This is a genomic window from Shewanella psychropiezotolerans (assembly GCF_007197555.1).
Classification (GTDB): domain Bacteria; phylum Pseudomonadota; class Gammaproteobacteria; order Enterobacterales; family Shewanellaceae; genus Shewanella; species Shewanella psychropiezotolerans.
This window is the reverse complement of sequence record NZ_CP041614.1, coordinates 2,417,132-2,474,802: the sequence shown is the minus strand read 5'-3', so window position 1 is coordinate 2,474,802 and position 57,671 is coordinate 2,417,132. Positions and strand designations below refer to the sequence as shown.

General features: G+C 45.8%; 48 protein-coding genes and 5 pseudogenes (2 of these 53 running past the window's edge). 32 read left to right on the top strand and 21 right to left on the bottom strand.

Features of this window, described 5'->3' with window-relative positions:
* From FM037_RS11020 to FM037_RS10990, 7 genes and pseudogenes are all read right to left on the bottom strand, one after another.
* Window positions 1-3,906, bottom strand: partial view of a beta strand repeat-containing protein gene (locus FM037_RS11020; protein ID WP_144046038.1) — the 5' portion only. 222 nt of this gene lie to the left of the window's left edge; 3,906 of the gene's 4,128 nt are visible here — the first part of the coding sequence; the start codon lies at window positions 3,904-3,906; its stop codon lies beyond the left edge, outside the window.
* Entirely contained in the window at window positions 3,903-4,985 is a 1,083-nt protein-coding gene (locus FM037_RS11015; protein WP_229381158.1) for an OmpA family protein, read from the bottom strand. The genes FM037_RS11020 and FM037_RS11015 overlap by 4 nt, the downstream gene beginning before the upstream one ends.
* A gap of 92 nt (window positions 4,986-5,077) precedes the next feature.
* Window positions 5,078-6,010, bottom strand: coding sequence for a LysR family transcriptional regulator (locus FM037_RS11010; protein ID WP_144046036.1), 933 nt, complete (start codon window positions 6,008-6,010; stop codon window positions 5,078-5,080).
* A 12-nt stretch (window positions 6,011-6,022) separates the two neighbouring features.
* A complete protein-coding gene (locus tag FM037_RS11005) occupies window positions 6,023-6,907 on the bottom strand; it encodes a LysR family transcriptional regulator (RefSeq protein WP_185977008.1) in 885 nt (294 codons plus the stop codon).
* A gap of 335 nt (window positions 6,908-7,242) precedes the next feature.
* Window positions 7,243-7,739: pseudogene (locus FM037_RS11000) on the bottom strand (IS6 family transposase); the annotation flags it as partial.
* Window positions 7,740-8,076: 337 nt separating this feature from the next.
* A complete protein-coding gene (gene zipA / locus FM037_RS10995; protein ID WP_144046034.1) occupies window positions 8,077-9,129 on the bottom strand; it encodes a cell division protein ZipA in 1,053 nt (350 codons plus the stop codon).
* Between the two features lie 22 nt (window positions 9,130-9,151).
* Complete coding sequence (locus tag FM037_RS10990; RefSeq protein ID WP_144046033.1) at window positions 9,152-12,562, bottom strand: chromosome segregation protein SMC; 3,411 nt, start codon at window positions 12,560-12,562, stop codon at window positions 9,152-9,154.
* 476 nt (window positions 12,563-13,038) lie between these two features.
* On the opposite strand from FM037_RS10990, the gene cysZ (FM037_RS10980) reads away from it, so the two are divergent.
* Window positions 13,039-13,815, top strand: coding sequence for a sulfate transporter CysZ (cysZ, locus tag FM037_RS10980; RefSeq protein ID WP_144046032.1), 777 nt, complete (start codon window positions 13,039-13,041; stop codon window positions 13,813-13,815).
* A gap of 670 nt (window positions 13,816-14,485) precedes the next feature.
* Here cysZ (FM037_RS10980) and FM037_RS10975 read toward each other — a convergent pair.
* The 3 genes from FM037_RS10975 to FM037_RS10965 all read right to left on the bottom strand — a co-directional run bounded on the left by FM037_RS10975 (window position 14,486) and on the right by FM037_RS10965 (window position 17,577).
* Window positions 14,486-15,115: an SDR family NAD(P)-dependent oxidoreductase gene (locus tag FM037_RS10975; RefSeq protein WP_144046031.1), complete on the bottom strand. Its 630-nt coding sequence runs from the start codon at window positions 15,113-15,115 to the stop codon at window positions 14,486-14,488.
* Window positions 15,116-15,480: 365 nt separating this feature from the next.
* The gene (locus FM037_RS29370; RefSeq protein WP_229381157.1) at window positions 15,481-16,008 is read right to left on the bottom strand and encodes a hypothetical protein; all 528 of its coding nucleotides are present in this window, start codon (window positions 16,006-16,008) and stop codon (window positions 15,481-15,483) included.
* 1,059 nt (window positions 16,009-17,067) lie between these two features.
* On the bottom strand, window positions 17,068-17,577 hold the full coding sequence (locus FM037_RS10965; protein WP_144046030.1) for an alpha/beta hydrolase fold domain-containing protein: 510 nt from the start codon (window positions 17,575-17,577) through the stop codon (window positions 17,068-17,070).
* A 509-nt stretch (window positions 17,578-18,086) separates the two neighbouring features.
* Between FM037_RS10965 and FM037_RS10960 the strand changes: the two genes are divergently transcribed.
* The 5 genes and pseudogenes from FM037_RS10960 to cysZ (FM037_RS10940) form a co-directional block, all read left to right on the top strand.
* Window positions 18,087-18,782, top strand: a complete 696-nt coding sequence (locus FM037_RS10960; protein WP_144046029.1) for an outer membrane beta-barrel protein — start codon at window positions 18,087-18,089, stop codon at window positions 18,780-18,782.
* 125 nt (window positions 18,783-18,907) lie between these two features.
* A complete protein-coding gene (locus FM037_RS10955; RefSeq protein WP_144046028.1) occupies window positions 18,908-19,201 on the top strand; it encodes a putative hemolysin in 294 nt (97 codons plus the stop codon).
* A gap of 41 nt (window positions 19,202-19,242) precedes the next feature.
* On the top strand, window positions 19,243-19,554 hold the full coding sequence (locus FM037_RS30120) for a type II secretion system protein (protein ID WP_144046027.1): 312 nt from the start codon (window positions 19,243-19,245) through the stop codon (window positions 19,552-19,554).
* Window positions 19,509-19,862 carry a hypothetical protein gene (locus FM037_RS10945; protein ID WP_144046026.1) on the top strand — a complete coding sequence of 118 codons (354 nt, stop codon included), beginning with the start codon at window positions 19,509-19,511 and terminating at the stop codon, window positions 19,860-19,862. The genes FM037_RS30120 and FM037_RS10945 overlap by 46 nt, the downstream gene beginning before the upstream one ends.
* Window positions 19,863-20,120: 258 nt before the next feature.
* Window positions 20,121-20,439 (top strand): annotated as a pseudogene (gene cysZ / locus FM037_RS10940) (sulfate transporter CysZ); the annotation flags it as partial.
* Window positions 20,440-20,639: 200 nt separating this feature from the next.
* Here the strand turns inward: cysZ (FM037_RS10940) and FM037_RS10935 are convergent.
* The gene (locus tag FM037_RS10935) at window positions 20,640-20,993 is read right to left on the bottom strand and encodes a YkgJ family cysteine cluster protein (protein WP_144046025.1); all 354 of its coding nucleotides are present in this window, start codon (window positions 20,991-20,993) and stop codon (window positions 20,640-20,642) included.
* 432 nt (window positions 20,994-21,425) lie between these two features.
* Between FM037_RS10935 and FM037_RS28520 the strand changes: the two genes are divergently transcribed.
* Window positions 21,426-21,584, top strand: a complete 159-nt coding sequence (locus tag FM037_RS28520; protein WP_185977006.1) for a hypothetical protein — start codon at window positions 21,426-21,428, stop codon at window positions 21,582-21,584.
* Between the two features lie 166 nt (window positions 21,585-21,750).
* Complete coding sequence (locus FM037_RS10930; RefSeq protein WP_185977005.1) at window positions 21,751-22,413, top strand: phosphatase PAP2 family protein; 663 nt, start codon at window positions 21,751-21,753, stop codon at window positions 22,411-22,413.
* Window positions 22,414-22,566: 153 nt separating this feature from the next.
* Here the strand turns inward: FM037_RS10930 and FM037_RS10925 are convergent, their stop codons facing one another.
* Window positions 22,567-22,998 (bottom strand): EamA family transporter, encoded by a 432-nt coding sequence (locus FM037_RS10925; protein WP_185977004.1) that lies wholly within the window; start codon window positions 22,996-22,998, stop codon window positions 22,567-22,569.
* On the bottom strand, window positions 22,932-23,474 hold the full coding sequence (locus FM037_RS28515) for an EamA family transporter (RefSeq protein WP_185977003.1): 543 nt from the start codon (window positions 23,472-23,474) through the stop codon (window positions 22,932-22,934). Before FM037_RS28515 ends, FM037_RS10925 begins: the two co-directional genes overlap by 67 nt.
* 124 nt (window positions 23,475-23,598) lie before the next feature.
* Between FM037_RS28515 and FM037_RS10920 the strand changes: the two genes are divergently transcribed.
* Entirely contained in the window at window positions 23,599-24,057 is a 459-nt protein-coding gene (locus tag FM037_RS10920; RefSeq protein ID WP_144046022.1) for an Lrp/AsnC family transcriptional regulator, read from the top strand.
* Window positions 24,058-24,120: 63 nt separating this feature from the next.
* Here the strand turns inward: FM037_RS10920 and FM037_RS10915 are convergent, their stop codons facing one another.
* The 5 genes from FM037_RS10915 to FM037_RS10895 all read right to left on the bottom strand — a co-directional run bounded on the left by FM037_RS10915 (window position 24,121) and on the right by FM037_RS10895 (window position 28,843).
* Window positions 24,121-24,984, bottom strand: coding sequence for a DMT family transporter (locus FM037_RS10915; RefSeq protein ID WP_144046021.1), 864 nt, complete (start codon window positions 24,982-24,984; stop codon window positions 24,121-24,123).
* Window positions 24,984-25,454 carry a GNAT family N-acetyltransferase gene (locus FM037_RS10910; RefSeq protein WP_144046020.1) on the bottom strand — a complete coding sequence of 157 codons (471 nt, stop codon included), beginning with the start codon at window positions 25,452-25,454 and terminating at the stop codon, window positions 24,984-24,986. Before FM037_RS10910 ends, FM037_RS10915 begins: the two co-directional genes overlap by 1 nt.
* Before the next feature lie 59 nt (window positions 25,455-25,513).
* Window positions 25,514-26,056 carry a Crp/Fnr family transcriptional regulator gene (locus tag FM037_RS10905; RefSeq protein WP_229381231.1) on the bottom strand — a complete coding sequence of 181 codons (543 nt, stop codon included), beginning with the start codon at window positions 26,054-26,056 and terminating at the stop codon, window positions 25,514-25,516.
* 171 nt (window positions 26,057-26,227) lie between these two features.
* On the bottom strand, window positions 26,228-26,518 hold the full coding sequence (locus FM037_RS10900) for a hypothetical protein (RefSeq protein ID WP_144046018.1): 291 nt from the start codon (window positions 26,516-26,518) through the stop codon (window positions 26,228-26,230).
* Window positions 26,519-26,656: 138 nt separating this feature from the next.
* Window positions 26,657-28,843, bottom strand: a complete 2,187-nt coding sequence (locus FM037_RS10895) for an OsmC domain/YcaO domain-containing protein (RefSeq protein ID WP_144046017.1) — start codon at window positions 28,841-28,843, stop codon at window positions 26,657-26,659.
* 356 nt (window positions 28,844-29,199) lie between these two features.
* Here FM037_RS10895 and FM037_RS29360 point away from each other — a divergent pair, with 356 nt between their 5' ends.
* The 9 genes and pseudogenes from FM037_RS29360 to FM037_RS10860 all read left to right on the top strand — a co-directional run bounded on the left by FM037_RS29360 (window position 29,200) and on the right by FM037_RS10860 (window position 38,792).
* Entirely contained in the window at window positions 29,200-30,087 is an 888-nt protein-coding gene (locus tag FM037_RS29360; protein WP_229381156.1) for a carbohydrate binding family 9 domain-containing protein, read from the top strand.
* A pseudogene (locus FM037_RS29355) lies at window positions 30,060-30,188 on the top strand (hypothetical protein); the annotation flags it as partial. The gene FM037_RS29360 and the pseudogene FM037_RS29355, both read left to right, overlap by 28 nt.
* Window positions 30,189-30,305: 117 nt before the next feature.
* Window positions 30,306-31,574 (top strand): hypothetical protein, encoded by a 1,269-nt coding sequence (locus FM037_RS29350; protein WP_229381155.1) that lies wholly within the window; start codon window positions 30,306-30,308, stop codon window positions 31,572-31,574.
* A gap of 647 nt (window positions 31,575-32,221) precedes the next feature.
* Window positions 32,222-32,827: a transcriptional regulator BetI gene (gene betI / locus FM037_RS10885; RefSeq protein WP_144046016.1), complete on the top strand. Its 606-nt coding sequence runs from the start codon at window positions 32,222-32,224 to the stop codon at window positions 32,825-32,827.
* On the top strand, window positions 32,818-34,281 hold the full coding sequence (gene betB / locus FM037_RS10880; RefSeq protein ID WP_144046015.1) for a betaine-aldehyde dehydrogenase: 1,464 nt from the start codon (window positions 32,818-32,820) through the stop codon (window positions 34,279-34,281). The genes betI and betB overlap by 10 nt, the downstream gene beginning before the upstream one ends.
* A gap of 9 nt (window positions 34,282-34,290) precedes the next feature.
* Entirely contained in the window at window positions 34,291-35,985 is a 1,695-nt protein-coding gene (betA, locus tag FM037_RS10875) for a choline dehydrogenase (protein ID WP_229381154.1), read from the top strand.
* Between the two features lie 252 nt (window positions 35,986-36,237).
* Window positions 36,238-37,455 (top strand): BCCT family transporter, encoded by a 1,218-nt coding sequence (locus FM037_RS10870; protein WP_144046013.1) that lies wholly within the window; start codon window positions 36,238-36,240, stop codon window positions 37,453-37,455.
* 29 nt (window positions 37,456-37,484) lie between these two features.
* Window positions 37,485-38,189: a TorF family putative porin gene (locus FM037_RS10865; RefSeq protein ID WP_144048920.1), complete on the top strand. Its 705-nt coding sequence runs from the start codon at window positions 37,485-37,487 to the stop codon at window positions 38,187-38,189.
* A 126-nt stretch (window positions 38,190-38,315) separates the two neighbouring features.
* Window positions 38,316-38,792, top strand: coding sequence for a MarR family winged helix-turn-helix transcriptional regulator (locus tag FM037_RS10860; RefSeq protein WP_144046012.1), 477 nt, complete (start codon window positions 38,316-38,318; stop codon window positions 38,790-38,792).
* 33 nt (window positions 38,793-38,825) lie between these two features.
* Here the strand turns inward: FM037_RS10860 and FM037_RS10855 are convergent.
* Window positions 38,826-40,065 (bottom strand): annotated as a pseudogene (locus FM037_RS10855) (diguanylate cyclase).
* Between the two features lie 271 nt (window positions 40,066-40,336).
* A pseudogene (locus FM037_RS10850) lies at window positions 40,337-41,607 on the bottom strand (RDD family protein).
* Window positions 41,608-41,911: 304 nt separating this feature from the next.
* On the opposite strand from FM037_RS10850, the gene cysK reads away from it, so the two are divergent.
* A complete protein-coding gene (gene cysK, locus FM037_RS10845; RefSeq protein ID WP_144046011.1) occupies window positions 41,912-42,880 on the top strand; it encodes a cysteine synthase A in 969 nt (322 codons plus the stop codon).
* A gap of 61 nt (window positions 42,881-42,941) precedes the next feature.
* Here the strand turns inward: cysK and FM037_RS10840 are convergent, their stop codons facing one another.
* Window positions 42,942-43,634: a TetR/AcrR family transcriptional regulator gene (locus tag FM037_RS10840; RefSeq protein WP_144048919.1), complete on the bottom strand. Its 693-nt coding sequence runs from the start codon at window positions 43,632-43,634 to the stop codon at window positions 42,942-42,944.
* A 296-nt stretch (window positions 43,635-43,930) separates the two neighbouring features.
* Between FM037_RS10840 and FM037_RS10835 the strand changes: the two genes are divergently transcribed.
* The 13 genes from FM037_RS10835 to FM037_RS10775 all read left to right on the top strand — a co-directional run.
* Window positions 43,931-44,362, top strand: a complete 432-nt coding sequence (locus tag FM037_RS10835) for a CBS domain-containing protein (protein ID WP_144046010.1) — start codon at window positions 43,931-43,933, stop codon at window positions 44,360-44,362.
* A 207-nt stretch (window positions 44,363-44,569) separates the two neighbouring features.
* A complete protein-coding gene (locus FM037_RS10830; protein ID WP_144046009.1) occupies window positions 44,570-44,941 on the top strand; it encodes an NADH-quinone oxidoreductase subunit A in 372 nt (123 codons plus the stop codon).
* A 59-nt stretch (window positions 44,942-45,000) separates the two neighbouring features.
* Window positions 45,001-45,597 (top strand): NuoB/complex I 20 kDa subunit family protein, encoded by a 597-nt coding sequence (locus tag FM037_RS10825; RefSeq protein ID WP_185977073.1) that lies wholly within the window; start codon window positions 45,001-45,003, stop codon window positions 45,595-45,597.
* Window positions 45,598-45,599: 2 nt separating this feature from the next.
* Window positions 45,600-47,390, top strand: coding sequence for an NADH-quinone oxidoreductase subunit C/D (nuoC, locus tag FM037_RS10820; protein ID WP_144046007.1), 1,791 nt, complete (start codon window positions 45,600-45,602; stop codon window positions 47,388-47,390).
* Between the two features lie 8 nt (window positions 47,391-47,398).
* The gene (locus FM037_RS10815) at window positions 47,399-48,049 is read left to right on the top strand and encodes an NAD(P)H-dependent oxidoreductase subunit E (RefSeq protein WP_229381153.1); all 651 of its coding nucleotides are present in this window, start codon (window positions 47,399-47,401) and stop codon (window positions 48,047-48,049) included.
* An 82-nt stretch (window positions 48,050-48,131) separates the two neighbouring features.
* Complete coding sequence (nuoF, locus tag FM037_RS10810; RefSeq protein WP_144046006.1) at window positions 48,132-49,502, top strand: NADH-quinone oxidoreductase subunit NuoF; 1,371 nt, start codon at window positions 48,132-48,134, stop codon at window positions 49,500-49,502.
* Window positions 49,502-52,501, top strand: a complete 3,000-nt coding sequence (gene nuoG / locus FM037_RS10805) for an NADH-quinone oxidoreductase subunit NuoG (RefSeq protein WP_229381152.1) — start codon at window positions 49,502-49,504, stop codon at window positions 52,499-52,501. The genes nuoF and nuoG overlap by 1 nt, the downstream gene beginning before the upstream one ends.
* 292 nt (window positions 52,502-52,793) lie before the next feature.
* On the top strand, window positions 52,794-53,750 hold the full coding sequence (gene nuoH, locus FM037_RS10800; RefSeq protein ID WP_144046005.1) for an NADH-quinone oxidoreductase subunit NuoH: 957 nt from the start codon (window positions 52,794-52,796) through the stop codon (window positions 53,748-53,750).
* Between the two features lie 14 nt (window positions 53,751-53,764).
* Entirely contained in the window at window positions 53,765-54,280 is a 516-nt protein-coding gene (gene nuoI, locus FM037_RS10795) for an NADH-quinone oxidoreductase subunit NuoI (protein ID WP_112353248.1), read from the top strand.
* Complete coding sequence (locus tag FM037_RS10790; RefSeq protein WP_229381151.1) at window positions 54,277-55,059, top strand: NADH-quinone oxidoreductase subunit J family protein; 783 nt, start codon at window positions 54,277-54,279, stop codon at window positions 55,057-55,059. Before nuoI ends, FM037_RS10790 begins: the two co-directional genes overlap by 4 nt.
* Window positions 55,056-55,358 (top strand): NADH-quinone oxidoreductase subunit NuoK, encoded by a 303-nt coding sequence (gene nuoK, locus FM037_RS10785; RefSeq protein WP_144046004.1) that lies wholly within the window; start codon window positions 55,056-55,058, stop codon window positions 55,356-55,358. The genes FM037_RS10790 and nuoK overlap by 4 nt, the downstream gene beginning before the upstream one ends.
* A gap of 1 nt (window position 55,359) precedes the next feature.
* Window positions 55,360-57,264 (top strand): NADH-quinone oxidoreductase subunit L, encoded by a 1,905-nt coding sequence (nuoL, locus tag FM037_RS10780; RefSeq protein WP_229381150.1) that lies wholly within the window; start codon window positions 55,360-55,362, stop codon window positions 57,262-57,264.
* Window positions 57,261-57,671: the start of a complex I subunit 4 family protein gene (locus tag FM037_RS10775; protein ID WP_144046003.1), read on the top strand. Its footprint extends 1,188 nt past the window's final position; only the first 411 of its 1,599 coding nucleotides appear in the window; the start codon lies at window positions 57,261-57,263; the stop codon falls past the right edge of the window. The genes nuoL and FM037_RS10775 overlap by 4 nt, the downstream gene beginning before the upstream one ends.

Below are 57,671 nucleotides of genomic sequence, written 5' to 3'. Positions count from 1 at the left end.
AGAGCTAGCGTTATCACCACCTATCAATAGCTGGTCAAAGCGCGCGAATTGCCCAGCAGACCCGGCACTAAATCCATTCTCTGTATACGTATTCCTATAAGTTTTCCCATCATTCTTATCGATAGATCCAGCAGTAGTCACGTATTCCAATGCATCCATTACGGCTACATTGGGCGTACCCGTGAAAAGCATTCCTGTTGTTCCGTCTGTAGCTACTTTTAGGCAGTCCCCGACTGCGTTAGTCGGGTCATTGTCGTTGACCGCGCCCCCGCACATTAATAGCTTAAATGGTGCATTAGTCACGGTAATAGTTTCATCGGCAGTGTCAGCCCACGTAGCCGATGTTCCCTGAGCCCGCACCGTAATGTCACCCACTGAATCCGCCGTGGTGCTCAATACCCCAGTGTTGGTATCGATGGTGGCACCACTTCCTGATTGATAGAAAATGGTCCAATTCACTTCGCTGCCATCTTGTGTGGCAACATACGTTGTGCTATCGGATAAGGTCGCCGTGGCAGTAAAGTCTATTGAGAAGCCTGCCGCCACGCTATCAATATTAGACGTCACCGCAACGGATGTGACTGTCGCATTGGTCACCGTAATGGTTTTATCGGCAGTATCACTCCACGCTGCCGAAGTGCCTGTAGCCCGCACCGTGATCTCACCCACTGAATCTGTCGCAGTGCTCAATACCCCAGTGTTGGTATCTATGGTCGCACCACTCCCTGATTGATAGAAAATGGTCCAATTCACTTCGCTGCCATCTTGTGTGGCAACATACGTTGTGCTATCAGACAAAGTCGCCGTGGCAGTAAAGTCTATTGAGAAGCCTGCCGCCACACTGTCGGTATTCGATGTGACTGCAACGGATGTGACTGTTGCATTGGTCACGGTAATCGTTTTATCGGCAGTGTCACTCCACGCAGTCGAGGTACCTGTAGCCCGCACCGTAATGTCACCCACTGAATCCACTCCAGTGGTTAGCACCCCAGTCTTAGTATCAATGGTCGCACCACTTCCTGATTGATAGAAAATGGTCCAATTCACTTCGCTGCCATCTTGTATGGCAACATACGTTGTGTTATCGGACAAAGTCGCCGTGGCAGTAAAGGCTATTGAGAAACCTGCCGCCACACTGTCGGTATTCGATGTCACTGCAACGGATGTGACTGTTGCATTGGTCACGGTAATCGTTTTATCGGCAGTGTCACTCCACGCAGTCGAGGTCCCCTTAACCTGCACTGTGATCTCACCCACTGAATCCACTCCAGTGGTTAGCACCCCAGTCTTAGTATCGATGGTCGCACCGGTTCCAGGTTGTGAGACGATAGTCCAGTCCTCTTCACTGCCATCCTCTAAGCCAGTATGGGTTGTGCCATCAGATAAGGTGGCCGTGGCAGTAAAGTCTATTGAGAAGCCTGCCGCCACACTGTCGGTATTCGATGTGACTACAACGGATGTGACTGTCGCATCGGTCACGGTAATGGTTTTATCGGCAGTGTCACTCCACGCAGTCGAGGTGCCTGTAGCCCGCACCGTGATCTCTCCCACTGAATCAGTTGCAGTGGTTAGCACCCCAGTCTTAGTATCGATGGTCGCACCGATTCCTGGTTGTGAGACGATAGTCCAGTCCTCTTCACTGCCATCCTCTAAGCCAGTATGGGTTGTGCCATCAGATAAGGTAGCTGTGGCAGTAAAGTCTATTGAGAAGCCTGCCGCCACACTGTCGGTATTCGATGTGACTACAACGGATGTGACTGTCGCATCGGTCACGGTAATGGTTTTATCGGCAGTGTCACTCCACGCAGTCGAGGTCCCCTTAACCTGCACTGTGATCTCACCCACTGAATCCACTCCAGTGGTTAGCACCCCAGTCTTAGTATCGATGGTCGCACCGGTTCCAGGTTGTGAGACGATAGTCCAGTCCTCTTCGCTACCATCCTCTAAGCCAGTATGGGTTGTGCCATCAGATAAGGTAGCTGTGGCAGTAAAGTCTATTGAGAAGCCTGCCGACACGCTGTCAATATCCGACGTCACCGTGACTGATGTGACTGTTGCATCGGTCACGGTAATCGTTTTATCGGCAGTGTCACTCCACGCAGTCGAGGTCCCCTTAACCTGCACTGTGATCTCACCCACTGAATCCACTCCAGTGGTTAGCACCCCAGTCTTAGTATCGATGGTCGCACCGGTTCCAGGTTGTGAGACGATAGTCCAGTCCTCTTCGCTACCATCCTCTAAGCCAGTATGGGTTGTGCCATCAGATAAGGTGGCTGTGGCAGTAAAGTCTATTGAGAAGCCTGCCGCCACACTGTCGATATCCGATGTAACCGCAACGGATGTGACTGTTGCATCGGTCACGGTAATGGTTTTATCAGCCGCGTCAGTCCACGCCGCAGAGGTGCCTGTAGCTCGCACCGTGATCTCTCCCGCTGAATCCACTCCAGTAGTTAGCACTCCTGTGTTGGCATCAATGGTGGCACCACTTCCTGATTGATAGAAAATGGTCCAATTCACTTCGCTGCCATCTTGTATGGCAACATACGTTGTGTTATCGGACAAAGTCGCCGTGGCAGTAAAGGCTATTGAGAAACCTGCCGCCACACTGTCGGTATTCGATGTGACTACAACGGATGTGACTGTCGCATCGGTCACGGTAATGGTTTTATCGGCAGTGTCACTCCACGCAGTCGAGGTGCCTGTAGCCCGCACCGTGATCTCGCCCACTGAATCTGTCGCAGTCGTGAGTATCCCTGTCTTAGTATCGATGGTCGCACCACTTCCTGATTGATAGAAAATGGTCCAATTCACTTCACTGCCATCCTCTAAGCCAGTATGGGTTGTGCCATCAGATAAGGTGGCTGTGGCAGTAAATGCTATTGAGAAGCCCGCCGCCACACTGTCAATATCCGACGTCACCGCGACTGACGAGACTGATGCATCGGTCACGGTAATGGTTTTATCGGCAGTGTCACTCCACGCAGCCGAGGTCCCCTTAACCTGCACAGTGATCTCGCCCACTGAATCCACTCCAGTGGTTAGCACCCCTGTGTTGGCATCAATGGTGGCACCACTTCCTGATTGATAGAAAATGGTCCAATTCACTTCGCTGCCATCTTGTGTGGCAACATACGTTGTGCTATCGGATAAGGTTGCCGTGGCAGTAAATGCTATTGAGAAGCCCGCCGCCACACTGTCAATATCCGACGTCACCGCGACTGATGTGACTGATGCATCGGTCACGGTAATGGTTTTATCGGCAGTGTCACTCCACGCCGCCGAAGTGCCTGTAGCCCGCACCGTGATCTCACCCACTGAATCCACTCCAGTGGTTAGCACCCCAGTCTTAGTATCGATGGTCGCACCGATTCCTGGTTGTGAGACGATAGTCCAGTCCTCTTCACTACCATCCTCTAAGCCAGTATGGGTTGTGCCATCAGATAAGGTGGCTGTGGCAGTAAAGTCTATTGAGAAGCCTGCCGCCACGCTGTCGGTATTCGATGTAACCGCAACGGATGTGACTGTTGCATCGGTCACGGTTAAGGTTGCGGTTTGATTGAACTCAATCCCATCAGCCATACCCGAAGCAGTAATAGTCACCTCACCCGGCATGACGCCAGTAGCAAACCCTGTTGCAATCTCTACCGCCGCGATAGCGGTATCACTGCTACTCCACGATAGTGTAGGATGCGTGGTGACATCTTCGGTAGAACCATCTGACATGATGGCCGTGGCCTCATACTGCTGGTGCAGCCCTACGGGAATGGAAGCTGTGGCCGGAGTGACTTGTAACCCTACAATAGGGTCCCCTAAGTCTGGGCTCCCTAAAAGACCATCATCCCCATTACACGCAGTAAGCGTCAACGAAGCCAAAAAAAAGAACGCGTATTTAAAGTAATTCATCATTGTTCATTGCCGCTATTAATTGATGTCTCGTTGCTCACTTCTTCTGTGATTGTTTTTTCAAACGTGATATCTACACGTCTATTTTCCGCACGACCTTCAGCCGTTTCATTGCTCGCAGCAGGGGAGGACTCCCCTTTACCGATTGCAGTAATACGTGATGAGCTAATGCCGTTTTGTATCAAATGGTCTGCAATGGCGTTCGCTCGCCTTTCTGATAACCACTGATTGTATTTCGCACTCCCTGAGCTGTCCGTGTGGCCCGTAATCTCAATGCTCCCTTCACTCGATAGCTGCAACTGCGTTATCAACGCCGTGAGTTTGGCGCTGGCTTTAATGATTGACGAGTCAAAATTAAACGTAGCACTCGGCTTTAAAGAAACTTGGGTGGTCACCAGCACCCACTCTACGACAGGCTCAACCATCTCAGGGATTGGCGCTGCAATAAACTGCCTCTTCTGACCAAAGTGATAACTCAAACCCAATGACACAAAATGCATGTCAGCCTGCATCACCTCTTCATCTCCTATCCCATCGATAAACTGGTATTCTCCGCGAAGCGACCAATTCTTAGATAATCGATAATCCAAACCCACCGCAGACACGATCCCCCACTCATTGGATGTCTGCGCGTCACCCCAGGTACTCTCTTTATCAATGCCTTGATAGGCTGCACCCACCCTAAGGTAAGCATCCAGATGCTCAGAAACGTCGTAAGAAAACACACCCGACAGCTCACTTCCCCAGATATCGGCACTGACATTGTTCACACCGTAACTCGCGTCAGGAGAGCCATAGTCAGTCACAGCAGCCTCAAGCGCAAACCAAGATGTGAACTGATAACCCGCATACAAGCCATACCCGAAGGTATCATCATTGCACACTGAACTATCACTTGAACACGCACCTTCAACGTTCGTCCACCCTCCGCGCAAACCAACATAAGCATGTGCATTATTTTGACGTGTATCAAACCATTCTCCAAGGTTCTCATCTTGAGCTACATTCACGGTATCCGCCTGTACATAAGACATTGCCCAAAATAGCAATAATATTGGTGTAGTTAGCAAGTATCGTTTCATCGGTGTCATCCTACAAAAGAGTATTGTTAATAAAAAATGTCTATCACGTTACATTTAACCTGTCGCTTTACACAACAGAGTAATTAATTGAGTCAACGTATGGTGTCTAAGTGTTCATCAATCAAACTTAAAATTCGATTTTTAAACCACTGAATAATTGGGTCGCTATGTACTCGTGCATGCCAACATAAATAATTGATAGCACTCTTTGCCTCCGGAATATGAACCCGTAATAAATGCTGGCGCCAAAAAGGATCATGAAAAATCCTTTCAGGTACAAAACCAACATGCTGCCCAGCTAATAATCCATGTAACATCACCGTCATCGAATCACTGCTAAATGTGACTTGTCTAATGCAATCAAGCTGAGTAGCAAGTTGATCTATTACTGACTCCAATGAATCTGATGAGCTATACTCCGCAGTTGCATGAGACAAAATTTGTTTCAACGTCGGCTTGTTAATGGCTGAAAGTGGGTGACTTTGAACATACACAGCATAATTCTTAAGGTTAGGAATCACACTTCCATAAATATTTGTCGGCGGGTGTTCACTGGCAACGGTAGCTAAATCTAATTCACCCCTCTCAAGCATCGAAAACACCTGACGAGATTTATTCATGAACTCTAACTCAAGATGAGGAGCTTCACTTGCCATTGTTCTTAATATTAACGGCATAAATTGTTCTGCCTGATCATCTCGAAATGCAATGCGGATCACCCCTCGGAGATCTGATGCATCGAAAGGCGATTGCAGCATAAGGCGCTGACTCATTTGTAGCCATTGATGTAAATTGGGTAACAGCGACAGCGCTTTATCGTTAGCTTTGATCCTATGTCCTTGTTTAAAGAACAATTCATCATCAAAGTAAATGCGTAACTTCTTTAAATGCTTGCTCATTGTCGGTTGAGAAAGCCCGAGACGTTCTGCACTAACTGAAACACTTTGCTCTTCGATCAACACGGCTAAACTCAATAACAAATTAAGATCACATGCTTGTATACGTTCTAATATTGAATAATGCACTCCCCTTCTCCCTCAATCGCACAGTATTGTAGGCAATAACAGAGCAAGCTCATTGCGTAACCATTTGTTAACTTCCGCATGTTCACTATAATCATTCCAAAACAGTTTTAATGCATGTTGCTCTGCGTGTCCTTTCCATTGGAGCGCGGTACGGCACTCACCATCCAGCACCTTTGCCGCATAGTAAGGCAGCCAAGCCACTGTATTAGGAGCACTCAAGGCATTCATAACCGAGCCTAACAAGCAAGACCTCAAAACGATCAGTTCATCGAGAGACTTATCTGCAACAACTGATGATTTTTCACAGCCGAGATGTGTATACACCAATCGTTTTAATTCCTTATCTTGTGAAACGTGACCCATTGACACATCTTGATAAGTAATATAGGAAATGACCTTATGATTAAGGGCGTAAGGGACTCTGTCATAACAGCTAATAACAAAGTCAACCTGTCCTCCTCGTAATTTTTGAAAACTATTGTGATCTAATAAGTTAATTTGCAGATTTAATTTCGGCGCTAAAACCTTTAAATGCTCGATAATTTTTACCGTGCAGAGTCGAGCACTGACATCATCCATGACCAGTCGTACGGAGCCTTGGGCCGTTAATGGAGAAAACCGACGGTTTTCAATCGTATCAACCATGAGTGCAAAGATGGGTTCAAGTGATTGTTTTATCTCCTGAGCTTTATTTGTCAAAATCATGCCGTCTTTAGTTTTAACTAAGATGGGGTCGTTAAATAGATGCCGAAACTTTTTTAACATTTGACTCATAGCGGGCTGAGACACTTTCAGTTTTTTTGCAGCATTTGTTACATGCATTTCTTTTAATAAAACTGCTAACATGGGTAAATAATTAAGATCCAGATGAGTCAACTCATCAAAAGACTGATTCATATTGTTCATAAGTAAATTTTCGATAAATACAAAAATAGTAGAACAGAATTCAAATTAAGCTAAATTTGTAGTAGAAAAATTTGATATCTAGAATCAAAACATCTCTGTTTGAGGGCATCCTGCCAATTTATAGATAAAAACTAAATTTTATTATGAGCAAATTTCCTACCCTTTACAACAAGGCGCTTAAATATGCAACATAAGTGCGAGGAATACAGGAGGAGTTCAAGGTAAGAAAACAGGTTCTGTCTCATCTTTGAGAAACAAAGTGATCGCAGTTTCCTCCACGTGCTGTTTGGCCGCTAAAGAATAAAATTGATCCCATGGCGTCATAATTTCAGTTGTGTCCATCTTTGCTCGACAATATTATTTAAATATTTAACGGCCAAAATCTCAATCATAGACAGTATATGTCCAGATAACCAAAGACGAATATTGATGGTATCTAATGCTGCAGCATTCGCACCACCTTTATCAATAACTACCTTTGTCAGATAAGCCATGTTGGTTCATAGCTTTATTTAAAAAGGCCTGTGCCGCTGACTCATCAAGGGTTTCACTCAAATAAAAAATCAATAATAGCGCCGTAGTTATCCACGACCCGATAATAGTAAATCCAGCGATCTTTAACTTTTATATAGGTCTCATACATTCGCCAAGAGCCAAATACTCGGCGCTGTAACGTCCTGAATACGGCTTCGAGTTGCAGCTCATATTTGATAATCCAACGGTTCAGGATTGAGTGGTAAAAGTGGATATTACAATCAGCGAACATCTCCTCAATGTCACGGTAACTGAGTTTATAAGCCAGATAATAGCGAAGCGCCTACATGATGATATTTGGTAGATAATGTTGAGAAGTTGATGGTCATGCAGTGAATGCTCAAAGTTAATATCTGAACATCATCAATATTTTAGCTTGCTTCGTCAACTTTGTGACAGGACCATTGAAATGGATGCTGACATTTTTGAAAGAGCTGCTAACAACTTCAAATGATGTTGTCATAAAGCAAAAAACCGCCGATTAAGGCGGTTTTTATTTTCCTAACGGTTACGTGTGGTCAATACGTGAACACCAAAACTATGGTGCCGATATAAATCAATAATTTACAAGGTTACAGCAAGCCGCAAAGGCGGCCTTTCTAAAATCAATGAGTCTGCAGGAGTGTTTAAGGCAATTGCGTTCGAATACGCTGCAGATAGCTTTGTTTAGTCGTCTCGCTCCAGGTATCACGACCACCATCGAGCACTTTACCACCTAAGTCATCAGCGAGTTGATGCGCAGAATTAAGCATAATCGAGAAGTTCATCAGAGGATCACCATGGCAAGGTAATGTCATAAATAACACCACACCTTCTGTACTGAACTGTTCCATTTCATCTGGATTGAAAATACCAGGTTTCACCATGTTCGCCAGCGAGAACAACACCTTACCTGTGCCTGCATTGTCTTCATGACGATGGAAAATGCTCATGTCACCGAACTTAAAGTTAAGCGTTAGCAAACTAGGTAACAAGTCGGTGCCATTTAATGACGCATCTTCAGCCGCAACAACATGCAGCACCAATACATCTCTGGGTTCGGCTAAGATATCTTGCTCGGCAACTTGAGGCTTTGTTTTAGCCTGAAGTTTTGGCGCGGCCTGTACTCTAGGCTCTGTCACTGGTGTGGCGTAGATAGGGGCTGCTGTTTCTACAAAAATCTCGGCCTCTGGCTGAGCACTATCCGTCTCAAACAAAGAGCTTTGACTCGGCGCTGCTTCCTGTCCAAGCCCGAGTTCCATCTGATTGAGATCGTCAGAATCCTGAACTTGAGCAGATAATACCGGCTCTTGTCTCTGGCGGTTCATCTTCTGCTTCGGTTGATCTGACAATGAAAAATCACTCTCGCTCTCAATTGTCATTTCCACATCACTCAGGCTCTGTGCCTCTGCTGCAGAATTAAATTGTGGCTCACTCTTTACCGTATCGGAATCAAGCGGATCGGTAAGGACTTCATCGTCTAAATTCAGTTCGCTTTTACGAACCCTGACTTCACCAATACCGTCGACATCGAAACCTTGTGAGTCCCGATTTGCGGATTGATCTTTGTAGAAGCCCGACATGGGGCTATCTTTCAATGATTTAGGTTGTTGCTTTCTAATGGACCAAAAACCATGCACAAGTACGGCGATAATAGCTATTGCGCCTAAAACGAATAATACAAGTTGCAAATTTTCCATTGGGTACCCTGTCTTTCCTATGTTATCCAGCGTCGGCCAGTGCCACCGCTTCATCAATATCTACAGCAACTATGCGTGAAACTCCGGGTTCATGCATAGTGACTCCTATCAGTTGATCGGCCAATTCCATGGTGATCTTGTTATGACTAATAAAAATAAATTGCACACTCTGAGACATCTCTTTCACTAATCGACAGAATCTATCGACATTGGCGTCATCCAGAGGGGCATCAACCTCATCTAACATACAAAATGGTGCTGGATTGAGCCTAAAAATCGCAAACACCAATGATAATGCGGTTAACGCTTTTTCTCCACCAGAAAGAAGGTGGATCGTGCTATTCTTTTTACCTGGCGGTCTGGCCATAATAGTCACTCCGGTCTCGAGTAGATCATCATGGGTCAACGCCAGCTCGGCACTGCCGCCGCCAAAAACTTTAGGAAACAACAAACCCAAGTCTTTATTCACCTTATCGAAGGTATCTTTAAAGCGACTCTTGGTTTCCTTATCTATCTTACGAATCGCCTCTTCCAGACTGGTCAACGCCGAAGTAAGATCCGCATCTTGGCTATCTAAATAGTTCTTTCGTTCACTTTGTTGTTCATATTCTTCGATAGCGGCCAAGTTGATCGCACCTAGATGAATAATTTGAGCTCTGATCCTTTCTAACTCTCGTTGACGAGTCTGAGCACTTTTATTCAGATCCAGCGAAGATTTAACTTGTTCCAACTCAATATTTTGCTCTTTTAGCTGCATCAGTTGGCTATCAGCCTGACCTTTCAAGCCTTCGCGACGTAACTTTAACGTGCTGATAGACTGAGTCAAGTTTTCTGTCTTGCCAAGCTGTTGTTTTTTCTTTATTCCTGCACTATCACTCGATTCTTGCAGTTGAGTCTGCTGCGAACGAAGTGAAGCTAATTCGACTTGCTTAGTTTGTTGCTGTGCCAGAGCCTGACCTAACTGCTCTTTTAAAGTGCTCAGGCGGCCATCTTCACTGGCCACATTTTGTTCAATCAACTGATGTTCAAGCGCGGACTTAGCTAAGGTCAGCTCCTCGATGCGAACACCTTGCTGCTCGATAGACTGCTCGTTGAGCGCCAGCTTAGTCGTTAATGTCTGACATATTTGGCTCAACTCACGATCCTCTTGTTGCAGCTGCTTGTATTTATCTTTACAAACACTCACCGAGTCCACTCGTTCCTCAAGGCCTTGAACTAAGCGAGTTTGCGCTTGCTCACCTTGCTCCAAGCTAGATTGCGCCTCATTCAGACGAGCCTGAATACTCAACTCACCCTCTTGCAGCTCGTTAAGCAGGGCTTTTAGGCGAGCGAGTTCAGAGTCAAGATGTTCACGGCGACGGTTTCGCTCTTGATTTCGTTGTTTATCCGCTTCTATCTGCACGCTCAAGCTAGCAATGGATACATTGAGCTTCTGTAGAGTCTCAATACCCGATGACAGCTCTATTTTTAGCGGCTTGATATGGGCATCTAAGTCATGGCCCTGACGATTAAGATCATTAAGTAAGGACTCGCTATCATCAATGCTGACTTCTAACGCTTCTTGCTCACACTTAAGTTGGACCAGAGAACCTGAATCAGTGCCTTTCTTGATCACGAAGCCTCTGCCTAACAGATAGCCATCCGCGGTCACTATGCGTTCGTGCTCACTTATCCCGCCAACCCACTCTTTAGCCTGCTCCAGGCTATCGGCCCATTGAACCTGACTCAACCAAGGTGAGAGATTCGCATTACTGCTCAGCCCGTGCCACTCTTGGTGTACTAGGCCTTCAAAGCCAAATTCCCCTTTGTCCACACCCGCTGGAATTTTCAGTAAACCGTCAAATATCAGCTCTACTGCTTTCTCCCAACCTGGCTGTACATCGATAAGTTGCCATAGGGCTTTAGTCCCTTCTTGACTCACATCATCGGGCAATAACTTAGTGACTAAGGCCAAACGCCCCCGCTCTTCGGCGAGAGATTGACCCAGGGCTTCCTGCTTAGCCTTGAGGTTAATTTGGGCTTGTAGAAGTTCGCTTAGCTTGTCGTCATGTTCATCATTGAACTCGCCTTGCTCCATGGCATCGCTGTGCCATTGAGTCAGCCGAGAAATATTATCTTGCTCAATCTTAGCCGCTTCTTGTTCGAGGAGCCCGGTAGCTTCTTGCTCTATCTTAGTAAGCTGAGTCCTTGTCTGCTCCAACATAACGCCTTGATGTGACAATTTGCCCCTTGAGACTTCATGGGCCAGACGATACGAGGATACTTTTTCTTTGTGTTCGGATAACTTGGCTCTTGATTCTCCGGCCTTAAGCTCATGCTCACTCAAGTTACTGGTGACCCGTGTCAAGGATAAGTGTGCCAGTTCAAGTTGCGGCTGCTTGAGGGCCAAATCGATCCTCAATGTCTGCTGAGAGATTTCATCAGCAGATAATTTATCTTGATGTTGCTTGAGTTTATGCACGATACCCGCAATACGTTGCTCGACATGTGAGTCTTGCTGCTGACGGTGCTTAAGATCTTGCTCAAGTTTAGCTATCTGAGTACCAGAGAGATAAAAAGACTCGACGCGCTTTTGCTCTTCACCATCGAGTTCTACCAGTTGCACATTGAGCCGAGTCAGCTCAAGCTCTGTGCGCTCCTTCTCGGCCTCAACTTCCGCCTTGGCTAACTCGAGACGATTTACGTCCAGGGTCAGTCTCTCAGTTTGATCGGTTAACTCTAAGTAGCGACTAACAAACAACTCTGAGTCTAACTGGCGCTCAGATTGTTTCAGCTCACGATATTGCTTCGCCGCCGTGGCTTGCTCAGCTAATTTGTCTAACTGTCGACCCAACTCTGTTCGGATATCACCGAGACGCTCTAAGTTCTCTCTGGTATGGCGGATGCGATTTTCGGTTTCACGGCGACGCTCTTTATAACGAGATATCCCCGCCGCTTCTTCGATAAACACTCTCAGCTCTTGGGGCTTAGACTCGATTAACCTTGAAATAGTCCCCTGCTCGATAATCGCATAGCTTCTCGGGCCAAGACCTGTGCCCATAAATAGATCGGTAATGTCTTTACGACGACACTTCTGACCATTTAAAAAGTAGCTTGAGTCTCCGTCACGGCTGACCTGACGTTTAACCACAATTTCCTGATAACTGGAATATTCGCCCGTTAACCTGCCATCTAAGTTCTCGAAGTTCAGCTCGACACTGGCCACAGAAACTGGACGGCGAGCCGTCGAGCCATTGAAGATAACATCGGCCATGGAGTCGCCACGCAGATGTTTAGCCGAGCTTTCGCCCAACACCCAACGTACGGCATCTATGATATTAGATTTACCACAACCATTTGGGCCTATGATGGCGCTTAAGGGGTTAAGAAAGGGGATCTTAGTTGAATCGACAAACGACTTAAATCCAGCAAGTTTTATCTGTTTGAGTCTCATGGTGCCAGTTAGGTCGTTTCCGGTAAGAATAAACTAAATTTAATTTTACCGAACTGAGCTTGTTTAGAGTTGATTTTCTGCGGCTACTCTACCAAAACGGGTAGGTTTTTGTCACGTTTTTATTGAGCTAGAGGCTATATACCAATCAGTATAAAGATGTGATCGCTCAGCGAGAGTTTAGCGCTTCAGAGGCAAGGCAATGAGTGAAGAACATAGTTATTCTACGTTTTAGCTCGTTAACACAGCATCTGAAGCGCTAAAACTCGCCTTTCAGGAGTGTTTTTGGCCGCCTACTTCTTCGTTGAATTACTTCACAAGGGAGCACCATCCCATTATCTATTCACCTTGAATTAGTTTGCCAAAAATAACTCTGAGTAGATCACTTTCTTATATTGATTGGTATTACTACTTGTCATCATCATGCGGGTGGAACACAATCTCGTTAAGTTTACATGGAACGGTGATCGAATCTATTTATGAACCCCAAAACAAACCAAGCAACGACGAAGAGCGGAGTGAACTATTTCCTCGATGGATTTAGTCTGATCAAGACTAAAGGGCTGAGACGCTTTGTGTTTATCCCCTTGATGATTAACCTGGTCATCTTTGCCAGCGTCATCTATTTTGCCATAGGTCAGTTAGAAAGTGCTTTCGCCTGGGTATCGGGTCAACTCCCTGAGTACCTTAGTTGGCTCAATTTTATCCTCTGGCCTCTGGCCGTGATCACCCTACTGGTGGTGCTGTCTTTTCTGTTTAGCTCTGTGATGAACTGGATTGCCGCGCCTTTTAATGGCTTACTCGCCGAAAAGGTCGAGCAACACCTGACAGGTAAAGATCTCAATACCGGTACCACGGTAGACTTAATTAAAGATCTGCCACGTATCTTGGGCCGGGAATGGATAAAGCTTAAATATTACCTGCCCAGGGCCATCATCTGCCTAATCTTGTTCTGGGTACCTTTTGTCGGTCAAACTTTTGCCCCCATCATCTGGTTCCTGTTTAGTGCCTGGATGATGGCGATACAATACTGTGATTATCCCTTCGATAACCACAAGGTACCCTTCCCTGACATGAAATTTGCCCTCAATCAGACCAAGGGAACGAGTTTCAGTTTCGGCGCGGCCGTCACCCTATTTTCGATGATCCCCATCGTTAACTTTATCGTGATGCCAGTGGCTATTTGTGGCGCGACAGCCATGTGGGTCGATAAATATCGTGAAGCCTATAAACACCCAGAAATTGCGCCAGAGTAACGTCTCGGGTTTACATTTTATTCTGAGCTCAGTTTCATTTAGCTGTTTGATGTTTTGGGTTTGGGTTTGGGTTTGGTGCCATTTGGACTCAATGCATAAGTGCACTTCTACTTTGAACAAGGGTGAGCGGTTATTAATCATCTACTATGGGTACAGTACAAGGATTCACTAATGTCGTATTCACATGGTCAGAGATATCTCAAGACATTTCCCATCTGACCAACACGGACGTGGGAAATGCCTGAGTGATATCTGGAATATCTCAGGCCTTATGGGTCAGATGTGAATGACCTTAAAGTGCAAACACTTCTGCGACACGGTGAATTTGGCATAGCCAAGTGCTTATGAACGAGAGGCAAGGACGCCGAACTGGCCTTTAGGTAGGATATCATTCAAGCACCCTATAGCCTCTGCCGAGACATCCTTGCCACGGAAGGTCACAGCCGCGTTTACACCTGTTATGATTTCGAGAAAGTTATCTCTTCGATTTGAATATATTTTTCTATGTGAAATGTGTGGGGTTTTAGCACGTTTATGGACCGAAATGATTTAAGTCTACAAGTGCGCATAAATAGAAAAACTGTTAAATACCGCCCTTTGGGGAGGTATTTAACAGACTATTTTCTGGCGCACTTTGATTAAGGGGATGCTTTCCTCCTTAAAACTTTCTTTAGTCGGTTGCAGTAGGATCAACACACTGGTAAATCTCACCAACAGATGACGATTCTAATAATTTATGCGTTAATCTTGCAACTTCAGCTCGTGTTATCACGCCATGAACTTCCACTTCTTGTGACAATTCTCCGTTATTTGTCATTGCGCCATCTAGTAAACCGCCGGGACGTAAAATAGTAAAATTTAAGCTACTACTTTTGAGCCACGCCTCAGCAAGTGATTTTTCCCGTACAGCACTACCAAAACCTTGTTTTGCACGCTCAGATAAGTATTTCCATGAGTCGCCACAACCCAGTGATGTAACTAAGAGAAAACGAGAGTGGGAGTACTTTTCTAATGCATTAATAAGATTACGGTGCCCAATATAATCAACAGGAATATCAGCGCGAAAGCTTCCCATTGTAGAAATATTTATCACATCTCTAGGTAGTTGACTGACAGCATTTTCAACTTGATTGCTGTTTGTTGCATCACATGAAATAGCCGTCAACTGGTATTCTGCGATCTTAGTATTCTTATCAGGGTTTCTTGCAATAGCGATTACGTTAATACCTTTTTGATGATAGTAATCAACCATTGCAGCACCAAGCCCACTAGCTGCTCCCCATATCGCGATATTTTTCATAATGTTAATCCATGCCGTTAGAGATGATAATAGTTAGTATTAATGTATATTGTTTTATATCCTATTTTTACGCGATTGTTGTTGTAAAATATAACAACCTGACTTCTCCCCACACTAAACAGCTTCGCTGCACAGGCGAATTTTTTTATATTCTTAGCTGCCGCTATATCACGGTCATCGGACGAACTAGCCCTAATTTACATCGGGAATTTATCTAGTCAAGGATAACCATTTAGTTGCACATCCAGCATAAGAAACTTTCATTCAGTATCACCAAGGACAAGATCCTTTAAGTGCTATAACAGCATTTTAGCAAACGAATCATTACAATTTAATAGGCTAAATGGAGCCTATCTTCATGATTGTTAAACCTTCGACAAACTATTTTTTAATATTTTTGCCATCGTATTACCAGATTTTGGTTTATGGGGTTCTTTTAAATGTATTACATCGACAGAATCAGAAGTAAATTCAAAAGCCCTACCAAAACCTCTAAAATACAAGCCTCCAATGGGTTTTAATAAAAAAACTTTAAAATCTATAACATCCATAAGCCCAGAGGCAAATGTACCAAGATGCTTTTCAAATAACCCTCTTAATTTATCATCCTTTTCTAACTCTTTGGGTTTACAGAGTATTGTCACCCTTTTACGAGAGAAAAGATTTTGCTTTACAGTGCACTCACCAACGACAATGACTGAGAGTTCACTCCCTGCTTCATAATATTTTGTTTGCTTGGCAATCTTAGTCGACAATATATAAAAATGTCCCTCATGGTAAAAAGTGGGGTGGGTACAAATAAACGGTTGATGTGTTTCACAATCGAATACAGACGAGGTAATCTCTGCCGCATTCTTCATTAAACCTTCTATGTCATTTTTTATATCACTCATTCTCATTTCCTTTATCTTACTTAAAGTATGGTTTTATCAGTTTTATCAGTTTTATTTAAATTTAAAAGTGACACTAATCACACTCTAATATTCACGATCGGAATATTATACTTGTTGTATACAAATGCATTATCAATTAGTGGTGACAATTATTAACAATTGGTATATGTGAACGTATTAATAATGTATTAATGAGTATTTGCACTAAATAATTTAGGGCATAAACGTGTGAGTTAACAGCTGATAAATTAGCTAAAAGCAGGTCTATTTACCGTAAAATAAAGATGGCTGATAAGAAGGTCTTTCCGCACCATAGATTAAAACGACTCATTACTTGAGCACTACATAGTTCTAATAATGAAAGTACGGTAAATACATTATATAGGCTTTTAAATACACGCTCATTAGAATCCCGAACATGACCTTACCACCTCGCCTGTAAGCAATGCACCTATAAAACTAAACAGCGGTGGGAATCACTAAAAGTTACTTCCCACTTCGATTCCTTCAAGTCATAGGTTTAGACCCTTAATGAAGAATCGATATTGATGAATATTTAAAGAAAGAAAACCCGCTAATTGATGGGGGAATTAGCGGGTTGGAGTCACTGAAAAACTAAATAGGAATCTAACTTTCCGTACTAGAATGAATGATTGACTGGTGACGAGCAACTCTCCTAAAAGTCAGTTGACGAAAATGAAATCTAGATAGTTAGACGGTAAGAAATTAAGGCAAAAAAACCGCTAAGTAGCGGTCAAAAGATAGCAATGTTTGTTATAGAGTAATACTGAGCAACTCTCCCAATGGTCAGTTGACATAAAGACAAGCCCCCTTTTTATAATCACGGTCACCCGACGTCAGGCTTGCAGCTATTAACTTGATATAAAACATAATTATTTACATAAAGGCAAAGTATTCAAATGCTGATTTAGGTCAATTTAACTGTGATATGGTCCATTGAAAGGATAAAATCCAGTCTAGTTTTTAATCTAACTATTAGGTTTTTTTTTGAATGAACTTCCTTACCAGGACATAATGAAGAACCTGGTTGATAACTCGCTACTGCATCTCTATATCTCTATATCTCTGTTGCTGAAACATCTCGTTTAGTGCCTGTTTATAAGCGTAATGAAATATTGGTGCGTCACTTAAAAAGAGTTCCTTGGTACCAGCTTGAATTAAGGTCGGTGGAAAAGGTTTGCTGTAGTCACCATATACCGGAGATACATAAGGATGCTTTTGATCTTTCTTTGCAGCGTAGGCTTCTGCCGATGGTCTTAGCAGTAAGTCGTACAGATAAAGAGGATCGGCATCTTTTAGCGTGTGGTAGCTGTCGCCGGTATCTGTAATGTCTGACCAGGGAGACCAAAGCACAACTGCTGCGGGGAGGTCCATGCCTAAACCTGCGGCTAAGCCCCCACCCGCGGAGTCCCCATAGATGGCGATATCAGACATCTTGTAACCTTGCTTGGTTAACCCTTGGATAACAGAGATAACCTGATCTGTTATGGTGTCATATTTGGCATGAGGTGCCAGAGTATAATCTACAGATATCACACGAAGACCCATGTTTTGATTTTCATTTTTTCACCCATCATTATTAAAAGTAATTTACCGATTCGATGTGTGTTTATCTTATTGATAACCTTTCCACTATTCATTACTTACAGTGTTAGTTGTTGAGTCACTTTTTTATACCTATCACTAAGATTTTGCCGGCTGAGTAACCTAAGTCATATAAAAAAAGAGCCTCGAGAATAACTCAATTCTGACATATTTATTTCTACTGAAACCACCCGTTAAAAATGATCACCGTATAATAACGATGAGGCGGCGATTTTTCCTCTTTGTATCTCTAAGGTTTATCAATGTTCTTAATGATGTCTGGTAAACCCTCTCCCAATATCATGAACCCATCTTAATAAAGAGAGACCCCATCTTTGTTAAAACCAAACCATAGTAACCATTAGCAAGCCTAAGTAGTCGCCAGTGACACGCTATGTCAGAAAGTAGCCAGGCTCACAAAGGTGAACAACCGGGCAACAGCCAACTCATTCAGAGAATCAGAGAGAATTTAGATGAAAAAAGTATTATTAGCGTGCGCCGTAACTTCAATGCTTGCCCTATCCGCTTCGGCAAGTGCGAGTGCGAGTGCGAGTGAATTTACACTCAACCCTATGCTTGGTGCATCCAACAATAAAGCATTCGGTACTAACTTAGCTTTGGGCCTGGAAGCCGGCTACCAGAATTTCATCTTTGGTTATACCTATACAGGCGATAAAAATGAGTCAAACTGGTCGGCTGCTAGTGATGATATACATGTAATTCCTTTTGATATTAATGGAGTTATTCAAGCTGATGCTTATACAAATGAAAGCTATAAAGCTCACACTCTATATGTGGGCTATCAGTTTGCCGTGGGTGCGGGTCACCTAGCGGTTAAGGCGGGTGCCGAGTTCTCAAAATATAAGATGGGTGCTGGTGCTGATTTCACTGAAATGGCTCCAGGAGGCATTAGTCATGACACTGGACTCCATTTGAATGCTAGCAGCAGTACAGTCGTTAGCCCAATGATTGGTGTAGGTTACTACATGGATAACGGCCTGAACTTCAACTTGCACTACACCATTCAAAGTGGTGATAGAGACATGGATTACTCTGCTCGTGCCTATATGGATGGCAAGTCTACAAGCGGCTCTTTAGGTCGTGTTAAAAACGAAATTGATAACAAAGACTTCAGCACTGTGATGTTTACTGTCGGTTACCGTTTCTAAGTCATTACTTAAATAATAAACGATAAGCGTTATCTCTAAGCGTCCACTCGGGCGCTTTGTTATATCTACAGGCCGATAAGTGAGAGCTTATCGGTCTGATATCGAAGATTACCTGGAGTTATTTCATGAAAAATATGCACCCTGGTTTGTTTAGCAAAGTCTCATTTGAGAAGGTGGTTAACGGCGTCTTTCTCAGTGTTGGCCTGCTTACTATTATCTTAGCCCTCGCGGCATGTTGCCTTCATGAAGAGGCCGTTATGGCAAACATGAGTAACCCAGCTTCCGACTACTGTATCACACAGGGTGGAGAGCTGGAGATAGTCACCGGTCCCGATGGACAACAAGGTATTTGCACGCTTCCCTCGGGTGAAGTCATTGAAGAGTGGGCCCTCTACCATAGAGATCATCAAGACAAATAAAACTTGTTTCATATGGTTTCGGCCACAACGGGTTTATCACAATGACCAACGCAGTAGCAGTAGTACCAAAAGAGGCAATAATCTTGCGTCCAGCAGTCAGATTAACAACAGATTCAGGTTTTACCTTAGTCGAACTCGTGATAGTGATAGTGATTTTGGGCATTTTGTCAGTCATTGCGACGCCCAAATTTATCAACTTAAAAAGTGAGGCTCATCGTTCAGTATTAAATGGCGTAAGGGGGCTATTTCAAGCGGAAACCAGCTGGTCTACTCTAAAGCTGTACTACAGGGAAAAGAGCGGCAAGCTGTGGCCGACGTTCAGCTGGGAGGTGGCATCGGCAGCGCCGTATTGACCTATGGTCATATCCCCTCCTCTTTGCAGGTGACACGAAAAGCCAACACAAGTAACTATGGTAGTGCTGATAATAGTGCCGCCGTATATGAAAGTATTACTCAGGTTTTAGCATTAGATGCCGAGCATCTCAAGGGTGAGTCCTCTGTCGTTACTCGCCAGTGGGGTATTTATATCCACGGCAATGATAATTTTGTCAATTTTGTGCCCAAAGGTTTATCTGTCGAGTCACAATGCTTTTTGCAATACTCGGGTATAAATGCGCAGGGAGATAAGGTTAGAGTCGAATTAATCGACTCGAGTTGCTAAGAGTATGATGCCGAGTCGTATCTAAAAACTGACTGCTTTCGTCATCCCGGAATCGAGGAACTAGATATCCGGGATCCAGCTAGACTTAAGCGCCTTAGATTCCGTATAAGTTCGTCCCTCACTTTACGGAATGACCAACTTATCAAAATTTGTGTGATTGACTATCAATAACCAATAACCAATAACCAATAACCAAGATTGTCAGATGAGGATCCCTTGGCTATCTCCCTTAGAATAAAAATGGATGTCTCGTTATTCATCTGCCTGATCTTGTTCTGGGTCTCCTTCGTCGGTCAAACCTTTACCCCCATCATCTGGTTCCTGTTTAGTGCCTGAATGATGGCGATACAATACTGTGATTATCCCTTCGATAACCATAAGGTGCCCTTCCCCGACATGAAATTCGCCCTCAATCAAACCAAGGGAACAAGTTTCAATTTCGGCGCCGCCGTTACCCTATTTTCGATGATCCCGACAGTTAACTTTATCGTGATGCCAGTGGCTATTTGTGGCGCGACAGCCATGGGTAGATAAATATCGTGAAGCTTATAAACACCCAGAAATAGCACCTGAATAACTTATCCAGCCATCCCTTAAGTGTTAGTGGCGCTATGATGAGTAAGATAGCAATCATGAAGCCTATAAATATCCAGAGATAGCACCTGAGTAACGTCTCAGGTTAACGTTTTTATTTGGGGTTTAGTTTCATTGGTTTTTTGGGGCTTGATGCTAGTTGGACTCAATGAATGAGTCCATAACTGAGCTGTGATTGATCACTTACACCAAGACTTGTCGTGTGTTCGCGATGTAGTGATGGATCTGACCCTCAGTTTTCGAGTCAATCATCTCTTTTGGTCGACAACCATTTGGGCAGGGCATATTCGGTGTTGTGCCAAACACACGGCAGATCAAGGGGCGTTCCTCATATACCTCGCAACCATTAGGTCCCAGATGTACACAGTTCCACTCATCTAATGCGGCTTCATGTTCAGCATCAGTTTTCACTGGCAGGCGCGACATTTCTTCCGAAGAAGTCGTTACCGGTCCACAACAATCGTGACACCCCTTCACACATTCAAACGACGGAATACGCTCGCGAAGAATCGCGATTATCTCTCTGTTATTATTCATTCGAACCTAACTTCTTTTACAATTCGCGACAATTATAGCGCTATAGCTAATTCATTAAAAGAAGGCGATTTAGTAGGAACTGCGATGGGCTCGATTACTGATAGCAGAGAAGGTGCAACTAGTAGGTGATGTCTTGAAGGCGAAGTTCAACGTGACTGCTGTTAGCGGTTACTAAAGCGCACTATGGCTAACCTCATTAAATGACTCAATTAGGTATCTCTGTGGCGATGAGTTTCATTTAATTTAAGAGATAAATCATCAAGTAGAAGCAGTATAACTCAGTGGCTAGATGTACTGTTATTCATTGCAAGCTAACAGATATGGATCACCAGCATTCCCAAACATTCTCTGGTTACATTTGGATACAGTGTCCTGTCTGCAGGTGGAATATAGTGACCCCATAGTCATGTACAGGTGCAATAAAGATCAAAAATGAAAAGAATAAGCTCAATTATCTCAATAACCTTGATGTCCTTCCAAGCCATTGCACAAAGCAATACCTACGTCCGTAACGGTAACATCTACAACCACCCGGACCTATTTTACACCTCAAGAGTTAATTTGTACCCACTAGCCACTATGGAGATATAACTTGCCTGCATTTAAACAAATAAATAAACGTTCCATAGACAAAACGAACAGTCTGATGAGCGGTTTCCCCATCATTTTATGCATATTATTTCTTCTGCATTTGTTCACCTTAAACCAAGCTAGCAATTATCTAATATTTCATGGCATTAATGAAATGAGTAACTATATGCCGAATTGGATCTCGGCGTTGGTCTCCGATTTTGGTAATGGCATCACCCTGGGGGCTTTGATCTTATGCTATCTAGTCAAACGTCCTGAGTTGATCTGTAGAGTGCTCCTTGCAGCCTTGTTAAGCCTGATTTTTGTCCCCTTGCTTAAGCAGTACTTCGATGCGCCAAGGCCAGCTGTGATATTGGAACATTTAAACGTGATCGGAGAGGCCAGACACAAGCACAGCTTTCCTTCCGGACATAGCGCCACCGCATTCCTATTCGCTGGGCTCATTTACCTTTCAAACCAGCAGGCATTTCTCAGGATGAGCATGATCTTCATGGCGACATTAGTAGGAATATCACGGATCTTGGTGGGAGCACATTGGCCTGCTGATGTAGTCATGGGGGCGATTGTGGGTCTTAGCTGTGCCTATGCCGCGAGTCACATATGTCCTTTAATCCGACTCACGTTCAGAAAGCGCCTATTGGCTTATTTACTCTTTTTCTCGGCTCTAGTGTCGAGTGAATTGCATACGGGCTACGACTTTTCAGATATTTCCATCGTACAATATGTTAGGTGGGGCTTGCTCACCCTAAGTATTGCTGCAGTGCTTATGTTTGCTATGCGGGAAACCATGGCAAGCATAACGGCTAAACGTCAAAGGTTACATCCATAGCAGCAAGAGGCATTTCTGTTGATGAAAGTGATACGTTCCAACCATTTTAATGGATTGATCTTGAGCTCTTTGACTATGGCCGTCACATTGCTGAGTATGTGGGCAGAAAAATCAGGCTACCTATTATTAATCAATATTATAAGGAGGTTCTGTTTATTTAGTCATGGTTACGCCCATAGCCTTTTTATTATTTACCCGTTTAATATTGGGTATTGGCGACGTTACAGTGCCTATGGACGCTATTACTATGGTGGCGAGGCCGAGAAGTTGAAGAGTGGTAAGCTGCTCACCTAACATGAAGAAACCAACCGCTGCCCCCACAACAGGCTCGCCGCTGGTTAAGACGCCATAGGTTTTTGTCGGCAAATGCCGTAACGCTTTCATCTCTAGGATAAGCGGGATCACACTCGACAAGAGCGCGATCAAAGCGATTAACATGATCACATTCCAATCAATGATACTGAATGATAATTTTTCAATTCCGATGGGAAAGACGAGTATAGACGCAACAATTAACCCTAAAGCCGGCGCCTTCTGTCCGTGTTGCCTGCCGGCTTTTTTCCCCGCAATGACATAAGCCCCCAAAAGGCGCCAGCGACCAATGCGTAGAGCACACCTGTCGCGTCTAGATTCATCACACTGGTTGAAGTTGGCAGTAAAATCGCTATCCCAACAGCCACTAAGGCCACCCAAATAACATCAGAGCGCTTGCGTGAATAGACGATAGAGACACAGAGCGGCCCCACCAACTCAATGGCGAGCGCCATGCCAATGGGTATAGTCTCGATTGCCAGATAGAAAAACAGATTCATTCCTGCAATCATGCTGCCATACACCACGACAGTGCCGATATTGTCCCGGGTTAATTGCACCTCCCAAGCCCGCAGTACACAGGTGAGAAACACGGCTGACATGATGAATCGTATCGCGGTCACACTGGCTGGGTCAATATAGGAAAACATCGATTTGGCTAAGGCCGCCCCAGCCGTTAGCGACATCATCGCTAGAGCAACAGCCATAACTGACAGCGCTGTTTCATTGTTGATTAGTAGACCTTTCATGATTTTTACTTTCGTCACCCAATAAGAGTGATAAATTTTATCAAAATGCAAGCGTAATAACTGCTAAACTTAAACCGAAAATGATAATTTTTATCACGATTCATGCAAAAGAGATCTTGAAGTTATGGATGCCATTGATTTAAAAATCCTCGAACAGCTACAAATTGACGCGAAAGTCTCAATGGGCGATTTAGCCCACAAGATTGGCCTGTCAGAACCCGCTTGTTATCGCCGGGTAAGGCTGCTGCGTAAAAGTGGCGTCATAGAGCGAGAGATTGCGGTAGTCAAACCTAAGAGTATGGGCTGGCCGTTGAGCATGATGGTGATGATCACCTTAGAAAGGGATCACAGTTCGATACTAAACCAGTTTTTAACTCGGATTAACAAAGAACCTGAAGTCTTAGATTCCTGGTACGTGACGGGAGACTTTGACTTGATCTTGCGGGTGGTAGCAAAAGACATGGAAGCATACGATGAATTCACCACCAGAGTCTTGCATAAAGATGATTCGGTGAAAGTGTTTCAAACGCAGGTAGTGATGAGACACGCTAAGATAAACGGTCCTATACCAGCTTCACTTTAACCGAGCTCACATGTTGAGCGATACGTCTTAGCATGTGAGCTCGATTTATAGCTTAAGCCTTATTTATTGCCGTTTTCCCTGCCAAGCCTGAAGTGCAATTGGCAATATGATCAACAAGATGCCCATTGAAGTATAGATATCTAAGGATTCGTTAAACAAGTAATAACCAAAGAGTGCGGCGAATATCAGGCCGCTGTATTCGGCAATGACTGCGGCACTGGCATCGGCTTGTCGAAACGCTAGCACCACGCAGCCCTGATAAATACCCACGGTAATGGCGGCGCAGGTCCCGAGTATCAGCAGATCCTGAAATTCTTGGCCACTCATAGGCTGCCAGGTAGCCAAGACCAATATGCTAGTCACCGGTAGTGCACACAGATTAGTCCACATCATGACGCTCACCACCGAAATAGTCTTAGGCAGTTTCACCACTAATAAATTAAAGCCTGTGATGGTTATGGCTACCACAAAAGCCACCAGTGCAGCCCAATGCAGCTGATCCGGACGTAAGGCTATCATCACGCCAATAAAACCAATCACAGCGTTGATAATACGCTGGCGCTGAACCTTCTCTTTAAGCCATATAAAGGCTGCTAACACAGTTAATAACGGCGCTGCATAGAAAATGACATTGGCGGTGGCGAGGCTCAAGTGTAATAACGCGAAAAGTGTACAAGTCGCACCGATAATGCTCAGGTGAGCCCTGAGCAAGTGAATTTTGATCGCGCCAGGACGGCGCTGACTCGGGCCCTGTGCCCACCATAATGGAAACACCAACACAAGCGTTGCCACCTGGCGTAACCACAGATATTGAAACACAGTATTTCCATCACCTAGGGCCTTAACGACTACATCGGAGAGCGTGGCAAACAGGTTGCCCAAAACCAACAAGGCCATGGCCATCAGCAGTCCACCAGAGTATTTCATTACTGCGATATGAGTTGTTGCGGCGCTCTGACCATGGCCACGTGGTCGATACCATCTTCCTGATAGACGTCAGAAACGGTGACAAATCCCTGACGGCCATAATAGCCCTGTAGGTGTTCCTGGGCAGAGATCTTGATTGCTAACTCGGCGTCTTGGGCTAAACACAGCGCGACGCCCTCCTCTAACAGCTGATGCCCTGTCCCTTGACCACGCACTGCATCACTGGTGACAACCCGGCCTATGCTTTGATACTCTGGATAAGACACGCCTCTTGGCAATGTTCGTAAATAGCCCGCTAAACGGCCGTCGTGATAACCGAGCAGATGCTGGGCTCCAGGGTGACGGTCTTTATCATCAAGATCTTGGTAATAGCAGGTCTGCTCGACCACAAAGACTTCAATGCGCAGCTGCAACAGCTCATACAATTCATCTATAGTCAGTTCTTTAAAGCTTTTGGTTATAAAATGCATGGTTATCCTTCCTCGTTAATGGCTAAAGTCTATGAGGAATGGCCATGGGGCTCATTAACTTATGTTAAGTTAAGGCGTTTTTTTATGCGGCTGTAACTAATCGGAGTCATCGCCAGATAGGAAGCTATCTGGTAGTCCTTGATACGGTGTAGTAGGAAGCCATAATCACGATGAAAGGCGAACACTCGTTGCTCGGGAGTGTTTAACAGCAGAAATGCTTCTTTACGTTCTTTAATTAACAGGTGCTGCTCCAGCTGCTCACGGTGGTAATCGGCCCATTGTGGATCTTGATCGATCATTGTCCGGTAGACGTCTACCGATAAGCGCAGCAAATTACACGGCTCGAGGGCTACCACACTATAAGGCAGAGGTTCATTACCGAGTAGGCTGCGCATGCCATATATCACATCCCCTTGCCAATAGAACTCTTTGCAAAATTCTTTACCCTCTGCGGTAACAAAATATGCGCACAGCAAGCCCTGTTCGAGCCAATAGACATGCGCGGTCTTGTCACCACAATTAAAGAGTTGCTGACCTTTAGCTAACGGGTACGAGCTAGAATGACGACTTTTTTCAAGCAAGTCCCTAAGCTGCTCTGTCATCCCGTTCACTGTATCTCCTTGATTTTAACTTGCTCTCTGCGGATTTTTACTTGGGTCATAATCTTACTTTTTTATGGGGAGTTCAGACTACAACTTTAACAAGCTACAGTAAGAAAAATCAAATAAGCTACTGATTACAGCAGCCTAAACTCTCTAACTTATAACGTGAATTCAGGCTAATGAGTCTAGAACTCGGTAAGTATCAAATTCAACTCTTTGATAGGTTCCTTCATCCAGCTTGATGGTGTGAAACTCAGGCTCTCCATCGTTGTTAATAAAGTTCACTTCAACCCATGTATGGTCAAACTCATCTATCAGGCATACTCTCCACAATAAATGTGATTCCACTAATAGCTGATATATTTGATAGGTACGAAATAGCTCACAAGCTCGGTCATTAGAGGCTTGTTTCAAATCTTCAGGTAAAATCGTAACTTTAACTAAATAATCAATTTTTTTCATTCATCATTCTCTGTGTCACGGGATAAAGGAATCAGAGCGAATTAAAGTCAAACAGCCTTGAAAACCACTAAGTCTAGATGCTAACAGGCCCATCATTTGATGGGCCTGTTAGCTCTTAGCAATAAAGAATTTAACGTATTAATTCGATGCGCTAACTTTGCGGGCTTGATGAAGCTTTTTGTAGCTTTCGATCAGCCTTAGATGCGGCTCTATGCCTTCGAGCTTTATGCTGGTTTGGGTCAGCCCGAAGAACTTAATCTCACCTGTCACTGAGCCAACCACATTATCCATGATGTCTTTACCGAACATCCTATTGAAGTTATTAATATAATGTTCGAGTGCCAACTCTTCATCTAAGCTAACCTCAAGCACTGCATGTACCGCTTGATAGAACAGGCCACGCGCTACCGTATTGTCATTGTACTGCAAGAACTCGCCGACAAGCTCCATGGCGTCTTCAAGTTCGCCCAAGGCAAGGTAGATCAGAATCTTGAGCTCAATAATGGTTAGCTGACCCCAAGGGGTATTGTCATCAAATACGATGCCAATCAAGGTAGGAATATCGGTTTGGTTATCTAATTGACTCTCTTCGAGACGCTCAGCTAGGCTGGTTAACTCATCATCAGTCAGCGAATGAAGATTTAAAATATCTTCGCGATAATGGAGTGACTTATTGGTGTTATCCCAAATAAGATCTTCTACCGGATACACTTCTGAATAGTCCGGCACTAAAATGCGGCACACTGAGGCACCGAGTTGATCAAATTCAGCAATGTAAGCTTCTTTACCTATACCTTTTAATATGCCAAATAAGCTTTGACACTCTTCTTCGTTGCTACCAGAGAAGTCCCACTCGCAAAACTCATAGTCATGCTTGCTGCTAAAGAAGCGCCAGGAAATAACCCCAGTTGAATCAATGAAGTGATCGACAAAATTTTCTGGCTCAGTGACAGTCATGCTATCGAAGGTGGGCTTAGGTACGTCGTTTAAGCCTTCAAAACTGCGACCTTGTAATAACTCAGTCAGGCTACGCTCTAACGCCACTTCTAAACTAGGATGAGCACCAAAAGAGGCAAATACCCCGCCCGTTCTCGGGTTCATCAAGGTGACACACATTACCGGAAATTGGCCACCCAGAGACGCATCTTTAACCACAACAGGAAAGCCCTGTGCTTCTAGGCCTTTGATGCCCGCTAAGATACTTGGATACTTTTCCAGCACATCCATGGGCACGTCTGGCAAGATTATTTCTTGCTCGATGATCTGTCTTTTAACCGCGCGCTCAAAAATCTCAGATAAGCATTGCACCTGAGCTTCTTGCAGGTTATTGCCTGCGCTCATGCCATTACTTAAAAATAGGTTTTCGATCAAATTCGAGGGAAAGTACGCTGTTTTTCCATCTGAGTGACGAACATAGGGAATCGCACATATGCCACGCTCAACCATGCCCGAGTTGGTATCGATGAGGTTAGAGCCACTGAGCTCACCATCTGGATTGTAAATATCTAAACAATAGTCATCTAAAATACCAGACGGTAGCGCATCGTCCTCTTCTAACTGAAACCATTTTTCATTGGGATAATGAACAAACTCACTGTTTGCGATATCGGAGCCGAAAAATTGATCGTTATAGAAGAAGTTGCAGTTTAGGCGCTCGATAAACTCGCCAAGTGCAGAGCAAAGCGCACTTTCTTTGGTTGCGCCTTTACCGTTGGTAAAACACATGGGAGATGCGGCATCGCGAATATGCAAAGACCACACATTGGGGACTATGTTGCGCCACGAAGATATCTCAATTTTCATACCAAGGTCGGCTAACATGCCGGTCATGTTCGAGATGGTTTGCTCGAGTGGCAGGTCTTTGCCCAAGATGTAAGTGCTAGTATCGTCATCGGGTTGCCCCATCAACATGGCATTAGCGTCTTGGTCTAAGTTTTCAACCGTTTCGATTTTAAACTCTGGGCCTGTTTGTACCACCTTTTTCACGGTACAGCGATCGATCGAACGTAAGATACCTTCTCTATGTTTATCAGAAATGTCATCGGGAAGCTCGACCTGAATTTGGAAAATTTGGTTGTAGCGATCTTCAGGATCGACAATATTGTTTTGTGACAGTCTGATATTTTCCGTTGAAATGTCACGAGCTTTACAATACACCTTTACAAAGTAGGCCGCACAAAGAGCTGACGATACTAAGAAATAATCGAAAGGGCTGGGAGCTGAGCCGTCGCCTTTATAGCGAATAGGCTGATCGGCGGTGACGGTAAAATCATCAAACTTTGCTTCCAGTCTAAGATTGTCGAGAAAATTAACTTTGATTTCCATTAAATATGTCCAGATACGTGCGCTGTCAATCGGCGAGCTTGTCTTAATTGATGAGAATTATCGGTGTTTTTAGCCCAATAGTCTTGGGTTAATTGCAAAAACGACTTAAATAAGGGCCTTTAAAGAAAAATGGTGTGTGTAAGCTAGGAACTTACCTGTGATATTTGAATTTAAAACACAGATACAAAAGCAGAAATCCCATCCCTAAACAAGCCAAAGTTAAAATCCAAACGACCCTCATTCTAATGCTGACAATTTTTGTAACATATTCCAGTCGGCTAGCGCTTCGCATAACCGCCTTCACCTGTCACAGTTCGCACACACAACAACAACATAAATTGATCAGCAGTAACATAATGACTTTTAAAGTGACATCTAAACATCTAGTACGTCCCCTGCTCTCTACTATTCTATTAGCCTCATCCGCCTGCGCGTTTTCAGTTTTAGCTGGGACGAGCCAGCAATTTCATATCGATATTCCAACGCTGGAACAAGGCATCACCATAGATGGACGGCTCGATGAGCGTCAGTGGCAGCTGGCGGCAAATGCTGAGCTAAAATATGAAACCAGCCCAGGGGAGAACATAGCCGCACCGGTGGCGACTCAGGTCAAAATCTTCGCCACTGACACCAGTTTATTTGTTTCTTTTATCGCCCAAGACCCTGATTCCAGTGTCAGTGGTAACCTTATCCGCGCCAATATCACCGACCGTGACTCTCTTTGGGGTGACGACTTAATCGGTATCAAGCTAGACACCTTCAATGATGAGCGCCTCGCTTATCAGTTCTTCGTTAACCCCTATGGCGTGCAGATGGACTCCATAGAGAATGAGCTTACCGGTGAAGAGAGTAACGCCTGGGATGGGATATGGCACAGCAGTGCCCGAAAAAACGATACAGGCTACGTGGTGGAAATAGAGCTGCCCTTAAGACTATTTAATTTCGATAGCAAGCTGGACATGCAGACTTGGGGCATCGAGTTTATTCGTTTTTACCCGAGAGATAAGACCCATAGACTGTCGACCCACTCCATTGACAGAAACAATAATTGCCAACTCTGCCAGTTAGGCACGGCGACAGGCCTCAGCGGCATAGAGTCTGGCCAAGATCTACAGCTCACACCGTCACTGGTGATGAACAAAAACAGTCAGCGAGATTTAGATCCGTTAGAGGATTGGCAGAGTGATAACAACATAGAGCCCGGACTGGATATTCGCTGGGGATCACCCCGAATACCTTACTGAGTGCCACCATAAGCCCTGATTTTTCTCAGGTCGAAGCCGATGCGGGTCAGCTGGATATTAACAGCACTTTCGCCCTCTTCTACCCGGAGAAGCGGGCCTTCTTCCTCGATAATAAGGACTACTTCGACACTCAACTGCAGCTGCTGCATACCCGAAATATCATCTCACCCGACTATGGTGTCAAGCTCACCAGTAAGATCGATAACCACACCTTCGCCGTGATGGTCACCAACGACACTAAGACCAACTTCCTGGTACCGGGTAACTTGAGCTCAGATATCGCCAGCATCGACGAGGAAAGCTATAACCTTGCGGGGCGATACCGAGCCGACTTTGGCAGTGAGCTTTCTATCGGCGCACTTGTCACAGCCAAACAGAGCGAGCAATACCATAACTATGTGGCCAGTGGTGATGTGAAATACCAGCCGACAAAACAAGATACCATTACTGCACAATATGTATTCTCGACCACGGAATATCCCGATTCTCTGTATAAGGAGCTCTGCTCGGAAGATACCTGTATTCCCGACAGTTCATGTGAGCTGGGTGATTGTGGCATCAATGAGCGCGTGTTGCGGACCAAACTAGATGATGAGATCAGTGATGATTTTTATCGACTCAAATACGTCCATAAACGCCGCAACTGGTTTGCCTTCACTCAATATGAATCGGTTGGTGACGATTTCAGAGCCGACTTAGGCTTTATCAGCCGAGTCGATGTGACTAAGTTGGTCGCGGGCGGTGGCTATATTTGGTATCCCCTTAATTCAAGCTTCAACCGTATCGAACTCAGTGGCGACTGGGATATCAGCCACAACCAAGCTGGGGAGTTAATCGAAGAGGAGACAGAAGCAAGAATAGAGCTTGAGGGCTCGATGCAAAGCTTCACCGCCATTGGCTTTGTCAATCGAGACCGTGTCGGCAGACGCCATGATGCTTCGAGTCTGGCCATCGAGGGAAACACGCAGATGTTTACCGAAAATGTTGGCTGGCTCTATTTCGAATTTACCCCTTTCAGGCAGATAAGCATAGAACTGGATGCCGATTACGGCGACAGCATAGATTATAGCAACGACAGACTAGGCACTCAGCTGTTTATCAACCCAGGAGTAGAGTGGAATATCACAGACAGCGTATCTCTGGAGCTATCCCATATGTATCGCAGCTTAGATGTTTATGATGGCGAGCTGTTCACCGCTAACTTGACGGACATGCGCCTCAGTTGGTATTTCAATATCAACAACTTCATTCGCATCTCCAGTATCTATACAGATATTCAACGCAATCCAAGTTTATACCTCTACAGCACACCAAAAGAGAACGAACAGAGCCTAGGCAGTGAGATCCTCTACGGTTACAAGCTCAACCCACAGAGTGTGTTTTACCTGGGTTACTCAGACGGTATGCAGTCAAACGACGATATAGATTCTCTGACGAGGGATGAGCAAACCTACTTTATGAAATTAAGTTACGCTTGGTTACTCTAGCTAGTGAGTAAGTGAGTAGAGTAAAAGATGAGCAAACCTCATACAAGCCATGAAACTCAGTTATGCTTGGTTACTCTAGCTAGTGAGTGAGTGAGTACAGTAAAAGATGAGCAAACCTTATACAAAACATGAAACTCAGTTATGCTTGGTTACTCTAACTTATGGCTTATAACTTACGGCTTTCGGCTGATGGATGATTTGTGACGAAGTAGAGTAAAAATCGGCTTTAATTGCTAAGGGTACCGATTTTTGGTGCTCTGTTTCGATGCTGTTCTTTGTAGAAACACCGACGCTAAAAATTAAATATTTATCCCAATAAAAGCACTTCCCTCCAAAAAAATTAAACCGTTATTAGATTTTTCAATTGACTAAATTTAAAGCCAAACCTCGACAAAAGTTAGGGTTGAAACTAATTTTAGATAAAATATCGAAATATTTTTCTCCATTAACACTTCGGATTCAACATTTTACTTACTCATTGATAAACAGTACCTTACAACGTGAAACCTTCTAATCGCAAAGCCTAAAAAAATCTGTGATTGAGTTCTCACTTTGGAATTTGATTTGATAGTTACAGCTCTAACCATTAGAGTTGTAATTAATTGAACGTTCAATTAACAAGTTAAAACACGGAAATTCGCTTTTTTATGCCCAGGCCGCCAATGAAAGCTGTGAGACAACAGCAGCTAATCGACGCAACTTTGATCTCAGTTGAACGTCATGGTTTACACCACACCACAATTAATACCATTAGCGATCTAGCCGGCACATCATCCGGGCTAATCAGTCACTATTTTGGTGGTAAACAAGGTCTGATAGAGGCGACACTCAAGCATCTTCTCGACGAACTTAAACTGGCTTTATTGAGTCGCACCTCAGGTAAAAACCTGACCTCAATCGAACGTCTATTCATGATTGTCGAAGCCAACTTTACCGAGTTTCAACGTTCAACCCCGGCTACTAAGACTTGGTTAAGCTTCTGGTCTCAGGCAGTGCACGAGCCAGGTTTAGCCAGGCTGCAACACATCAACAACCAACGTCTATATAGCAACTTACTGTTTTCTTTTAAGCAATTACTTCCTGAGTCTGAGGCAATAACTGCCTCAAAACAGACTGCGGCTATGATTGACGGGTTTTGGCTACGCAGCGCATTGAGCGCCTACCCCGAGAAAGAATTCGAGCAAGCCCAATTATTATGTAAAGCCTTTATTGAGGCTGTGATCATCCAGTATGGAGAACATCAATGTCATTAGTTGTTTATCAAAATTATGTCCACGGACAATCTCTCTCCAATGACACAGGTGAAACCTTCGAAGTCATTAATCCGGCGACCGGAGAAGTCAGTTACTTAGTTGAAGTCGCTGATGAAAAAATTCAACAAGCGGCCATAGAAAGTGCCAAGACAGGTTTTGCCATCTGGTCAAAGATGACCCCGATGGAACGTAGTCGCATTCTATTAAAGGCAGTGACGATTCTGCGAGAGCGCAATGACGAACTTGCCGTAATCGAAGTACAAGATACAGGTAAGCCTTGGCAAGAGGCCTCTGAGGTCGACGTAGTGACTGGAGCCGACTCCATCGAGTTTTTTGCAGGACTAGCGCCAAGTATCGAAGGTAATCAACAGCAAGTTGGCGATGATTTCTATTACACCCGCCGTGAGCCTCTAGGGATCTGTGCCGGTATTGGCGCATGGAACTATCCTTTGCAGATAGCCTGCTGGAAATCGGCACCGGCACTGGCATGCGGCAATGTGATGATTTTTAAGCCGTCTGAAGAGACGCCACGAGGAGCACTGAATCTGGCTGAAGTCTTCACTCAAGCAGGCGCACCCGATGGCGTGTTTAACGTCGTTCAGGGAGATGGCCGCGTCGGTGCATGGCTGACGACACATGAGGATATCGCTAAGGTATCCTTCACCGGAGAAGTCGGTACAGGTAAAAAAGTGATGGCTGCGGCAGCGGGCTCACTGAAACAAGTGACCATGGAGCTAGGCGGCAAGTCACCTCTGATCATCTTCAACGATGCCGATGTCGACAATGCGGTATCTGCGGCCATGTTAGGTAACTTCTACACTCAAGGTGAAGTTTGTACCAACGGCACCCGGGTGTTTGTCCAGCAAGACATTTACCCAAGCTTTATCGAGAAACTGCTTGAGCGCACACAGAAGAATATAGTTTGCGGCGATCCTATGGATCCAGCCACTAACTTTGGCGCTCTCATTTCAAAAGACCACCAAGCAAAAGTGCTCGAATATATCGAGATTGGCAAGGAAGAAGGCGCACATCTGCTTACAGGTGGTCAGGCCTTGCGACCAGAGAATGCCCCTAATGGCTTCTTCGTCGCCCCTACCATCTTTACTCAGTGCACCGATGAAATGACCCTGAGCAAAGAAGAGATTTTCGGCCCTGTGATGTCGGTACTGACCTTTACTGATGAAGATGAAGTGATCAGACGTGCTAACGATACCCGTTTAGGCTTAGCCGCCGGTGTCTTTACTCAAGATATCACCCGCGCCCATCGCGTGATCCATCAACTAGAGGCAGGGATCTGCTGGATAAATGCCTATGGCGCCTCCCCTGCTGAGATGCCCGTCGGTGGATACAAGATGTCAGGCATAGGCCGTGAAAACGGCAGCGAGACCTTGAAAGCCTATACTCAAATTAAAGCTGTGTATGTCGGTATGCAGCCACTGGAAAGCCCGTTTTAAGACATGAATATGACAAATACCCAGACACAAAAACAATCCGAGTACGATTACATCATAGTTGGCGCTGGCAGTGCAGGTTGTGTATTAGCCAACCGACTGTCGGCAGACTCGGCGAACAAGGTACTCTTATTAGAAACCGGTGGCAGTGATAGAAGCATCTTCATCCAGATGCCGACAGCCCTGTCGATCCCGATGAACAGTGCTAAGTACGCATGGCAGTTTGAGACTGAGGCCGAGCCTCACCTGGACAATCGCCGTATGCATTGCCCACGTGGAAAAGTATTAGGCGGCTCCTCCTCTATCAATGGCATGGTCTACGTAAGGGGTCATGCCCGTGATTTCGATGAGTGGCAGCAAAGCGGCGCAAAAGATTGGGATTATGCCCATTGCCTGCCCTACTTCAAGAAAGCCGAAACCTGGGCCTTTGGCGCTGATGAGTACCGTGGTGATGCGGGACCTCTGGCGATCAATAACGGCAACAATATGAAGAACCCCTTATATCAGGCCTTCGTCGATGCCGGTGTCGATGCCGGATACTTGGCAACGGCGGATTATAACGGTACCCAGCAAGAGGGCTTTGGCCCTATGCATATGACCATCAAGAATGGCGTACGTTGGTCGACGGCCAATGCATACCTTAGACCTGCGATGAAACGCAGTAACCTGACAGTCGTTACCCATGCCTTGGTACACAAGGTGCTATTCCAGGGTAAAAAAGCGGTCGGTGTTCGTTATGAGCGCAAGGGCAAAATTACCGATATCGAGTGCAACAATGAAGTAGTACTGAGCGCAGGCTCCATCGGCTCGCCACACATTCTTCAGTTATCAGGCATAGGTGAGGCCGATACTTTGGCCAAAGCAGGTATTGACCTGATACATGAATTACCTGGTGTAGGCGAAAACCTACAAGATCATCTCGAGTTCTATTTTCAGTTTAAGTGTCTTAAACCCATTTCGCTCAATGGTAAACTCGATCCATTGAATAAGCTGTTTATCGGTACCCGCTGGATCTTAAATAAATCTGGCTTAGGCGCGACCAATCATTTCGAGTCTTGTGGCTTTATTCGCTCCAAACCAGGACTTGAGTGGCCAGATCTGCAATATCACTTCCTGCCTGCAGCCATGCGTTATGACGGTAAAGAGGCCTTCGCGGGACACGGATTCCAGGTCCACATAGGTCACAACAAGCCAAAGAGTCGCGGTGCTGTCAAGGTCGTATCCAGCGATCCCCATGCGGCCCCGAGTATTCAATTTAATTACCTATCTCATCAAGATGATATTGAGGGCTTTCGGGCTTGTGTACGTTTAACCCGAGAGATCATTAATCAGCCTGGGCTCGATGAGTACCGTGGCGAAGAGATCCAACCGGGAACTGGGATTCAAACAGATGAAGAGATCGATACCTTCGTCAGAAGCTCGGTCGAGAGTGCTTACCACCCCTCCTGTTCATGCAAGATGGGCGAAGATGCTATGGCTGTAGTGGACTCAGAAACCAGAGTACATGGCATCCAAGGGCTTAGGGTGGTTGATTCATCGATTTTCCCTATCATTCCCAATGGCAACCTTAACTCACCCACAATCATGGTGGCCGAGCGCGCTGCCGATCTTATTTTGGGCAATGCACCTTTGACAGCCAGTACGGTCCCCGTCACCTTAGCCAGTGATTGGCAGCAGAAACAGAGGCTAAACCCACCAAAAAGATAACCCCTGATGACTCGTTAGCCCGAGGCATGAGGACAAGAGGTAATTACCAGGTAGTAAGGCCAACCTGAGCCGTATCGGCTAAATGGCCCTATTAACGCCAAGTTCAATTTATCAATCCTTAAATTTTGTCGCATCGATGTTTAAGGCTTGAGGGATTCTTACGAGTTTAAAACCTTGTTCCTTGGCACATTTAGAATAAAAATAAGGAACTAAACCTATGTTTTATCATAATATTAAGGCGAGGACTCAATAATGACAACCTGGCTTACTATCGGGATATTATTTACCTTCGCCGCTATCGCCTTTGTGATTTACCGTTGGGGTAATGTGGAATGTATCGGTGTCACCCCCGTTCGTACTTTCACCTTTATCGCCATACTCTTCACCTCTGGACTCGACGTGGGACTCATCATGTTCCCCCTCACCGAGTTTGCCGGATATGCTGATGTGACTGCTAGCCCTGAATACGGCTTTAGCAATCCTTTGGCCATAGAGTTTGGCTTCTGGGCATTTCTGATCTGGGCATTTTACTTCTTAACTTGCTTCTATTTCTGTGTGATAGAGCCGAGAGTTAAATTCTTTGAGATCCCGCTGATTAAGTTTATCAATAACCTGGTCATTATCGGTACCTGTGCCTTCACCGCTTACCTCTTGCTGACTAACCTACCTTGGTATCTGCCGGGGATGGGCGACGGTGAGACTATTGTCAGCAGCTTCTATCTGATTGTCTTTGCCGTGATTGCCACAGCTGTTTATTCCAGTACCAGTATTCGTTACGTCCGAACCCTGAGCTTAGCCAGCACTTGGATGTTCTTAGGCTTGATCGTGATAATGTGGGCTGGCGCTTTCTTGTCGGACGGCTCCGGTGTCGGCGAGTTTATCACCACCTTTGCCATGATCGGCGATTACTTCGGCAACCTACATCACTTTGTATTACCGATGAATGATTACCATGAATTCTACCTGTTTTGGTGGTTTGCCTGGAGCATCATGATTGGTCAATTTACCTCTCGCTTCGTGGGTGGTATGAAGACCTATCAAGTGCTGATAGCCATGATGGTGTTCCCATCTATCCCAATCGCAGTTTGGTTTACTGTGCTTTACTACTACAGCGCCAACGAAATCGCGACCACAGGTTTCTATAACTTAGCTATGGTCATGGTAGGTATCACCTTTGTAGTCAATTCACTGGATTCACTCATTCGACTCTATACTGACAATCTAAACTTAACTGTACAGCGTTTCGGTAAGACCAAGTACATCATCGGCAACATAGTGCTTATGAGTGGATTAACCTTACTGTTCCAACTGGATTTCTTGCAAATACAGTGGGTAGGTGCGGTCGCTATCGGTCTGATTTTAGGTTGCTTCGGTTATATTTTAGCGAAGAAATATAAGCAAGTGGCGACCATCGAGCAATCACCTAAAGAAAACAAGATTGATTTTACTAAAATTGAATTAGCTAACTAATAAGCTGAAAATAAAACAAAGAGAAGATGATGAACAATACAATAAAAAATCTAGCATTACTGGGATTAATAGCCCTACCGACAACGGCAATGGCAGGCGTAAGCTCGACCGTCACGGCGGTATCTGATTACACCTTCAACGGTGTGAGCCAAACAGATAATGGCCCGGCCTTACAAGCCAGCCTGGATTATGCAGCAGATTCAGGTTGGTATGTTGGCACTTGGGCCTCAAATGTCGACTTTGGCTCGGGTGACGATACCTGGTTAGAGTTAGATTTCTATGGCGGTAAGTTCTTCCAGCTAACACAGAGCGTGTCTCTGGACGCCGGTATCGCTTATTACACCTATCATGGTGACTCTGGTTCAGATGAATACCAATACCCTGAGCTATACACTAAGTTTGGTTATGCTTCATCAATCGGCCAGAGTGAACTTAATTTCTGGTATTCATGGGATTATTTTGGTGTCGATGCAGGCCATTACATCATGATGGCAGCTCATACGTTTAATATTGCCGAAGGTCATGACATTCGAATCGTTTTCGATCGCTCAACCTCTCTCGATGAAGACAAATGGGCATGGGATGGAGATAAGGCCTACAACCATTACCGCGCCGAGTATATGACAAGCTGGAAAGGCTTCGACTTTAATCTCGCGGTGGAAGATACCAGCATGAACATGGATACCAGCGATACCCGTGCGGTATTGTCTGTAGCGCGAACCTTTGGTTTCTAACTTGGCCTTGCTAGGCAAGGTTAGTCCATAAAACATGCAGAATAGCGCTTAAACGTTATTCTGCATTTTTGTTGCGTGAGTCCCACTAAGAATTCTGTTATTGTGCTCAAAAATGAGGGGAGGATTATGGAAAAGTACGAACAACTATTGATTTCACTGCGCCGGGTTATTCGGGCCATCGATATACATTCCCGTCAGCTGAATAAGCAATCGGGGTTAACTGGCCCTCAACTCATGGTCATGCAAAACATTGCCCAGTTGGACGCACCTCTCGTCAAAGAGATAGCCCAAGAAGTTGCCCTGAGTCCTGCCACTGTGACCACGATTATCGATAGACTCGAAAGCCGTAAATTGGTGTTCAGAACTCGTAGTAAAACAGATAAACGCAAAGTGCATCTGTCATTGAGTGAAGATGGACAAGCGTTACTGAGCAACGCCCCAAAGCCCCTTCAAGAACATTTTATTACCCGTTATCAAAACCTCGAAGGGTGGGAGCAGAGTCAACTGCTGTCGGCCGTAGAGCGTATCGCCTCGATGATGGATGCCCAGGAACTCGATGCAGCTCCTGTGTTACTGGTGGGCCAGATTCAAGCCGAAGAGTAGCGTCACCGCTGGTTTCTAAAAACGAAGGCGAGCTTAGGCGTCGATACAGACTAAGTTTCGACCAGACTCTTTGGCATCATAAAGGGCCTTATCGGCTCTTTGGATAAGTCCATCCAGACCATCATCTGCCAGTCCGGCAATACCTGTGCTCACAGTGATAAACATATCCCCCTCGAAGTCACGATAGGCTTCATCTCCAGTTGAGAGCGAAACTTATCCATCAAGGCAAAGGCTTTCTCTTGATTAAGGCCTTTAAACGCAACGGTGAACTCCTCACCACCGAATCGAAATACGGTAAAGTGTTGACCGAAGAAATGCTTTAAACGAGCCGAAAACTCAATTAACACTTCATCTCCCACATCATGGCCATGGGTATCGTTGACCCTCTTAAAGAAATCGAGATCCAACAAGGCAACCGTTAATACCCCTGCTTCTGCTTAATTTGTTCAATTTGCTCTTCAAAGAGCCCGAAAAAATATCGACGGCTATAAACACCAGTTAAGTAATCTAAGTTAGCTTGATCCCACAGCTTACGGATCATATCCAGAGAGTCCAAAGTATTGAGCACTCGGCAGTGAAACTCTTCATGGACGAAGGGCTTCTTCAGAAAGTCATTGGCACCATTTTTAATGAATCGTGCAGACAAACTCTCATCCGAATCACTGGACAGGCCGATGATCGCCAGCTCTTCCCGGCTGAACTTTTCTCTGACCTTCAAGATGAGACCAAAACCATCCAAACCTGGCATATTGTAGTCTGTGATAAGCAGCTGGACATCTGGTTGGCTTTGTAATATCTCCCAAGCCGAATTTCCATCATCGGCTTCGATAACTTGATAGAGGTGCTGCTCGAGTAAAGTTCTGACAAATCTTCGGCTCACCACGGAATCATCGGCAACAAGGACTTTGACGTCTATATTACGTTGAAGACGACGAACTAAACGGACGACATATTCGTAACTGAAACGATTTTCTTTTAAGATATAATCGACAATGCCGAGTTGTAACAGGCGCTGACGCTTCTCTGAATCCAGACTTCCGGTGAGCACGATACAGGGCGTCTTTTTTGACAGAACCAGCCTGACGATTTCCCCTTCCTGGGCATCGGGCAGATTTAAGTCTGTGATCGCGACAAAATATTTTTTCTGTTCTAATAGCAATTTTGCCGACGCCATATCCACCGCGAAATCGACTTCACAGTCTAACTCCTGAGCAATAAGATGCTGTAAAATACGGGACACAACTTTACTGTCCTCTACGACTAAAATACGCAATTTATTCTCCTAAGGCTTATTCTATTTATAATATAATGACTTACTTTTATTTCCCTCATAGGTATTATCATATATTTCTCTGATGAGCGTGTTCTGGCGAGGATTCCGTTTCTCGTTTATATCCACTGCTACGTCTTTGAACTATGCCACCCCTTCATGGAGCCGAATATGTTTTGTTGCATCTATTAAAGGTAGCACTTTAGCTCTGTTTGCCACAAAAGATTTACCTGATAGTATCGATAATTTTGTACAAGCGATGCCTTATCGACCCTTACAGATAATTACCGAGTGTTTTAGCGCTTCTATCGAGATTGAACGACTCACTATCATCGACATGTGTTGTTCTTGCCCTATTGAGATCAATCACGACCGTTGCCGAAATTTTATCTTGTATTGCCTGCCTGTTTGCATCCCAAAATATTTGTAGAAATCCAAGCAGCCCAGTTGCAAATCCAGCACCATAGCCACCATAACGACCAAAAGAATCCCATAAAGAGAGTTTAGTGCCATCGAGTTGGATGACTCTAATCCCCAGTAGCTTCTTGCCCAAAGTTTGTCCGTCAAACCAGGCGGTAAATACGGTGAAGTAAAATGCAGCCCAACCAAAGCCCAAACCTAAGTCATTGAGTATCCCTTTTGCCCAGGAAATTATACTGTAGTCATCCCCTCATCATCTTCTTTGTCTAATTTTTGTAACTGGCTCATCTCACCCGATTGGCTAAACTCATGCAGTTCCTGGACTTCCTCTGGTAGGTTCAGCTCTTGTAACACCCGAGTATTGGTTAAGACTTCCTCATCACCGGATTGTTCAGACCCCTGTGGCGGTACTAATTCAGTCTCCTTAATGACACTAGCCTCATTTAACTTATCTTTCTCGAGCCCATTTACCTCACCTAATTTTAACTCATCCAATTCGGCCAGGCCTTGCGCTATATTCTGCTTAAGCTTTACCTTGTCGGCTTCCGATAAGGCAAGATCTTCTATGGTATCCTTGAGTATCGAGGCCTGCTCAGAAATTGGCAATTGTGATGCTCTCAGTGCAGGCACTAACTCATTTAGCTCAGTTTCGGCGCAATCCAAAGTTAAACAACTGCTAAAACGAATAATATTGGGTACATAACCAATAAGCTGGCCTACAGCTTCCATTGTCACTGGCGAAGCGGAGAAGCCTGACTCTATATTTAAATCATCATCATCGGCTGAGGATAAGAAGTTCCCTATTGTCACCCAAAGCATCATCACCAACATGGAAATATACAGGCCCCATTTAAATATTTTCCCCAGTTCACGGCTCTTTTTCTGGATCAGCAAGGTCAAACCAACTAATAGGATAAACACCCAGCCCGCCTGCTCAGCGAGCACGGAAATCAACAAGCCATCGACCAACATGGCCAAGCCACGCTTCATTGGAGTCGCTAATGGGGTATAGAGCACCTGAGGTGCAATCTCGAAGGCAAAGGGAGTGACGATTGATTTAGGATCGGTTTTAGGAGCCAATTGCGAGACGTGTTCAGATTTTTTCTCGTGAGTTGCACTTATCATAGCTATCCGCTTTTATTATTTTTTTAGTTTATACACAGATAAACTTATGCCAAAGTGAGCAAATATTTTATACCTAAGGTAGGTAAATACCTTTATATTAAACATCTTAGATTTAGTAGTAGATATAAGCCAGAATCAATTACAGATACAATAGGTTAACATTTTTAACCGACTTCCAACTCAAGGTTTAATACTAGATACATGATGTTTCATAACTAAATGGAATAACGAAGAACAAACTATCACTTCTATTGCCGCTAAAGGCGATTATGATTAGCTTGGATATTCAAAGGAGCAGCAAGCAATGAGCAAAATTTTCGAAGACAATTCTTATACCATAGGTAACACCCCTCTTGTTCGCCTAAAACGTGTGAGCAAAGGCAATGTTTTAGCCAAAATAGAAGCCAGAAATCCAAGCTTTAGCGTTAAGTGCCGCATCGGTGCAAATATGATTTGGGATGCTGAGAAGAAAGGTTTGCTGACTCAAGATAAAGAGCTGATCGAACCAACATCGGGTAATACAGGTATCGCCCTGGCTTATGTTGCAGCAGCACGCGGTTATAAGCTGACTCTAACCATGCCAAATACCATGAGCCTGGAGCGCCGTAAGCTACTCAAAGCTTTAGGGGCTAATTTAGTGCTTACCGATGGTGCTAAAGGCATGAAGGGCGCTATCGACAAGGCCGAAGAAATTCGCCAATCTGCTCCTGAGAAATATGTATTACTGCAGCAATTTGATAACCCGGCTAACCCAGAGATCCATGAAAAGACAACGGGTCCTGAGATCTGGAACGACACCGACGGTGAAGTCGATGTTATCGTTGCGGGTGTGGGCACCGGTGGTACTATCACTGGGGTGAGCCGTTTTATTAAGAATGCTAAAGGTAAGGCAATCACTTCTGTTGCTGTCGAGCCGGCGGATTCACCGGTTATCGCCCAGACTCTTGCAGGTCAACCAGTACAACCTGGACCACATAAGATCCAAGGTATCGGTGCTGGTTTCATTCCTGGTAACTTAGACCTTGAGATAATCGATCGCGTCGAAGCTGTGACTAACGAAGAGTCAATCGAAATGGCTCAACGTTTGATGAAAGAGGAAGGTATTTTAGTGGGTATCTCTTCCGGTGCAGCGGTAGTGGCTGCAAATCGCATTGCCGAGCTTCCAGAATTTGAAGGCAAGACCATAGTTGTGATTTTACCCTCTGCTGCCGAGCGTTATCTCTCTTCAGTATTATTCCAGGGCGAATTCTCTGACGCTGAAAATGTTCAGTAAGAATCACTGATATTGGAATTAAAAAACCGGATGTGATATCCGGTTTTTTTATGCCTCCCCGTTACGCAAGAATACCTCTGATAATATTTCGAATCGTCGAACTGATTATTTTTTCAAACTCGGGCCCGGACTCACTATTATCGTCTCGAACGATAGATTGGTATTCGAGCAGCTTTATCAAGCCTAATATTTGGTAGGCATCCGCCAACGAGCTGCACGAACCCAGCTGCTCGAAAAAACCTTGAATGGTCGCCAGTAAAGATTCATCTAACTGCTTTATCGCACTGGCAAGTTGTTTGTTTCTGAGCGCTTCCTCATGAAAAGCCACCTCCAGTATACGATCATCTCTACAGGACACCTGCTCTCGGATATGGGTACAGATAAATTGCGTTAACTTGCTCACTAAAACTTCAGTGCTTTCGCTAGCTTTATATGCTTCTTCGTCGGCTCCTAGGCTCGCACTGCTGAATTGTTTGAGTAACTCGAAGCTGCGGGTTTCTAACTTTTTATTCATCCATAAGGTTTTTTCAGCAAAATAGGTCAATGAATCACTGATAAGATCTTTGATGTCTTTAAAATAATAAGTGGTAGATGCTAAAGGCACATCGGCTTCTTTCGCCACGGCGCGATGGCGAACCCCACGGATCCCCTCTCTGACAATAAGCCTCAGGGTGGCTTCTAAAATAACCAGCCGCCTCGCCTCGCCATCACTTCGGCTTGTTTGACGTCCCACATAGGTTAACTGATGAGTCATCATGAGTCCTTCTGCTCTTTAGCCAGCTCATTACGCTGGCAATATCTTGAAAAATAGTCACTAAGCTTAACATTTTCACTTGTACCAATATAAGTCACTATAAATTTTGTTCCGACATTTGTTTTTAATTCTTTTTGTTTATCTCTCTAACAAAACAAGAAATTGCGTCTAATCTTATAACAACAGAGCATATTTTCAGATGCTTAGGCACATCACTTACCAAACACTTACATTTTAACATAACGTCAACTTAATATGACAGACAGGACCACTCAGTTGCAATAAGGGAGCGAACTATGGAGTCGATTAAAATTGCTGACTACATGAATAGACATCCAGTTACATTTACAGCGCATATGCCAATCGCAGAGGCAGTTGAACTCTTCCTGCATAACAAACAAATTGGTGGGCCCGTTATTGATGAAAATAGAAAAGTCATAGGCTTTCTGTCTGAACAAGACTGCTTAATCAAGATGCTGGAAGCCACTTACCTCAACGAAAATCATTATGCTGTAGGAGATGTGATGCATGGCGATCCTCTTACGGTAAAGAAGGAAGCATCTGTCTTAGACCTAGCGCAAAAGATGACCCATCACAAGCCTAAAATTTACCCTATTGTAGATGAAGAAGATAAATTAATTGGCGTAATTAATCGCTCAGCGGTATTAAAGGCCTTAGACGACCATTTAAGAGCCATGTATGAGCGTGGACACACCCGTTTGGTTTAGCTTGTACTCGCGATGATACCAACCTGGACTAAAATCTCAGCGGATCAATGCAGTCAAGCATGCGAACACAAGTCACTCATTAAAATAAAAATATTAGCTAACTCATTTTTTTGAACTCATTTTTTTGGACTATGCTTTATCACAATTAAGGCATGGCCTATAAATTAAGTCTTTTGGGATAAGAAACAAAGAATAAGGCGCTGAGCTATGGTATCTGCGAGTTTTATTTTCTATGTTTTGGCAATAATCATAGTCACCATGACGATGATTATTCTGTCGCATGCCCTAAACCCCAGAGGTCATAAGAGAAGCAACGCCTACCCCTATGAATCTGGCATAGTCCCCGTCGGTGATACCAATATTCGCTGGAACGTAAACTATTTCTTAATCGCCATCTCCTTCGTAATTTTCGACATCGAAGCCGTATTTCTCTACCTCTGGTCCTTGGTGGTAGTAGAAACAAGTTGGCCCGGCCTGCTCACAGCCAGTTTATTTATCTTAGCCCTGTTCATTGCCTTGATTTATGAGATCAAACAAGGCGCCTTCAATTGGGGAATTCGCAAAGAGGGGGAATCTTGATGCGATGGCAATTAACCAAACCTGATATTAACGACACTCAGACAATTCCAACGGCCTCAATGAGCATGCAAGAGGTGGTAGAGAAGAACCTGTTAGTCACCCGCTTAGAAGACCTAGTCGCTTGGGGAAGAAGCAACTCCTTATGGCCGTTTAATTTCGGCTTATCTTGCTGCTACGTCGAGATGGCCACCTCTTTCACCAGTCGTCATGATATCGCCAGATTTGGCTCCGAAGTCATTAGAGCGACGCCAAGAGAAGCCGATCTCATCGTCATCTCCGGTACAGTATTTCTTAAGATGGCCCCGGTGATCAAGCACCTTTATGATCAGATGTTGGAACCCAAGTGGGTAATAAGCATGGGCTCATGTGCCAATTCAGGCGGCATGTATGATGTTTATAGCGTGGTCCAGGGTGCAGATAAATTCCTCCCCATAGACCTTTATGTTCCGGGTTGCCCACCCAGACCTGAAGCCCTGATGTATGGGCTCACTTTACTACAAGAGGCCATCAAGAATGGCGATGCCAGACAGCGAAGACCACTCAACCGCGTCATCACCCCACAAGAGATAGAATCCTTTTCCTGCCGTAACCTCCGGGATGAAAAACATGCCTTAAGAGTCGCTAGCAATAAACTCACGCCGCCAGACAGGGTATAAAGATGACCATAATGACGAAGGATATGTCAGCAATACCCACACGGACTCTCAAACTGGGGCTGACATTAGCCATGATCCCTGAACTGGAACGTCTTCTGGGAGACAGTGCTATTGAGCAGAATACGGCGGACAATATTCTCACCCTCTGGATAGATAAGCATCAGGTTACTCCAGCCTTAAATCTGCTCAAATCGATTCCCGAGCCGTTCAACTTTCTGTTCGACCTCTATGCCGTCGACGAGCGTCTTAGGTTAGATAAAGCGTTACTGCCGGCCAAAGATTTCACCTTGGTGTATCAACTCCTCTCCATAGAAAGAAACCAAGATATTCGCCTTAAGGTCGCGCTTGAGGATAATGAACATCAAGCCAGCATCACTTCAATCTGGCCCTCGGCAAACTGGTATGAGCGTGAAGCCTGGGATCTGTTTGGCATCGTATTCGATGCACACCCTAACCTGTGCCGTATTCTGTTACCGCCAACCTATCAGGGCCACCCCCTGCGCAAAGAGTTTCCCTGCCGCGCCACCGAGACTGAGCCATTCACTCTGGATGATGAAAAGCTTGCCAGAGAGCAAGATGCGCTAAGATTCAATCCAAAAGAATGGGGAATGGACGACAGCAGCGAAGATAATGATTATCTGTTTCTCAATCTGGGCCCGAATCATCCCAGCGTACACGGGGTATTTAGAATCGCGCTGCAACTCGATGGCGAGCAGATTAAAAATTCGGTACCTGATATTGGTTATCACCATAGAGGCGCAGAAAAGATAGCGGAGCGTCAGACCTGGCATGGCTTTATCCCCTACACTGACAGAATTGACTATTTAGGCGGGGTGATGAACAACTTCCCCTATATTTTGGCCATAGAACAATTAGCTGATATTCGGGTATCTGAGCGAGTCGAGTGCATCCGGGTCATGTTGGCCGAGTGTTTTCGCATATTGAGTCATATGCTGTTCTTCGGTACGTTTGCCCAAGATGTCGGTCAGCTCTCTCCCATCTTTTATCTGTTTATCGACAGAGAAAAACTGTTCAGCATCATTGAGGCCATCACAGGTGCTCGCATGCACCCAAGTTGGTTTAGGATAGGTGGTGTGGCCCAAGACCTGCCTCAGGGCTGGCATATTATGATGCAGGAATTCGTCGATTACTTCCCGGCCAAGCTCGATGAATACGAAGTCATGGTGATGCAAAACAGCATACTCAAAAATCGCGCCGTGGGCATAGGCAAGTATGACACCCAGCAGGCCCTCGAATGGAATATCTCCGGCGTAGGCATAAGAGCCACGGGTCTCGAGTGGGATCTGCGAAAAGCCCGCCCCTACTCAGGCTATGAAAACTATCAGTTCGACATTCCGACGGCCCACAATGGCGATGCCTATGACCGCTGCCAACTCAGGGTCGATGAGATGAGACAAAGCATAAAGATCATCCAACAATGCATAGATCATATGCCACAGGGAAACTATAAGGCAGACCATCCATTAACCACCCCACCAAGAAGCGACAGGAGCAAGCAAGATATTGAAACCCTGATCCAACACTTTATGAATGTGAGTTGGGGAGGTGTGATGCCCAAAGGAGAGTCAAGTTTCGCCGTTGAAGCCACCAAAGGCATCAACGCTTACACCCTGATATCTGACGGTACCAGCTCAAGTTATCGAACTCGGATCCGCACCCCATCTTTTCCCCATTTGCAAATGATCCCAACCATGGCAAAGGGGCTAATGGTAGCCGACTTGATTGTGATCTTAGCCAGTATCGATTTTGTTATGGCCGACGTGGATAGGTAGGGGCTGATATGACACAGAATTATGAGCAGCTATTGAGGATCTCCATCCAGGAAGTCATGTCAGGTGACCTTCCCTCGAACGGCGATGCTTCAACCGATGATCAGGCGGGAAATAACACACAAGCTACATTCACGACACCAGAGAAGATCCATACTCAGGATGAGTTTCCAATCCGTAGCACACTGGCTGAGTCGAGGCTAACACCCAGCGCAGAGACTGCAGCGACTCTAGCCAAGGTTGAAGATAGGCAAGCTGTTGACGATTTATCTCAACTGAGTCCATGTGAAACCAAGCAGCTCGATAAGCTACTGGCATCGGCCCCATATCCGGCAGCGACCTCCATCGATGCACTCAAGGTGATTCAAAAGCAAAGAGGCTGGGTGAGCGATGCCAGTTTATCTCTGCTGTCTGCTTATATTCAGGTCTCCGTTGCAGATCTGGATTCTGTCGCCACCTTCTACAACCTGATATTCAGACAAGCCGTTGGTGAGGTAGTGCTTCACCCCTGTGATGGTATCAGTTGCGACTTAATGGGCGGGGTCGAAGTTCGCGCAGCCATTAGCCAGAAATTACATATTAAACCCGGCGAAACGACGCCAGATAACCGCTTCACCCTAATTCCTCTTCCTTGCCTGGGGCATGTGATAAAGCCCCGGTAATGATAGCGTCAGAGCAAGTTTACCCGCATCTAACCCTGAGTAAAATAGCCCAGTTGCTCGATGAACTGGAGGGAAATAAAAAATGACCTCTCCTCTCAATCCCTTGACTCGTTTCATTACCGATAAAGCTAATTGCTGGCAACTGTCTGAGTACCTGAGTCATGGCGGATACGATGGATTAACCCGGGCTATGGAGATGAGTTCAGATGAGCTGCTAGATAGCATTAAACAATCAAACCTCAGGGGACGCGGTGGAGCTGGCTTCCCAACCGGACTCAAATGGAGCTTTGTCCCTCGCGGGGCAGATGCTCCTAGGGAAAAATACTTGATAGTCAACGCAGATGAAATGGAGCCTGGTGCATTTAAAGACCGCTGGCTGCTTGAGCAGACCCCACATCAGATCATCGAAGGTCTACTCATTGGCGGCTTAACCTTAGGGGCGACTCAAGGCTACATCTTCCTTCGAGGTGACTACTATCTCGCCGAGGAGAGACTGCTGCAGGCGATAGATGAATGCAAGCAACACCACTTACTCGGCCGGGACATCTTAGGCCGAGGTATTCAAGGACAAGCCTTTAACTTCGATATTCATATCCATTCCAGTGCCGGACGTTATATTTGCGGCGAGGAAACTGCACTGATCAACGCCATGGAGGGCAAGCGCGCGACGCCAAGGGCTAAGCCTCCCTTCCCTCAAGTTGCCGGTCTTTGGGGGAAACCTACCATAGTCAACAATGTTGAGACATTTTGTAATCTGCCCCACATCATCAATTTCGGCAGTGACTGGTTTAAGGCACTCGGCAAGGGACAAGACGCAGGCACTAAAATCTTCGGCGTCAGCGGCAGAGTCAAACGTCCAGGACTGTGGGAGCTCCCCATGGGCACATCCATCAGAGAGATCATCGAGCACCATGCTGGCGGCATGTGCGACGGTTATCGGCTCAAGGGCTTACTTCCTGGCGGCGGCTCCACAGATTTCCTCCTCGAAGAACACTTAGATGCTCTCATGGATTACGACGAAATTGGCAAGTTAGGCAGCCGCATGGGCACCGGTACCATCATCATCTTGGACGATCAATATTGCCCCATCTCTATGGTGCTCAACCTAGTGCGCTTCTTCGCTCAGGAGTCTTGCGGCTGGTGCACACCTTGCAGAGACGGCCTGCCCTGGGCCGTTTCCTTACTCGAAAAAATTGAGCGAGGAGAAGGTGAGCTCAAAGACATTGTTCAGCTGGAGGATCTGTGCGACTTTGCAGCACCCGGCAACACCTTTTGCGCACTCGCCCCTGGCGCGGTCGAGCCGCTGCAGAGCGCCCTTAAATATTTCAGGCAAGACTTTGAGACACATATCAATCATCAATGCTGCCCCTATCATGACGAACTAGCCGCAAAGAAGACAGCCACAGCTGAGACACTCAGCACGATAAATGCTAACCGAGTCGAGGGGACGTGATGAATAATCTCAACACTGAAACAGACATGGTCAGCATCACCATAGATAACAAGGCCTATCGAGTATCGCCAAATGAAAACCTGCTGCAAACCTGTCTGACACTTGGGTTAGATCTGCCTTATTTCTGTTGGCATTCGGAGCTGGGCTCAGTGGGCGCCTGTAGACAATGCGCGGTAAAACAGTATCAAAATGATGAGGACAAGGTCGGCCGCTTGGTCATGGCGTGCATGACCCCAGTATGTGACGGCATGGTCATCTCGATGCAAGATACTCAATCAATACAATTTAGACAGACCAATATCGAAGCCATCATGACCCAGCACCCCCACGACTGTCCGGTGTGTGAAGAGGGGGGGAACTGTCACTTGCAGGATATGACCGCCATCAGTGGCCATATCAACCGACGTTACACAGGTAAGAAACGCACGCATCTGAATCAATATTTAGGTCCCATGCTCAATCATGAGATGAACCGCTGCATAGGATGCTATCGCTGCGTCCGCTTCTATCGGGACTACTGTGGTGGGGATGACTTCAATGTGTTTGGCTCGAAAAGCCATCTCTACTTTGGCCGAGCCACATCCGGGGCCCTTGAAAATAACTTCTCAGGCAACTTGGCCGAGGTCTGCCCGACCGGAGTGTTTACCGATAAACCCTTCTCCGAACACTACATACGAAAATGGGACCTACGAACCGCCCCGACTATCTGCCCCCACTGCAGCCTGGGCTGCAACATCACAGTGAGTGAAAGAGATCAGAAGGTTCGCAGGATAACTAACCGCAGGCATGATGAGATCAACGGCCATTTCCTATGCAATATTGGCTTATTTGGTTATGAACATGCTAATCACAATGAACGACTCGATGCTCCCTTGCTGCGCAATAACGCCGATAAGAGTTCTGTAATCCTTTCCAGCATTGAAGCCAAGAAGCAGCTAGCCAAGCTCCTTTCACCAGCGGACAGCGATGACCAAGGAAGCTATCTCAGCCAAGCAACAGGCAAGTGCATTGCCATAGGCTCTGCCAGAACACAGATAGAAAATAATGCTGCGCTGATGAAACTGGTGGGTCAAGACAACTTTTATCTGGGCGTACCGGACCAACAAGTCCAGATGCTGCACATGCTGTGCAGTGCTTATCAGAGCAATAGAGTCAGCCCATTCTCCATCAAACAGGCCCAAGCTTGCGACGCCGCCCTGATAATCAATGAAGACATTAGTCACACGGCGCCCAGACTCGCACTCGCCATCAGGCAGATGAGCCGTAACCTGGGGGTAGACAATGCCGCGAAACTGGGCCTAGCCGATTGGCAAGATGGCTCGGTTAGGAATATAGCGCAAACGAGCCGCTCACCTTTAGCGATTATCGCCAGCGATACCAGTCAATTGTCCAATTTGGCAACTGAGGAAGTTATCATTTCCCCCGATGAGCAAGTGATCTTGCTTGAAGAGATACAGGATCAACTAGCGCACAGACTTGAAGAAACTAAGAAACTTAACGAAGCAGAGAGACTTAACGAAAATCCCGAGCGTTTTACAGACATACCCCATCGCCCCACCAGCTCCGCAGCAGACATAGATAGCGATATTAATAGCAATATCGAACCATATGCAAATACAGAGTCCTATTCTGCTTCTACCCAGCGCATCGTCGACACTCTGTTAACTGCCGACACTCCCATGGTGATTACCGGCCTTCAGAGTCAAGATCCGACTCTGTTGAGCACTAGCCTTAATATTGCAAGTTTGCTCAAACAGCTTAAGCCGAATGCGGGTTTTTATGGGGTGACCAAGCAGGTAAACGATCTTCATTTTGGCCTGCTTATCAAGGATGAGGAAGGAGAGGAAAATTATCAGGGTATCGACTCCTTCATCACCAGAGTCATGGGCCAAGAGGGAGAAGACTCAACCCATAAAGCCCCTGATACCTTGATTGTTTTAGAGACAGATCTGTATCGCTATATGGAAGTTGAGCGACTAGAAGCCGCATTGGATGCGATAGATAATATTATCGTCATAGATCAAATGTTAACCCCAACCGCTCAGATGGCAGATCTTATATTACCAAGCGGCTCTTTTGCCGAATCCCAAGGCTGTTACCTCAGCTCTGAAGGAAGATTACAGCATGGGTTTGCCACCATATCCGGGCTTAATCAACGCATGATGCCCTGGACCTGGCTCTCTGAGCTAACGGATTTATCTAGCCCAGCAGAGATCCATCATTGGCTATCCCAGCATTTCCCCATACTGGCCCCCATAGAGACATTTTCTGAGCTCGCTCAAATCAATCTAGGCTCCCAGTTCCGGATCGCCAGCCAACCCAAACGAGCCAGTGCCAGAACGGCGATACATGCCGTTCATGATGTCAAAGAGCAGATGCCAATATCGGCTTCTGGCACGCCTTTTGTTCAATCTATGGAAGGAGTCGAGGGATTTCGTCAGAGTCAGGTACAGATGATCACAGTCTTGCCCGCTAATGCTTGGTCACCCAAGTGGAACTCAGATCAGGGAGCCAATCGTTTCGGCAATGAAAGTCACTCCCCTTGGACCTTGGGGATCACACTTTTCTCTCAAGCCTCCCCATCGAGCCAGCCAGCATACTCAGACGAGCGTCAAGCTGAGCAAGAAAACGGGCTGCAAACCAATGCGAGTCGAAAGGAAACCAATAGCTCAGAGTTAACAAGCGTCAGCATCCGCTTAATGCCTTCGGCAAACCTATATGCCGATTTTGAGCTGGCAAGCTATTCATCACCAATACACTCCATGAGCCCGGAGCCCAGCCTTAATATTCACCCAAGCCTTGCCGCTTCTTTGAACCTCATCGAAGGAGAGGAAGCCCAGATCCGAGGTGAGCATAGCGCCGCCAGGCTTATGTGCACATTCAATCAGCAGATGTCCCCAGATGTCGCACAAGTACCCAATTCATTATTCACCTTACTGGGTAAGCGAGCCAAGATAAGCCCACTCAAAGGGACGGAGGACAGTGATGGTCCTATATGAGGTGTCACAGCTGTCCACTAGATTATTCACCTTACTGGATAAGCGAGCCCTGATAATGCCACTCAAGGGGAAGGAGGACAGTGATGGTCCTATATGAAGTGTCACCGCTGCCCAATACATTATTCATCCTTTTCACCTTGCAGGTTAAGCGAGCCAAGATAACGCCACTCAAGGGTAAGGAGGACAGTGATGGTCCTATATGAAGTGTCACCGCTGCCCAATACATTATTCATCCTTTTCACCTTGCAGGTTAAGCGAGCCAAGATAACGCCACTCAAGGGCAAGGAGGAGCATGATGGCCCTATATGAGGTGTTACTGGTTCCCACCAGCGTTTTACTACTATTGTTGCTGTGCGCTGCCTGGTCTACCTGGCTCGAGAGACGATTGCTCGCGGTCTGGCAAGATAGATTGGGGCCCAATCGGGTCGGCCCTATGGGACTCTTGCAAGTGGTTGCCGACATGATAAAAATTTTTACCAAGGAAGATTGGGTCCCTCCCTTCGCCGATAAAGCCTTGTTCATTATCGCGCCGATGATCCTGATGATAATGACCTTACTCGGGTTCGCCATCATACCTTTCTCCCCGAATATCCAGATAGCCAATTTCGATAATGCCTTGCTGTTCATCCTGGCGCTGAGCTCACTGTCGGTTTACAGCATCATGCTAGCTGGTTTCTCCTCCAACAGTAAATATGCCCTGCTGGGCGCGATGCGAACCGCGGCTCAGATGCTGTCTTATGAGGTGTTTATGGGGCTGGCTCTGATGGGCGTTGTCATCATCACAGGCAGCTTTAGCCTCAACGATATAGTGGCGGCTCAGGAAAATTACTGGTTTATTCTGAGTCAGCCCCTTGGTTTTGTGCTGTTTCTTATCGCGGGCGTGGCGGAGAGTCATCGTGCTCCCTTCGATCTTCCCGAGGCCGAAACTGAGATAGTGGCAGGATTTCATACCGAGTATTCCAGCATGAAATTTGGCATGTTCTTCATTGGTGAGTACCTGGGCGTCATCTTTGTCTCCGCGCTCATAACCACTCTCTATTTTGGTGGCTGGCAAGGGCCAGTGCTGCCCCCTATTATCTGGTTCCTGTTAAAAACAGGATTCTTCGTGGTGTTCTTCATTTTGCTGAGAGCCGCCATACCCAGGCCCAGATACGATCAACTGATGCGACTCGGCTGGGCGGTATTATTGCCTCTCACTTTACTCAACCTGCTGTTAACCGCCCTATGGCAGTTAACACTTGGTTTCTAACAGGAGAGTGGATCATGCTTAGCCAAATAAGAACCTTGATCACCATCTTGAAGCATACCTTCACCCCCGCCGATACGGTGCAGTATCCGGAGCAGAAACCTTACCTATCTCCCAGGTATCGAGGCCGAATTGTGCTGACTCGAGATCCCGATGGTGAGGAACGTTGCGTCGCTTGCAATCTCTGCTCAGTCGCCTGTCCCGTCGATTGTATCTCGGTAGAAAAAACCGAGAAACCCGATGGCCGCTGGGAGGCTAAGACCTTCACCATCAACTTTTCCCGCTGCATCATGTGCGGCTTCTGCGAAGAGGCCTGTCCGACCCACGCGATTCAACTCACGCCTGATTTTGAAATGGCGGAATATGACAGGCAAAACCTGGTCTACGAGAAGCATCACCTGCTGATTTCTGGCCCGGGTAAGTATCACGAGTATAATTTCTATAAAGTCAGTGGTAAGGCGATAACGGGCAAGGCTAAAGGTGAAGCCATCGACGAGCAAGCTCCCATCAATGTCAGGAGTCTGTTGCCATGATTGACATTATATTTTTCATCACAGCCGCCGTCGCCATCATATCGGCACTTCTCACCGTCAGCGCCCATAATGTGGTACATGCTCTGCTGTATCTGGTCACCATGATGTTGGCTATCGCGCTGATTTTCTTCCTGCTAGGTTCACCTTTTGCCGCTGCACTACAGATCATTGTCTACGCAGGCGCCGTCATGGTGCTATTCGTATTTGTCACCATGATGCTCCACCAAGGTGAGCGCAGCTTAGCCGCCGAGCGGCTACTGTTTAATCCTAAGGTGGCTAAAGGTCCCCTGATATTATCAGCGCTATTGGTCATAGAGCTCATCTTGATATCCCTAGGCTCGGTTGGCCTACATCAAGAGATACTCACTAGCCTATTACCTGTGAATCAAACGGTGAAACAGCTGGCCATACAGCTCTTCGGCTCCTATCGGGTTCTGGTCGTGTTAGCTGCCATCATGCTGCTGGCCGCACTCGTCAGTGCCATCCACATAACCAAGCAAGGCAGCACACCGCATCCAGCGTCATCAAGTTCAGTCAAAGACCTGGATACTGAATCTAAGCAGGCACTAAGCTTAGGTTCTAGCGAATTCACCCCAGACGTCAGTGTTAACTACATAACCAAACAAGGTGGCACAGCGTCACCCAATTCAGCCAACGACCCTGAGCCGGATACTGAATCTAAGCAGGCACTAAGCTTAGGTTCTAGCGAATTAACCCTCGCCGAAATTGAACCGAGTCAGGCACAGACGAACAAGCAAACCCGAGGTGAACACAGATGATAGAGATCACTTGGGTACTGGTGTTAAGTGGTGTGCTGTTCGCTATCGGCCTGTTCGGCTTACTTAGCCGCCGAAATTTACTCTTTATGCTGATCTCACTGGAAATCATGCTCAATGGCGTAGCCCTGATATTTGTCGCCGCCTCGAATCTGCATGGCAATGTCGATGGGCAACTCATGTACCTATTCATCCTCACACTGGCCGCCTGTGAAGTTGCTGTTGGCCTGGCTTTGGTTATTCATATTTACCGGCAACAGCAAGATCTTGATGTCGATAAACTCACTAAGCTGAAGGGATAATATGAACAGTCTATTTATAAATGATCTATTGATGAATAACCTGTTGATGGCCATCCCATTGCTTCCCCTTTGCAGCGCGGCAATATTAATTTTAGTTCAGCCCAATGATCGGTGGACAAGAATACTGGGGGTGAGCTCTGTGAGCCTGGCAGCCCTGTTAGCCCTTATACTCAATGTGCAAGTCTGGGATGAAGAGGTGTTTATCATTCAGACTTCCTTGGGTGAGTGGCTCAATATAGGCGCTCCAGCATTAGTGTCTTCGGAGTTAGCCACTCAAAATCCAGGATCACTAAACCTGAACTTTGGCCTGTATCTGGACCCCTTATCCCTGGTGATGATCACCATCATCTGCTGTATCGGCGCCCTGATCCATATCTATTCGGCAAGTTATATGATCCAAGATACCGACCAATGCCGCTTCTTCGCTTACTTAAACCTGTTTGTGTCTTCCATGCTGATTCTGGTGCTTGCCGACAATCTGGTGGTCCTCTATCTGGGATGGGAAGGCGTGGGCCTGTGCAGCTATCTCTTGATCGGTTTTTGGTATCAAAAGACTGACAATAACAAGGCCGCCAACAAGGCTTTTATCATCACCCGCATCGGTGACACCGCCATGTTAATCGGAATTATACTGCTTTTTTATCAGTTCGATACCGTCAATATTCAGCAGATACAGCAGCAATCTCAAACACTTCTACAGGCTAATACCGTGGGAGGAAACCAATTAATTGCACTTTCATGCTTGCTCTTATTTGCAGGCGCCGCGGGAAAGTCGGCGCAGATGCCATTACACTCCTGGTTACCCGATGCCATGGCCGGCCCAACACCAGTTAGTGCGCTCATTCACGCGGCGACTATGGTGACCGCTGGCGTATACTTGATCGCAAGAAATGATGCCCTGTACCAACTCGCCCCTCAAGTATTGCTTTTTATCGCCGTTATTGGGGTATTGACCCTACTCCTTGGCGCGACTTCGGCACTGTTTCAAACGGATCTTAAACGCATATTGGCCTACTCGACCATCAGTCAGCTTGGTTATATGTTTTTAGCCTTAGGCGTCGGCGCCGCATCCACGGCAATCTTTCATCTGATGACCCATGCATTTTTCAAGGCCCTGCTGTTTCTCAGTGCCGGGGCATTGATCTATTGCATGAATCATGAGCAAGACATAATGAAGATGGGCGGCCTGAGTAAGAAGCTGCCTTTACTGGCTCTAAGCTTTGCCATAGGCTGCGCCGCCCTGGCCTCTTTGCCCATGACATCAGGATTTTTCAGCAAGGAATTAATTTTACAGCAGGTGGCAATGGCTGAGCAGCCCCTCCTATGGTGGGGAGCCTTATTAGGCGCATTATTTACCGCGCTATACAGTGCCAAGTTATTCTTTATTATCTTTATGGGAAAACTTGGCCATGCGCCTAGCCATAAAACCCCTACGGTTATGGCTGCAGTCCTCGTGGTCTTGATGACTCTCGCCTTACTCGGCGGCATACAGCCACAAGGCGTCTTGCACCTGTTTGGCGAGTTAACCCTTAGCTCATCTTCAAGCCTGACGCCTCTCGAACATGGCTTACCTATTCTAGTGCCGTTAATCGGTGTGATCTTAGCTTGGTTTCTGTTTGGTCAAACCAACAGAGATAAACCCGTCAATAAAGTAAGTTTAAGCCGTTTTATACGTTCAGGCTGGGGCTTCGATGCCTTGTTCACTCGCGTTTTTATCACACCTTTTAAAAAACTCACTTTCCTCAATCGCCATGACATTATTGATGCCAGTTTTCGAGCACTCGAGACCGTTAGCTACCGCCTCCACCTGATGTTCAATCGGCTGCAAACGGGGCAACTTAGAGGCTACAGCGCCAGTCTGATCTTATTCAGCATCTTAGCTATCGCATGGGGAGTCATAAGATGACGTTATCTTTGTTAATCTTAATTCCACTCCTGGGCGGACTGCTGGCCTGGTACAGTCAAGGCTTTAATCCAAACTTGCCACGCAGAATATCTCTGTTCACACTCCTGGGCAGCTTGGCCTATATAGGGATTTTGACATTAACCAGCCCACTTGCCCGAAGCAGTCAGTGGCTTTTCGATGAGAGCCATGTCTGGATTGACAGGTTTAACATCACGGCTCACTTTTCCATGGATGGCCTTAGCCTGATCTTGATATTACTAACCCTATTGATGGGCCTAGCCGCCCTCTCTTCGGCCTGGAGTGAGATTGACAAACATCAGGGATTCTTCTACTTCAATTTTCTCTGGACCTTAGCCGGGATCATAGGTGTTTTTCTGGCGATGGATCTGCTGCTCTTCTTCGTCTTC

Bases quoted from the DNA above. Each gene is read 5' to 3' on its own strand.
- FM037_RS28515 (WP_185977003.1), bottom strand. From the start codon at position 23,474: ATGAAAGGTCTACTAATCAACAATGAAACAGCGCTGTCAGTTATGGCT.
- nuoK (WP_144046004.1), top strand. From the start codon at position 55,056: ATGATAGAGATCACTTGGGTACTGGTGTTAAGTGGTGTGCTGTTCGCT.
- FM037_RS10840 (WP_144048919.1), bottom strand. From the start codon at position 43,634: ATGACTCATCAGTTAACCTATGTGGGACGTCAAACAAGCCGAAGTGAT.
- betA (WP_229381154.1), top strand. From the start codon at position 34,291: ATGACAAATACCCAGACACAAAAACAATCCGAGTACGATTACATCATA.
- FM037_RS10860 (WP_144046012.1), top strand. From the start codon at position 38,316: ATGGAAAAGTACGAACAACTATTGATTTCACTGCGCCGGGTTATTCGG.
- FM037_RS10895 (WP_144046017.1), bottom strand. From the start codon at position 28,843: ATGGAAATCAAAGTTAATTTTCTCGACAATCTTAGACTGGAAGCAAAG.
- FM037_RS28520 (WP_185977006.1), top strand. From the start codon at position 21,426: ATGAAAAGAATAAGCTCAATTATCTCAATAACCTTGATGTCCTTCCAA.
- FM037_RS29360 (WP_229381156.1), top strand. From the start codon at position 29,200: ATGACTTTTAAAGTGACATCTAAACATCTAGTACGTCCCCTGCTCTCT.
- nuoL (WP_229381150.1), top strand. From the start codon at position 55,360: ATGAACAGTCTATTTATAAATGATCTATTGATGAATAACCTGTTGATG.
- cysZ (WP_144046032.1), top strand. From the start codon at position 13,039: ATGAACCCCAAAACAAACCAAGCAACGACGAAGAGCGGAGTGAACTAT.
- FM037_RS10990 (WP_144046033.1), bottom strand. From the start codon at position 12,562: ATGAGACTCAAACAGATAAAACTTGCTGGATTTAAGTCGTTTGTCGAT.
- betB (WP_144046015.1), top strand. From the start codon at position 32,818: ATGTCATTAGTTGTTTATCAAAATTATGTCCACGGACAATCTCTCTCC.
- FM037_RS11015 (WP_229381158.1), bottom strand. From the start codon at position 4,985: ATGAAACGATACTTGCTAACTACACCAATATTATTGCTATTTTGGGCA.
- FM037_RS10870 (WP_144046013.1), top strand. From the start codon at position 36,238: ATGACAACCTGGCTTACTATCGGGATATTATTTACCTTCGCCGCTATC.
- FM037_RS10920 (WP_144046022.1), top strand. From the start codon at position 23,599: ATGGATGCCATTGATTTAAAAATCCTCGAACAGCTACAAATTGACGCG.
- FM037_RS10955 (WP_144046028.1), top strand. From the start codon at position 18,908: ATGAAAAATATGCACCCTGGTTTGTTTAGCAAAGTCTCATTTGAGAAG.
- nuoH (WP_144046005.1), top strand. From the start codon at position 52,794: ATGATGGCCCTATATGAGGTGTTACTGGTTCCCACCAGCGTTTTACTA.
- FM037_RS10960 (WP_144046029.1), top strand. From the start codon at position 18,087: ATGAAAAAAGTATTATTAGCGTGCGCCGTAACTTCAATGCTTGCCCTA.
- FM037_RS10975 (WP_144046031.1), bottom strand. From the start codon at position 15,115: ATGAAAAATATCGCGATATGGGGAGCAGCTAGTGGGCTTGGTGCTGCA.
- FM037_RS10915 (WP_144046021.1), bottom strand. From the start codon at position 24,984: ATGAAATACTCTGGTGGACTGCTGATGGCCATGGCCTTGTTGGTTTTG.
- FM037_RS10825 (WP_185977073.1), top strand. From the start codon at position 45,001: ATGAGCATGCAAGAGGTGGTAGAGAAGAACCTGTTAGTCACCCGCTTA.
- FM037_RS10905 (WP_229381231.1), bottom strand. From the start codon at position 26,056: ATGACAGAGCAGCTTAGGGACTTGCTTGAAAAAAGTCGTCATTCTAGC.
- FM037_RS29370 (WP_229381157.1), bottom strand. From the start codon at position 16,008: ATGAGTGATATAAAAAATGACATAGAAGGTTTAATGAAGAATGCGGCA.
- FM037_RS10790 (WP_229381151.1), top strand. From the start codon at position 54,277: ATGATTGACATTATATTTTTCATCACAGCCGCCGTCGCCATCATATCG.
- nuoF (WP_144046006.1), top strand. From the start codon at position 48,132: ATGACCTCTCCTCTCAATCCCTTGACTCGTTTCATTACCGATAAAGCT.
- FM037_RS10815 (WP_229381153.1), top strand. From the start codon at position 47,399: ATGACACAGAATTATGAGCAGCTATTGAGGATCTCCATCCAGGAAGTC.
- FM037_RS10900 (WP_144046018.1), bottom strand. From the start codon at position 26,518: ATGAAAAAAATTGATTATTTAGTTAAAGTTACGATTTTACCTGAAGAT.
- FM037_RS10910 (WP_144046020.1), bottom strand. From the start codon at position 25,454: ATGCATTTTATAACCAAAAGCTTTAAAGAACTGACTATAGATGAATTG.
- FM037_RS10965 (WP_144046030.1), bottom strand. From the start codon at position 17,577: ATGGGTCTTCGTGTGATATCTGTAGATTATACTCTGGCACCTCATGCC.
- nuoI (WP_112353248.1), top strand. From the start codon at position 53,765: ATGCTTAGCCAAATAAGAACCTTGATCACCATCTTGAAGCATACCTTC.
- FM037_RS10935 (WP_144046025.1), bottom strand. From the start codon at position 20,993: ATGAATAATAACAGAGAGATAATCGCGATTCTTCGCGAGCGTATTCCG.
- FM037_RS30120 (WP_144046027.1), top strand. From the start codon at position 19,243: ATGACCAACGCAGTAGCAGTAGTACCAAAAGAGGCAATAATCTTGCGT.
- FM037_RS10930 (WP_185977005.1), top strand. From the start codon at position 21,751: ATGCCGAATTGGATCTCGGCGTTGGTCTCCGATTTTGGTAATGGCATC.
- FM037_RS10830 (WP_144046009.1), top strand. From the start codon at position 44,570: ATGGTATCTGCGAGTTTTATTTTCTATGTTTTGGCAATAATCATAGTC.
- zipA (WP_144046034.1), bottom strand. From the start codon at position 9,129: ATGGAAAATTTGCAACTTGTATTATTCGTTTTAGGCGCAATAGCTATT.
- nuoC (WP_144046007.1), top strand. From the start codon at position 45,600: ATGACCATAATGACGAAGGATATGTCAGCAATACCCACACGGACTCTC.
- nuoG (WP_229381152.1), top strand. From the start codon at position 49,502: ATGAATAATCTCAACACTGAAACAGACATGGTCAGCATCACCATAGAT.
- betI (WP_144046016.1), top strand. From the start codon at position 32,222: ATGCCCAGGCCGCCAATGAAAGCTGTGAGACAACAGCAGCTAATCGAC.
- FM037_RS10835 (WP_144046010.1), top strand. From the start codon at position 43,931: ATGGAGTCGATTAAAATTGCTGACTACATGAATAGACATCCAGTTACA.
- cysK (WP_144046011.1), top strand. From the start codon at position 41,912: ATGAGCAAAATTTTCGAAGACAATTCTTATACCATAGGTAACACCCCT.
- FM037_RS11005 (WP_185977008.1), bottom strand. From the start codon at position 6,907: ATGAATCAGTCTTTTGATGAGTTGACTCATCTGGATCTTAATTATTTA.
- FM037_RS10865 (WP_144048920.1), top strand. From the start codon at position 37,485: ATGAACAATACAATAAAAAATCTAGCATTACTGGGATTAATAGCCCTA.